Below are 55,101 nucleotides of genomic sequence, written 5' to 3' on the forward strand. Positions count from 1 at the left end.
CCGGCTTTACCGCCGATGGCGAGTTCCGCAACGATGTGCTCTACCATGCCGGGATGGTGCTGCTGCGCGCCTGATGTCCGGCAAGTCTTTCCGGTGCGTTAGTGATCACTTCCCGTCGCTTTTGCCCCGCGTGACACATTTTTGCCACGGAGTCCCATAACGTCGTGCACGGGCTTCACGAGGGCAGGTACGCATGACGGCTATGACATCGCGCGCGCTGACGAAGCGCAACAGGGACGGATTCGGTTTCATCCATCCCGCGCAGACTGTCATCCGGTTCTCCTTCGTCAGCCATTGGCGCGTCAGCTGTGCGTTGGTGTTGCTGGCGGTGGGGGCGAGCGCCCTTCTCGGGGAATGCATGGCCTTCTCGATTGCCAAGGCCCCCGTGCCGAAGCAGTCCGTGGTTCTGAGAACAGCTCGCCGCAAGCCGCAAAGCACGCCGAAGCAGGCGCGCGTCTGGATGCCGACCGTGGCTGCCGCAGCTCCGAAGCTCGATCTCATCGAGCGCATGAGCGATGGTTCCATGGCAAAATCCGCTTATTTCGATGTGTCGCTCGATCTTTCCTCCGACGAACAGGAAAGCAAGCCGGCTGGATCATCCACGCTCGCGGCCTATCAGGAGGATGAAGCGCCCTCCAGCGATCCCTTCAATCTGGTGCTGAGGCCCGGCGGCAGCCCGGATGCACCGGCGCCGCACGTGGCCAAGAGCGCCCGGCCTCTGCCGGTGCGCGGCGAGCCGATCAATGTCAGCGTTGCGCCGGCGCGACCCTCGGGTCACATTCGTCGCGTCGTCTCGCTGCCCGCCCGCGAGGAGCTGCTGCGCAACATCGAAGGCGCGGTGGATGTCTCCGAGTCGGATTTCGTCAACCTCGCCCGCGAATTGGGCGCCGACAGTGTAAAGCCCGGCGAGGAACTGGATATCCTGCTGGAGGAGCGGCCCGAGCGTCCGAACGCGCCGCAGATCGTGTTTGCCCGCCATGTGTCGCACCGCAAGGGGGAACGCTTTCTCGCGAGACTCGACAACGGCACCTTCCAGACGGTCACCGACCGCCATCTCTATGATCGCATGCTGGCCGAGGCGATTGCCGCCGAGGGAGCCTCCGGCGCCCGCGGCCGACTTACCCCGCAGGAAAGCCGCGATCTCAACCGTGCTGCGGGAGATTATCCGAAGCTGATCGCCCATCTCAAGCAGTCGAAGGTGCCGCCGCGCGTCTGTCTGCAGGTGGTGCAGCTGATGAAGACGAACGGCCTCGAATGGTCCTCGTCCGATGACCTGCCGCAGCTCGACGTGGTCTATCGCAAGACGGAAGACAATGCCGACGAACTGGTTTCCGTCACCGTCAATGACGGCGAGACCGAACGCCGCTTCTATCGCTACAGCACATCCGAGGATGGCCATGCCGAGTTCTACGACAATGGTGGCCATTCCGTTTCCAAGACACTGATGGAAAAGCCGGTGGCGGCCGGCAGGCTGGGCGACGGATTCGGCTGGCGCGTCCACCCGATCCTGAAGGTGCGCAAGTTCCACAATGGCGTGGATTTCGCTGCGCCGAAGGGCTCGCCCATCGTCGCCGCCGGTGATGGCGTGGTCGAAAAGATCTCCTGGGAAGGCGGCTACGGCAAGTTCATCCGCATTCGCCACGATGGCGGTTACGAAACCACCTATGCGCATATCGATGGCACGCCGAAGGATCTGAAGGTCGGCCAGCGTGTATCTCAGGGGCAGGTGATCGCCTATGTCGGCTCCACCGGCCTCTCCACCGGACCGCATCTCTATTACGAGCTGCGTGTCGGCGATCATTATGCCGATCCGACCAAGGCGCACATGTCGGCCGGCACCGTGCTGCGCGGCAAGGCGCTGGAGGAATTCAACCGCGAGAAGGAGCGTGTCGCGGCGATCTCCGATGCGATCCGCACCTCCGCCAGCAATGCCGCGCGTGCCGTTGCCCATGTGCTGAAGGCCGACGACGAGCCGGCCAGTCACGTTGAATAGCGCTGCCGTCAGTCGATGAGCCGGAACTGGTCGACATCGACCATGCCGCGGTCGGAAATCTTCAGGTGCGGAATGACAGGAAGCGGCAGAAAGGCGACCTGCAGGAAGGGTTCTGCCAGCGTCGTGCCCAGGGCATAGGCGGCCTTGCGCAGTTCCACCAGCGTGTCGCGCACGCGCTCATAGGGCTCGAGGCTCATCAGGCCGGCCACCGGCAGGGCAATCTCGCCGGTCACCCGTCCGTCTTCCACAACCACGAAACCGCCCTGGATCTCGGAAAGCCGGTTGACCGCGGCCGCCATGTCGTCTTCGCTGACGCCGACCACGCAGATATTGTGGCTGTCATGGCCGACGGTGGAGGCGATCGCGCCCTTCTTCAGGCCGAAGCCCTGCACGAAGCCGTTGGCATGGTTGCCGTTCTTGCCGTGCCGTTCGATGACGGCGACCTTGATGATGTCGTTTGCGAGATCGACGGTCGTCTGGTTGCCAGAGGAGGGCAGGCGGTAGCGCCGGTGCTCGGTGATGATTTTTCCCGGCAGCACGCCGATGACCGGCTGGTCCTCCGCCTTGACCGGCACCGCGAAATCCGCGGCCTTGACCAGGCGCGACCGGACGCTGTCGAGGCCGACCGGGGCGACCGGGCGGCGGGTCGCAAACAGTTCTGCCGTAACCTTCCGACCGGCGGCAAACACCATCTCGGCCTTGCAGTTTTCCAGGCTGTCGATGACGACGAGATCAGCCCGCCAGCCGGGTGCCACGAGGCCACGGTCGCGCAAGCCGAAGGCGCGGGCCGCCGAGATGGAGGCGGCGCGATAGATGGCGAGCGGTTCGACACAATGGGCAATCGCCGTGCGGATCATGAAATCCAGATGGCCTTCCTCGGCAATGTCGAGAGGATTGCGGTCATCCGTGCAAAGCGCCAGATGCGGCGACAGGCGCTCGGTGATGATCGGCATCAGTGCATGCAGGTCCTTGGAGACGGAGCCCTCGCGCACAAGAATGTGCATGCCCTTGCGGATCTTCTCCAAGGCCTCCGCTGCATTCGTCGCCTCGTGCTCGGTGCGGATGCCGGCGGAGAGATAGCCGTTGAGGCCGAGGCCGGAGAGAAGCGGTGCATGCCCGTCAATATGGCCACCCTGGAAGGCCTCGAGTTTCGCCATGCAGACGGGGTCCTTGTGGATGACGCCCGGAAAATTCATGAACTCGGCAAGCCCGATCACCTTCGGGTGGTGGCGGAAGGGCAGGAGACGCTCGATGGGCAGATCGGCGCCTGCCGTTTCCAGATGCGTGGCCGGTACGCAGGAGGAAAGCTGGACGCGGATATCCATGATGGTTTCCAGCGCCGAATCCAGAAAGAACTGGATACCCTCGGTGCCGATGACATTGGCGATCTCGTGCGGATCGCAGATCACGGTCGTCACGCCGTAGGGAAGCACGCAGCGATCGAATTCGTGCGGGGTGACCAGCGAGCTTTCGATGTGCAGATGGGTGTCGATGAAACCCGGCACGACGATGCGGCCGGAAATGTCGATCACCTGCTTGCCCTCATAGGCCTCGCCGGTACCGACAATGGTGTCGCCGCAGATGGCGATGTCGGAGGCGACAAGCTCGCCGGTCACGAGATCGAAGAAGCGCCCGCCCTTCAACACGATGTCGGCGGGTTCGCGGCCCGTTCCCTGGTCTATGCGGCTCTCAAGATCGCTCATCGTCTGCCTCGGTCTGATTCAATGGAAAGAGATTACCGGCACCGGTCGGGGGCGGGAAGGGGCAGGGCGGTATTTGGTTTTCGCATCGCAGCACGGCGAGGGCGGCCTCGCCTCGTTCCGGCGTGCTCTTGCAAGGGCCGCCATTGCAGCGAAGCGGTTACATCCCCATGTCAGGGTTATGCCCGACACGCCTGCCCGCAATACCATCGCCACGCCGGTCATCGTCTTCGACGGAGACTGCGTGCTGTGCTCGGCCAGCGCCCGCTTCGTGCTGCGCCATGATTACGGCAAACGCTTCCGGCTGGCGGCGATGCAAAGCCCGGCGGGCGCGGCGCTCTGCCGCCCGCATGGCATTGATCCCGATAATCCGCAGACGATCCTGCTCGTTCAGGGAGATGATGTCTTGCGCGACAGTCGCGCGATCCTGGCCATTGCCGCAGGGCTCGGCTTTCCCTGGAGCCTGCTTTGCTGTCTGCACCTTGTGCCGCGCGGCTTGCGCGACCGGGTCTATCGGCTTGTAGCGCGCAATCGCTACCGTTTGTTTGGACGGCGTGAGAACTGCTTCGTTGCGTCGCCGGAGGATCGTGAGCGCATTTTTTAGCCGGCTTCAGTTCGGCGGCGCCGTGATCTCGAAGGAAAAGCCGTCGCGGCTGCAGCGGCGCACCTCTTCCGGCCCGAGGCGTCGCGTGCCTTCGCCGACCCGATCCCAGGACATGCGGGTGGCGGTGCCGCAGTCAAAGCCGCTGTCCGGAAGTTTTGGGGGTGGGGTGATCGGTTCTGCCGATCTCTTGGGCATCTCGGCCTTTGGCAGTTCACCCTTGCCGGCCTTGCCCCAGTCGATCACTGCGGTGTCGCCCGCTGCGGCTGGCGTCGCACAGGCAAGGCTCAGGGCCAGAACGGTGAGCAGGGCTTTCACGGCAAGCGGGCTCCTCTCCCGCAGATGCACGATGTGGGGCGGCCGCATGACGCCGCCGCCCCCGTCGATCGTCAGATATTCGCGTTCAAAATCTCGCGCAGCTTGCCGAAAATCTCATCGATATGGTGCTTTTCGACGATCAGCGGCGGCGACATGGCGATGATGTCGCCGGTGGTACGGATCAACAGGCCGTTCTCATAGGCCTTCAGGAAGGCGGAGAAGGCGCGCTTGGTCGGTTCGCCGGCGATCGGATCGAGTTCGATCGCGCCGATCAGGCCGAGATTGCGGATGTCGATGACATTCTTGCAATCCTTCAGCGAATGCAGGCCGTCTTCCCAGTAGGAGGAGATGGCGGCGGCGCGCTCGAACAGGCCCTCTTCCTTGTAGGTGTCGAGCGTGGCAAGGGCTGCGGCAGAAGCGATCGGGTTGCCGGAATAGGTGTAGCCGTGGAAGAACTCGATCAGATGTTCCGGGCCGTTCATGAAGGCGTCGTGGATTTCGGCGGTCACGAAGACGGCGCCCATCGGGATCACGCCATTGGTCAGGCCCTTGGCGGTGACCATGATGTCCGGCTTGACGTCGAAATACTGCGAGGCGAAGGGGGTGCCGAGGCGGCCGTAACCGGTGATGACTTCATCGAAGATCAGCAGGATGCCATGCTTGGTGCAGATCTCGCGCAGCTTCTGCAAATACCCCTTCGGCGGGATGAGCACGCCGGTGGATCCGGCGACCGGTTCGACGATGACGGCGGCCACGGTGGAGGCGTCATGCAGCGTGACGATGCGCTCCAGTTCGGTCGCCAGATCGCCGCCCACTTCGGGCTCGCCGCGGGTGAACGCGTTCTTGCCGGGAAGATGCGTGTGCGGCATGTGGTCGACGCCGGTCAGCAGCGTGCCGAACATCTTGCGGTTGGCGACGATGCCACCAACGGAAATGCCGCCGAAATTGACGCCGTGATAGCCGCGCTCGCGGCCGATCAGGCGAAACTTTGCGCCATTGCCCTTGGCGCGATGATAGGCGATCGCGACCTTCAGGGCGGTATCGACCGATTCGGAGCCGGAATTGGTGTAGAGCACGTGCTCCAGACCCTCGGGCGCGATGTCGACCAGACGATTCGCAAGTTCGAACGCCTTGGGATGGCCCAGCTGGAAGGCGGGTGCATAATCCAGTTCGCCGGCCTGTTCGCGGATCGCCTCGGTGATCTTCGGGCGGCAATGGCCGGCATTCACGCACCACAGGCCCGCCGTCGCATCCAGAACCTGGCGGCCGTCATGCGTCGTATAGTGCATGTCCTTGGCAGACACGAACAGGCGCGGTTCTTTCTTGAACTGGCGATTGGCGGTGAAAGGCATCCAGAACGCCCGCAAGTCGTTCGGGGCGGTATTCAGGCGGTTCGACATCATGATCTCCATGGCCTTCTTTTCCATAACGGGGGCCATATCCCGGTCGTCGCCCGTTCCCCGGGGCGAGACATGCGAGGCAGGTTAGCAAGCGCGCGCGAGCCGTCAAGCGCTGTTCAGCGCCCTTGCATGGCTTTGCTGCGCCATGTCGCAGCCATCAAAAAGGCGCAGCCCGAGACGGGCGGCGCCTATCAATCATCGATCCCTCACATGCCTGAGGCTGCCCAACTCCCAGGGCATGTGCAGTCTTGAATTATCTCAACGCCATGTCAGCGCTGTCATCACGCTGCAGACTTGGCCTGCTCAGGCTCGCAATACAGCGTCTCCAGCGTTTCGAGAACCTTCATCACGGCCTCGGCGGAGCTGGAGTAGTAGATGGTCTGCGCATCGCGGCGCGTGTTAACAAGCTTCTGCGCACGCAGTTTGGAAAGGTGCTGAGAGAGAGCCGACTGGCTCAGCCCAACCTTCGTTGCCAGCGCACCAACGGCCACTTCGCCCTTGACCAGGCAACACAGAATCATCAGCCGCTTTGGATTGGCCATGGCAGACAGCAGATTGGCGGCTGCAGCTGAATGCTCAGTGAGTTGGGTCATCTCTAAATCCCTCGGTCATCCCCTAGCAATTGCTGACCGACCGCACGGTCGGTAACAATCTATCATAAATCTAGCAAGTTTCGGAAAGGATTGTATATCCCTAAATTTTACGTAGAGGTTATGTAGCGACCGATATTGTACGCACATAATCTTCAGCCGCCTGCGGCGTCGTGGCTGGCGAGCGAAACTCCCACCGAAACCCGCGATTGTCGCAGACGATGTCAAAACCTGCCGGATCCACGCCGCTGATACGGCAATTCGAATCATCGGGTGCGCCCGCGGCTTTCGCAAGGCGAGACGCATTCCGATACTTGATCATAATCGATTCTTCCGCCCTCTGCCAGCTGGCGGCGTCCTCTGTTCCGTCAAGCACAAGATCTTTGCCGTTCATCGTATAGGCTTTGCCAAAACCGCCATTCATGGCGGCCCGAATTGGCACAAGCCGGAGGAAACGGAAGTCGGGAAAATCCACGTAGAGGGCGGCCTTGGGGTGGCGGTTCAGAAAGCGTCGACGCAGTCGCTGGTGCAGCTCGCCTTCCCGCGTCACGGCTTGCGCCTCACAGAACACCGTGATGCGCGCATGGGCAAGCGGGTCTCCCTTGCCGGGTTCTCCGGCGAGGAAGGAGCAGCGAGCATCCGCGGCAAGCGCACGGGCATGTCCTGCCAGACCCGAGACAAGGATCACCGGCGTGCAGTCGAAATCGAAGCCGAGCAGAACGCGGCTGACGGCCGGAAACCCGGTCTCCGGCTCCAGCACGCTGAGAGGGACGTGACGTGCCGAGCGGATGAGCTTTCGGGCGTCGATCAGCGCCTCCTCGTCCGTTTCCCTGAGAAGGGAGCTCGGCTCTGTCGTCATGGGCTGTGAGCGTCCCTTCGCCTGTGCCGGGTCAGGCCGGCAATCACATCGTCAGCGCCAATGGTGCCGATGATGAGGCCGTTGTCAACAATGCCGATCTGGCCCGGCTGGCGGGCCATGGCGTCGAGAATGTCGGTCAGCGGCGTGTCGGCACGCGCCGTGGCCGTGACCGGCGTCGGCAGGGTCGAGGCGCCCGGACGCATGATGTCGCCGGCCGTCAGCATGTTGATCGGGTTCAGGTTCTGCACGAACTCGGCGACATACTGGTCTGCCGGCGCCTGGACGATCTGCTGCGGCGTACCGCACTGGACGATGCGGCCGCCTTCCATGATGGCGATGCGGTTGCCGATGCGGAAGGCCTCGTCCAGATCGTGGCTGACGAAGAGGATTGTCTTCTTCAGCCGGCTCTGGAACTCCAGAAGTTCGTCCTGCAGACGCGTGCGGATCAGAGGATCGAGCGCAGAGAAGGGCTCGTCCATCAGAAGGATCGGCGCGCCGGTGGCGAAGGCGCGGGCAAGGCCGACACGCTGCTGCATGCCGCCCGAGAGTTCGCCCACCTTGCGGTCCGCCCAGTTGGAGAGGTTCACCAGCGCGAGCTGTTCGGCCACCCGGTCCTTGCGGTCCTTTTCGCTGACGCCTGCGAGCTCGAGGCCGAAGCCGACATTTTCCGCCACGCTGCGCCAGGGCAGGAGGCCGAACTGCTGGAACACCATGGACACCGTGTGCATGCGCAGATCGCGCAGCATCTTCGGCGAGCACTTGTAGGGATCGACCGCGCCGGTCTTGGTCATGACGGTCACCGACCCGCGGACAACCGGAGCAAGCCCGTTGACGGCACGCAGCAGGGTGGATTTGCCGGAGCCGGACAGGCCCATCAGCACCAGGATCTCGCCTTCCTGAATGGAGAGCGAGGCCTTGGAAACGCCGAGCACCAGCCCGGTCTCCTTGCTGATCTCCTCGCGTGAACGTCCCTGGTCCATGAAGGGGAGCGCACGCTCCGGCCGGTCACCGAAGACGATGTCGACATTGCCGAAAATGATCGCGTCCGTCATGCGCCTTCTCCTTCATCGGTGCGGAACATGCGGTCGAGGATGATCGCGAGGATCACGATGCAGAGACCTGCCTCGAAGCCGCGCGCGATGTTGACGGTGTTGAGCGCGCGCACCACCGGCACGCCGAGGCCGCTGGCGCCAACCAGTGCCGCGATGACCACCATCGACAGCGACAGCATGATCGTCTGCGTGAGACCCGCCATGATCTGCGGCATGGCAAACGGCAGTTCCACCTTGCGCAACACCTGCGATGGTGTCGCGCCGAAGGCAATTGCCGCTTCCGTCAACGAATCCGGTGTCGAGATGATGCCGAGCCGTGTCAGCCGGATCGGAGCCGGAATGGCGAAGATCACGGTGGCGATCAGGCCGGGCACCATGCCGAGGCCGAATAGGATCAGCGCCGGGATCAGGTAGACGAAGGTCGGGATGGTCTGCATCAGGTCCAGCACCGGCCGCAGCCCCTCGTAGAGCCAGGGTCGGCGCGCCGCCGCAATGCCGACGGGAATGCCCACGGCCATGCTGACGGCGGTCGAGGCGATCACCAGCGCCAGCGTCTCCGTGGTTTCCTTCCAGTAGCCCTGGTTGATGATCAGCAGCAGCCCGAGACAGGTGAAGAGGGAAATGCCGATCGAGCGGCGCAGAAGCCAAGAGAGTACGGTAAAGGCTGCGACCACCGCCAGCGGATGGGGCCATTGCAGCACGAAGAGCAGCGCGTTGATGACGGCGGAGAGGACGGCGGAGAGCCAGTCGAAGAAGGCGGCGCCATTCAGCGTCAGCCAATCGACGAAGGTCTTGGCCCAGATGCCGATGGGAATGCGTTGTTCGGTGAGGAGTTCCAAGGACTTCTTCCCGTTCTGGTCAGGTTTCGGCAGGAGCGAAGGGCGCGCGAAATCGCGGGCGCGCGCCGGTCTCTCGGCGACATCGGCCTGGCCGGGGTCAGGCCCGCCGCGGCTGATGGACACAATCGGAAACGCCGCCCGCCGGTTCGTATGCCGTGGGCTTTCGCGAAGAAACCGGGGCAGGGGTGCCCCGGCCGGCTTGCGGGCGGCAGCAGAAGCCTCAGAGGCCAAGCTTCGCCTTGACGGCGGCAAGGCCGTCCTTGCCGTCGACGGTCGTCACGCCGGCAAGCCAGGGCGTAATGGCGGCGGGGTTGGCCTTCAGCCAGGCGCTCGCGGCCTTCTGCGGCTCCTCGCCATCGTTCAGGATCTTGCCCATGATCACGTTTTCCATGGGCAGCGTGAACTTGAGGTTGGTGATGAACTTGCCGACGTTCGGGCATTCGGTGGTGAAACCGGCGCGAATGTTGGTGAAGACTTCCGCGCCGCCGAAGTTCGGCCCGAAGACGTCGTCGCCGCCGGTCAGATAGGTCAGCTTGAAGTTGGTGTTCATCGGATGGGGTTCCCAGCCGAGGAAGACGACCGGCTTGCCGGAACGGTCGGCACGGGCAACTTGGGCCAGCATGCCCTGTTCGGAGGATTCCACCACCTCGAAGCCCTTGAGGCCGAAGGTGTCCTTGGAGACCATGTCGAGGATCAGGCGGTTGCCGTCATTGCCGGGCTCGATGCCGTAGATCTTGCCGTCGAGTTCGGCCTTGTGGGCAGCGATATCCTTGAAATCCTTGATGCCGAGTTCGGCGCCCTTGGCATTGGTGGCCAGCGTGTACTTGGCGCCGACAAGGTTGGGGCCGAAGGATTCAACCGACTTGTCGGTCAGGAAGGGCCGCACATCGGCTTCCTGCGTCGGCATCCAGTTGCCGAGATAGACGTCGATGTCCTTGTTCTTCAGCGACTGGTAGGTGACCGGCACCGACAGAACCTGGATGCTCGGCTTGTAGCCCAGGGCGTCCAGCAGCACGGCGGCGGTTGCGGTGGTTGCGGTAATGTCCGTCCAGCCCACATCCGAGAAACGGACCTTGGTACAGCTTGCAGGTTCGGCGGCCAGCGCCTGTGTCGTGACAAGCGCGGCGAGGCTGGCCGCGAGTGCGAATTTCAACGAGGTCGTTCCCGGCATGAGGTTGCTCCTTCTTTGTTCCCCGGTCATTATCAATATCTCCGACAGGCAAGCAAGCACGCCTATTCGCGCCGAAATGCAGGGGGTGTTTGCGACAATGTGTCCAGAATGCGGTTTGACCTCGGTCAAGACGGGGCAGCGATTCCTTGCGTAAAGCAGCGATCGAACCATGCATGCGGCCGTATCCACGGCCATCTGGAAGGAGCCTCTGACATGACACTGAAATCCGTTCTTGCCGCCAGCTTCCTCGCGCTCGGGCCGGCCCTTGCCGCACCGGCCGCCTTTGCCGCCGATATCGAGGTGAAGATGCTGAACAAGGGTGCCGATGGCGAGGCCATGGTGTTCGAGCCGGCGGCCATCCGTGCCGCTGTCGGCGATACCATCCACTTCGTGCCCGTCGACAAGGGCCATGATGCCGCGGCCGTCAAGGAACTGCTGCCGGAAGGCGTCGAGGAGTTCAAGGGCAAGATGAACCAGGAACTGGTCGTCACCGTGGCCAAGGAAGGCGCCTATGTCGTGAAGTGCTCGCCGCACTGGGGCATGGGCATGGTGGCACTTGTCGTGGTGGGCGAGGGCAAGCCGGCCAATCTCGATGCGGTGAAAGCCGCCAAGATGCCGAAGAAGACGCGCGATCGCCTGGATGCGGCGATTGCCCAGCTCGGCCTCTGATCCTGCCAGCATGCCGGAACGGGCACAGGCGCGCGCAGCGGGCCGGTGCCTCGCCGGCCATTCGGCAGATGTCTTGATCGGGTCGTGGAAAACGGACTGTCTCGTCAATTGAGGTCTGGTCTTCGGCCCTGGCATGCTACAGTGCCAGCCTGCCGGCAACGCGGCGCGGCGTGCAGGCGACGGAAGTCTGGAATGGAAGGGCGCGGGCATGGCAACAGGCGGCGAAAGGCAGCAGACGGCGGATCCGGGCGTGGCGATGGCCGAGGTCGGTCGGCAGCTGGAAAGCCTGCTGGCGCATCTGCAGTCTCAGAGATCACGCATCGCGGCAGGCCACCGTGCGGACCCGACCGAAGCCTCTGCCCAGGCGGCAGACCTTGTCGAGGTGGCGATCGATGCGCCGGATGCTGCGGAACAGGATCTGGCTGATCTTGGCGTGCGTTTCCGCGCCGCCGACAGTGCCCTTGCCCATCGCATTGCCGAGCTTGCCGCCGACATCCATCACCTCGGCACACCCTATCTGCAGCCCGCCGACGCAAGCCGCCGATCGGCCTTCCGACTGTTTCGGCTGTTTGGGGCGCGCTCGCGCGGCCACCGACAGAACGTCCCTGATCCGCTGTTCGGGGGACAGGCCGCAATCCTTCTGCGCCGCACGGAGACATTGACCGCCAGCCTTGAAGAGCAGCGTGCCGTTCTTGCCCGCCTTCTGTCAGCCTGCGAGGACTGGCTGGATGCGGGGCCGCGCCGGGAGCCGTCCGGGTCGGGTTCTGTTCAGCAAGCCGCTGAGGATGTGGCCGCTTCTGTGCAATCGCGCTGGCGCAGCCTGGGCTTTGATTTCGCCGATCTGCTGATCGACATGTCGAAAAGCGTGCATGTGCTGGCCAATCTGCTCTGCGTTGAAGCGGAAGCGCTGGTTCTTCTGGTCGGCGGCGTCGATCCCGTGCTGCTGAGTGTCCTTCAGCCGCAGCTGCCATGGCTTTCCCGACAGGCGCAGCGACGTGAACTCGGCCTCATCTCCGTGCGCGGCATCCGCACAAGGCGGGCGCATCTGCGCGATCTTTTCCATCAGCGCTATGCGGCTTCGCGGCAGGCGACATCTCGACAAGCGGCAGGCGCCTTCCTACCTCATGCCTCGCAACAGGAGGGTGCTTGATGGTTTCGGAGTTTTTCAGCCGGGTGCTTGCGGCGGCAGGGCGGGCCGTGCGTCTCGCTTTCGTTGCGATTGCCTGGCCCTTCATGGCCGCGCATGGCTGGTATCGCCAGCGGCATCTGATGGTGAAGCTGCCGATCCTCGCGGTGCTGGTGGTGCTTGGCGCCTTCTATGGCTATTTCATCTGGCAGACGCAGGTCTGGACCGGTTTTGATCCCAATTTCGTCGACCGTTACAAGCTTGCCGAGCGTCAGGCTGCCGGGCAGGAGCGGCCCGTTCCTGCGGCGGGTTCTGTGCCACAGGCGACCGGCACTGCCGCCGGTGCGAGCCCGGCAACCACGGCGGCTGCGGTTGTCCCGCGGCAGTGTCAGCCCTCGGCGATCGTGGAGGTGGCGGCCGATCTCACCGACCAGAACGTCAACCAGAACGCATGGATTTCCTCCATGCTGCTTTACCGCCTTGGCTTCTTCGGCATTGACTGGGATCACACCCTGTTCCTCGACAACAAGGCAAGCTTCCAGCGGGGCGTCAACCAGGCGGTCCGGCGGACTTCCGCGGAACTGGTCGATACGCTTGGCCGCGTGCGGGGCACGTCCGGCATCAACGGCGATCTGCAGGATGCGCGTGGCAATCTGCAATTCGATGAATTCTCGTGGTATTTCGGCCTCGATCCGTTCGGATTCAAGACGCCGACACCGGCCTATTATCGCGCTGCCATCAAGAGCCTGCACAAGTTCAACACCGATCTTGCCGCCTGCGCGGCCACCTTCGACGGTCGTGCCGACAATCTGGTGCAGTTCGTCGATCGCATTGCCAGTGACCTCGGCTCGACGGCGGCGATCCTGCGTGAACGCTCGGAGAACTATAATGGCGGCTGGTTCGACACGCGGGCCGATGACCGCTTCTGGTTCGCCTATGGTCAGCTTTACGGCTACTATGCCGTGCTCTCCGCCGCCCAGGCGGATTTCAGCCAGGTGGTCCGCGAGCGCAATCTGACCTCGCTCGTCAACGATACCCTTGCCCAGTTCCGCGCAGCGCTGCGCATCCAGCCGGCAATCATCTCCAATGGCCGCGAAGACGGCTGGATCATGCCGACGCATCTGGCGACGATGGGCTTTTACATCCTGCGGGTTCGATCCAATCTTGTCGAGATTCGCGCCGTGCTGGACCGCTGATGCTGATGGAGCCCAGCGGCCTCGCCGTCGGGGCGTTTTTTCAGAGCATGCAGGCGTCGGTTGGCCTGGTCATGGAAAATGCTGCAGATCGGTGGCCTGCTTCGGCATGTCGAAGACGACGCCGACGATTTCGCCGCCGGTGTCCGATTTCGCACGCCAGGTGCCAAGACAACAGATGAACTTGTAGGTGTTCCCGTGCTGGAGAACCCGGTGGATCTTCTGGAAGCTGCAGTGATCGACGGCTGCCAGTTCGTGGCTTTCCATCACCACGCCGAGATCCTCCGGGTGGATGCGGGCGCTGAATTCCATGAGGCCGATCGGGCCGTCCCGATAGTCGAAACCGTAGATCTCGGCGGTTCGCTCATCACAGAAGGAATGCCCGCTGTCGATGTCGATCCGCCAGAAACCGAGAGCGTTGAACGTGGAGAACAGCCGCACGAAATCCGGCAGCAGCATGCCGAATGTCTGTTCTCCGAATGCAATGTCGTCGCGTGTATTCTGTGTCTGAAGCAAAGCTTCACACTCCCCGGCGTTAAAAAACGCCCGAACCCAATCCGTTAGCTGATCAATCGCAAGCGTATGGCTTTCGCTACCAGCTGGGTTCGATTCACGCAATCGAGTTTCTTGATTGCCTTATTGAGATAAGCATTAACTGTGTGGTCTGAGAGCGACAGGATGCTGGCAATTTCGGAGGATGTCTTTCCCTGGGACGTCCAGCGTACAACTTCCAGTTCGCGCACGGTCAGCAGCTTCTGCTGCACCGGCTCCTGTCGGCGCAGCCGGTCGAACATGGTGAAGGCGTGCAGGAACAGCATGCCCACCTCGTTCAGTTCGGGCAGCGTCAGCATCGGTCGATCGCCGTCGAGCCGCATCATGAACACGGAGCCGTCCGCCGAATAGAGCGGCATGGCGACGCCTGTCGAGATCTCGTGGCGGCCGAGGAAGGCCAGGAGACGCGGCGAGAAGTTCAGGATTCGCCCTTCCTTGACGCTTTCATGGCAGCTCCAGCAAAGCGGCAGCACCATGTTCTTCATCATCGGTGCCAGCGGGCATTCCTTGAGAAGCTTCAGTTCGTCGAATTCCGTGACGAAATTGGCGGGAAAGGTTGTCTCGACGGCCAGGGGCGCGATCAGCGTATCGGTCGCAGCCGGCGAGTTCATCAGCGTGAAGTATTTGAAGCCGAATTGTGCCGGCAATCGTGCCATCGCACGCGCAAGCGCTTCGCGACTATCCGCGGTTGAGATCGACTGGCTGAGGAGCGAATGGCGTTCGAGCGTGATCATAATTTCGGGAGGTAAAAGTGTGACAAATACCGCTGCTGCAAGAAGTATATCAAACTGTGTCAGGAACCAACATAATTTTCGAAAGTCTGCACTTAAAGAATGGCGGTTCCCGGTAACGTTTCGTGAGACGCATGGCTGGTGCCCTCAAGATCCGTCATCGGCATGAAATGCAGATGATAGCGCTAACATCGAGCTGGATTCCGTATTCGCGTCTCATTCAATTGCACCTTGTGTGGCGTGACCTTTGCGCATGCGCAGTATCCCGTCCAGTGCTGCTGCACAGGTTCTGCCCCTGAATCTTCGGGGTTTTATACAAAATCATGACAATGTGTCGACTTGGTCACAAGTGTGATGTCGAATGATGCTCCTCGCCAAACATGATTAAATTTATCATGTTTAATCTTGACATAATAAATCATGTTTTTTAAGTGGCGGAAACCGGGCGAGGCTCTGGCCCGGTCATCGTCCATCTTGCCATCTCACGTCGGGCGCACGCGCTTCGGCGCGATCGCTCATGCCTTTCGAAAGGGGTTCGAATGCTTCGCCGTCTTCAACTTTCGCTTCTCGCCTGCTCGGCGCTGTCCGTTGCCGCACTGGCGGTGCAGGCGTCTGCCCAGGAGGCTGCCTCAGGGGAGACGGCCACCGTTTTGCCGCGTGTCGCCATCAAGGGCGAGCGGGTCACGGCTCCCAAGGGCAGCGCAACCGATACGCCATTGGCGACCGAAACCACCGCCCGTGAACTGGCCGACAAGCAGATCACCAATCTCGAGGACCTCGGCCGCGTGGCGGAGCCGGGGGTAAACGTCAACAAGACGACCGGTTCGGTGAATATCCGCGGTCTCGAAGGCAACCGTGTGCTGTCCACCATCGATGGCATTCCGGTTCCCTATTTCAACGATCCGACCCGCAGCGCGACGGGCGGCGTCGATACCTTCAGCTTCTCCTCGCTCTCCGCCGTCGACGTGATGCGCGGCGCCGATTCAAGCCGCGCTGGTGCCGGTGCGCTCGGCGGCGTTATCGCCTACCGCACGCTGGAGCCGGAGGATCTGATCGGCGAGGGACGTGACTGGGGGGCACTGGCGAAAACGACCTATGACAGCAGTGATCGCAGCTGGGAGGGGTCTGCCGCGATTGCCAAGCGGATCGAAAACACCTCGATCCTGTTCCAGGGCAGCTATCGCAAGGGCCATGAGCGCAAGACGGCCGGCGATGTCGGTGGCTATTCCACGACCCGTACCGAGGCGAACCCGTCCGATTACGATCAGCACAACCTGCTTTTCAAGCTGCGCCAGCAGCTGGAAGGCGGCCATACCATCGGCCTCACGGCGGAGCGCTATCGCAAGGATCGCGACACCGACATGAAGACCTCTCAGTCGACCACCGGCAACTATCGCCCGGGCGACTATATCGGCCACAAGGACAATGAGCGCGACCGCGTATCGCTCGACTACAAATTCGAAAGCGAGAGCGACGACAGCCTCTTCGACAATGCCTGGGCCTCGCTCTACTTTATGCGCACCCGCACCGCCGATGGCTACACCGGTTATCGCACCACATCGGTGATCGGCCCGATCGGCCGCGTCAACGACAACGAGGAACGCACCTTCGGCCTGATCGGTGCTGCGCAGCGCGAGGCGGAGATCGGCGGGTTCAACAACCGCTTCACCTTCGGCTTCGATCTCGCCACCAGCACCATCGAACAGTACTCGTCGGGCTATGACAACTGCGGTCCGAAGCCTTCCAGCGGCAGCTATACCGGTGCGCTCGCCGCCTGCAACAACCTGCACACCAACCAGGCCGATACACCAAAAGTCGACAGCCAGCGGATCGGACTTTACGTGGACGACGAGATTGCGCTTGGCGGAAGCGGCGTGCGCCTGACGCCCGGTGTTCGCTTCGACTGGGTAAAGCATGACCCGAAGATGACCGATGCCTTCGCCAGCAATGCCAGCAATCCGAGCCTGCCGGACGGCTTTGAGGATGCCGGTCTCTCGCCGAAACTGCGCCTGGCCTATGACGTCGCGCCGCAGGCGGAGCTGTTCGCCCAATGGTCCATGGCCTTCCGCGCCCCGACCGCCGGCGAACTCTACAGCTCCTTCGGCGCGCCGGGCACCTACCTGCGTCTCGGCAATGCGGATCTCGAATCGGAAACCAGCAATGGTGTCGAGGTGGGAGCAAATCTGGGCGACGAGGCCTTTGGCGGGCGCGTCAACCTCTTCTACAACCGCTATCGCAACTTCATTGACGTGCGCAGCCTGAGTGCCGCCGAGGCGACCGCGATGGGTTACAGTCTGGCCTCCTATCCGCAGGGCGGTATCACCCAGTACCGCAACATCGCGCGCGCCGAAATCTACGGCGTCGAACTCTCCGCTCACCGCACCTTCGACAACGGCATCCGCTTCGGCGGCGGCCTCGTTGCCTCGCTCGGCAAAAACCTCGACAATGACAAGTATCTGAAGTCGGTGGCGCCGGTAAAGGCCGTGGCGAGCATCGGTTACGATACCGAACACTGGGGCGTCGGGCTGGATTTCACCGCTGTTGCCGCCTCGCGCAATCAGAACGACGTCGACATCAGCACGGTGGCCGGACAGACCAGCTACTTCAGGACGCCCGGCTATGGGCTGACGGATCTCGTTGCCTGGTGGGAGCCGGAACAGGTGAAGGGCCTGCGCATCAATGCGGGCATCTACAACCTCTTCGACAAGAAGTATTATGACTACACGACGGTGCGCGACAATGCCGCAAGCCAGGCGCGTGCCTTCTATTCGGAGCCGGGCCGCAGCTTCAAGATTTCCCTGACGCAGCGCTTCTGATCTCCGGTTGCTGCGTGCGGAAAAGGCGGTGGGGGTTTCCTCGCCGCCTTTTCTGTTTGTCCCGGGCTTTGGCTGCGGGGCTCCATTTCCACACAGCCTTGCCATGGTCTATGAAAGGCAAAACAACTGCTGCGAGGAACATCATGGGAGCCGTGCCGTCCGATATCGAAATTGCCCGCGCCGCCAGGAAGCAACCGATCTTCGAGATCGGCGCGAAGCTCGGCATTCCCGCCGAAAGCCTCGTCCCCTACGGCCATGACAAGGCGAAGATCAGCCCGGATTTCATCGCGGCCCAGAAGGGGAGGCCGGACGGCAAGCTGATCCTCGTCACGGCGATCAACCCGACACCGGCCGGCGAGGGCAAGACCACCACGACGGTCGGCCTCGGCGATGGCCTGAACCGCATCGGCAAGCGGGCGATCATCTGCGTGCGCGAACCCTCGCTCGGCCCCTGTTTCGGCGTGAAGGGCGGGGCTGCCGGCGGTGGTTATGCGCAGGTGGTGCCGATGGAAGACATCAACCTGCACTTCACCGGCGATTTCCATGCCATCACCGCCGCGCACAATCTGCTCTCGGCGATGGTGGACAACCACATCTACTGGGGCAATGCGCTGGATCTCGATCTGCGCCGCATCACCTGGAAGCGGGTGATGGACATGAACGACCGGGCGCTGCGCCAGATCGTCGGCCCGCTCGGTGGTGTCTCCAACGGTTTTGCCCGCGAGACCGGCTTCGACATCACGGTCGCCTCCGAAATCATGGCGATCCTGTGCCTTGCCACCGACCTCAAGGATCTGGAAGCCCGGCTCGGCGCCATCATCGTCGGCTATCGCCGCGACCGCACGCCGGTCTTTGCCCGCGACCTGAAGGCCGATGGCGCCATGGCCGTGCTGCTGAAGGATGCCATGCAGCCGAACCTCGTGCAGACCCTGGAAAACAATCCGGCCTTCGTGCATGGCGGCCCCTTCGCCAACATCGCCCATGGCTGCAATTCGGTGGTGGCGACCCGGACGGCGCTGAAGCTTGCCGATTACGTGGTGACCGAAGCCGGCTTCGGTGCCGATCTCGGCGCCGAAAAATTCTTCGACATCAAGTGCCGCAAGGCCGGGCTTTCGCCCTCTGCCGCCGTCATCGTCGCGACTGTGCGCGCGCTGAAGATGAACGGCGGTGTCGCCAAGCCGGACCTGTCGCAGGAAAACGTCGAGGCGCTGCGCGCAGGCTGCGTCAACCTTGGCCGCCATATCGAGAACCTCCAGAAGTTCGGCGTGCCGGTCGTCGTCGCGATCAATCACTTCTCGTCCGATACCGAGGCCGAGGTGGCGGCGGTGAAGGCCTATGCGGCGGCGCTCGGCGTGGAGGCCATCCTCTGCCGCCACTGGGCGGACGGCTCGGCCGGCATCGAGGATCTGGCGCGGCGGGTGGCGCAGATTGCCGAGGACGGCACCGCGCGCTTCAAGCCGCTCTATGCTGACGATCTCTCCCTGTTTTCCAAGATCGAGAAGGTTGCCCGCGAGATCTACCGGGCCGGCGAGGTGACGGCCGAGCGCGCCGTGCTGGCGCAGCTGCGCAGCTTCGAGGAGCAGGGCTATGGCCACCTGCCGGTCTGCATTGCCAAGACGCAATACTCCTTCTCCACCAATCCGGACCTGCTCGGCGCACCGAGCGGCCATGTGGTGCCGGTGCGCGAGGTGCGGCTTTCTGCCGGCGCCGGCTTCGTGGTGGCGATAACAGGCGAAATCCGCACCATGCCCGGCCTGCCGCGTTCACCATCGGCCGAACGCATCCGGCTGAATGCCGAGGGTCATGTGGAAGGATTGTTCTGACGGACACTCCCGGTTCTGGTTGACACGCGTCTACCACCCGTTAACCGCTGCGGCAAAATCGGTGGCAGGCAAGGACACAAGGCGTGTGCGCTAAGGGGATTTCAAGGCTCGAATGGCAGGCTTCTGTCATTCGGAGACCCTGAATGACACACAGAATAGCCGGCGGCATTGATCCGCCACGATGGCCGGTCCTCAGATGGATCGGCAGCCTGGGCAGCGACGTCAGCGAGGAGATGCGCCATCGTCTTGGCGCGACCATCGCCAATTCGACGCATGCCATCGTCTGCGGCAGCGTCAACTCCATCTGCGTGACGCTGGTCGCCTATGCGCGTCTCGACCATCCGGTTCTCTTGGTTATCGCCGCTCTGGATCTTCTCTCGCTTTTGGCGCGGCTCGGTGTGATGCATGGCAGGTTCGCCCGGTTTGCCCCGGACGTCGTATTTGCCTGCGGTCTGCTGTGGGCCAGCCTGATTGCAGCGACGACGACGGTGGTGGGGTTCAGCGATGACATGCCGATGTTCATCATCGTGGTGGCGTCTGCGCTCGGCTCCTGTGCCGGCATCGTCTCGCGCAATTTTGCGGCCATGCGCTATGCGCTGATCCAGGTCGCAATCATCGATCTGTCCTACAAGGTGCCGTTTGCCCTGCGAAACCCGGATTTCGCCCCGCTGCTGGCCCTGCAGGGCCTGCTGTTCGTCATCGTCTGCATCGGCATCATGCGCCAGCAGCGTGCCACCACCGTGCGGGCCATTGCCGCCGAGATCGAAAGCCGCAAGCAGTCCTTCGCCGATCCGTTGACAGGACTTCTCAACCGCCGAGGTCTCGATGCGCAGGCACGTGAAATGCTGGCTGGCGGCATGGCCAATGCCCTGCTCTGTCTGGATCTCGATGGCTTCAAGTCCGTCAATGACCGGCTTGGCCATGTGGCGGGCGATGATCTGCTGTGTCAGGTCGCGGACCGGCTGCGGGAACAGGCGCCGTCCGGCTCCGCCATCTGTCGTCTGGGCGGGGACGAATTTCTGCTGCTGACGACCTGCGTCGGCGAGGAGGATGCCAAGGCGCTGGCCAGCCGCCTCATCCGGCGGCTCATGACGCCCTATCCAGTGGCTGGCAGTCTGTCGACAATCGGCGTCAGCATCGGCATCGGCCTGATCCCCGCCGATGCGACCGACCTCCGGCAGGCAACGCTCGATGCCGATCGGGCGCTCTACAGGGCCAAGGCCGCGGGCAAAGGCTGCTTCCGGATCGCTGCGCAGCCGGGACCGCTGTTCGGCGAAATGGCCGGCTGACCGCGGCTGGCGCTGAATGCGGTGTTTTGCCGGCCTGTGCCGCCGTTGCCCCATCGCTACCGGCAATAACGATAGCCGCCCTTTCGCTCCAGCACGTCGAGATGCAGGTGATCCTGATGGGTCGCGTCGCTGCCGGGCGGCAGCACGGTTGAAAAATGCAGGCAGGCCCCGGCGGTCGCAGTGCGCTGGAAGGCTCCCGTCAGCGTTGAATCCTCTTGTCGCGGGGTCATGGCAATCGTCTGCCTGTCGTCCAGCACGAAGCCGGTGATGTCGATGGCATTGCCGCGGGCATGCTCGGAAATCTTGCCCCGCTCGGCGCTGTTGCGGTTGCGACAGGAATAGGCGGCGGCATTCTTCACGGACGTGATCCGCCGGTCCGGAAAGGCGATGTGCAGGGCAGGATTGACCGTCTCCGCCATCCAGCGGGCCAGCGACAGCGCCGTCTCGCATCGCATCGGTGTTTCCTCTGAGAGGGGGACGTCCGGCAGGATCTCGCGCACGACGATCGGGCTGTCAATTCCGCAGCCGGGCTCCTCGCCGGTGATGGCGGGGCGTGTTTCGTAGCGCGTGCCGAGCCTGTCGAGATCCGCAAGGCAGGCCTTCAGCGCCACCGGATCCTCCTTTTCGACGGCGGGCGGAGGGGGCTCCGTTTCGGCGCCGCTCGCGCCCTTTTCCGTCTCTTCCCCATCTTTCGTCGGGGCAGCATTGGGGGCGGTGTTCGCAGCCGGTGCCGGTTCGGACGAAGCCTTGTCGGCGTCCTGTGGCGGTTCTGGCCTTGCCTCGGGAACGGGCGCGGTCGCCGGTGCCGTCCCGGCGGGCGCAGAGGCAGGCTCTGCGGCTTGCGGCCTTTCGGCGGGACGTGGCCCGGTCTCGGGCAGATCCATGCCGGTCGAGAGCAGCATGGCGGCTGCGGCAGCAAGAAAACGGGCGAACATGGCGCTTCCTTCCCTGTTGGTTCGGGAAGGAAACGCGCCAGACGCCATTTGGTGGCGTCCTCGCATGGCTTCTTGTGGTCGACCGGTGCCTCAGGCGGCGCGCGGTGCCATGGCCTGACCCGGCCGGTTGTCGTCACGGATGAACTGGCCGACGAGGCTGACCATCTCGCCCACCTCTTCGGTCAGCGAATGGGAGGCGGCATTCATTTCCTCCACCATCGCGGCGTTCTGCTGGGTGATCTGGTCCATCTGGTTGACGGAGGTATTGATCGCCTGCAGCACGTCGGACTGTTCGGAGGTGCTTTGGGAAATCGTCTCGATATCCGTGGCGATCGAGACGATGTCGCCCTCGATTTCCTGCAGCGACTGCCCCGTGCGGCTGACAAGATCGACGCCTCCGGCCACCTCGCGGTTGGAATGGGCAATCAGCGTGCTGATTTCCTGGGCGGCAGCAGCCGAGCGCTGGGCCAGCGCACGGACTTCCTGGGCCACAACGGCAAAGCCCTTGCCGGCCTCGCCGGCGCGGGCGGCCTCGACGCCGGCATTGAGAGCCAGAAGATTGGTCTGGAAGGCGATCTCGTCGATCACGCCGGTGATCGAGCCGATCTGCCGCGACGCCTCCTCGATGCGGCTCATGGCGGCAATCGCCTCGCGGACCACGCCGGCCGAGCGACCGACATTGTCGCGGGCATGGCTGCTCTTGACGCGGGTGGTGCGGGTCAGTTCGTTGGAGGAGGCAACCTTGGAGGTGATCTGGTCGAGGGCCGCCGCCGTTTCCTCGAGTGCGGCCGCCTGCTGTTCGGTGCGGCGGGCGAGATTGTCGGCGGAGCCGTCGAGGCTTTCGGCATTGGCGCGGATCTCGTCCGCCTTGCCCAGCACACGCCGCATCGTCTGCTGGAAGACGGCCAGCGAGCGGTTGAAATTCTGCCGCAGAACCTCGAACTCAGCCTGGAAGGGCTGGTCCAGTGTATCGTGGATGTTGAAGCGCGACAGCCGGTCGAGGCCCGCACCCAGTTCGCCGATCACCTTGTTCAGCGTCTCCGCCCGCTCGATCTCGGCGCTCAGCCGGTTGTTGCGTTCGGCGGCGGCCTGTTCGGCCTGGCGGCGCGCCTCTTCTTCAAGCGCCTGCTTTTCGAGAGCGGCTTTGCGGAAATGGGCGACGGCCTTGGCCATCTCGCCGACCTCGTCGCGTCGCTTAAGATGCGGCACCGCAGTCTGGTAGTCTCCACCGGCCAGCGCGGTCATGTAGCGGTCCATGTCGCGCATGGGGGTGATGGCCATGCGCCGGAACAGGAAGAGACCGCCGATCAACGCCAGAAACGCCAGCAGGCTTGCCGCATAGGCCGACAGGCGATAGGTGATGTCTGCCTTGCGTGCCCGCGCTTCCACGCTCTTCTGATAGGCCTCAGAGAGGGCGACCAGTTCGACCACGGCTGCGCGCTGCACCTGGAACTGGCGCCGCAGCGGGGCGAGATTGGTATCGCGTCCGTCATTCTTGGCAAGATTGAACTGCGGCACGATGCGACGGAACAGCAGGTCCCAGAAGGCTTCTGCCGCCGGCTTCACCTTGGTGTCCAGATGCGTGCGGATCTCGGGGGGCAGGTCCTTGCCGGCCCAGACGGCCATCCGCGTGTCATAATCCTGCCGGAGCTTCTTCAGGATCTCGATATTGGCATCGGTCTCATCCGGATGACGCGCCGTTTCCGTCGCCGTCAGATAAGCTTCCACCAGAAACATCGGTGGCGGCAGGATATCGGCAATGAGATCCTTGGCATCGACGACGCGTTCGTATTCCGGGCCGTCCACCTTCAGTTGCTGCAGAGAATAGAGCAGCACGCCGATGGCAAGCCCAAGGCTCAGCAGCAGCGTGAGGCCGAAGAGCCCCAGAAACCGCGAGATTGTGATGTTCATGCGAATGGCCCCCGGACCAGGCGTTGCCGGGCGAATGCCCGATCTTTCGCATTAACTAATACACACAAAAATTATTTAATCGCTAATTGTATTGCCTTGTCTATGTTCGCGTAAAAATGACACTCATTTCAGGACTTGCAGGCACCGGCCGGTCGCGCTATCACATCAGCATGAAAACGTCGATGATCATGGTTATCTGGTGGTGGGCTCGCTGACAGCGGCCTTGACCAGTCATGTCCTGAGACGAGACAAAGCCGCCCGAAACTCCCGAGGCGGCTTTTTTCGTGCAAAGCCTCCTCCAGAACCGGGTCCGAAGGGAAAGTGGAAGAGGTGACAGCATGGTAACCATCATCGAAGACGACGGTTCGGAAGTCTATGAGACCCGCGGCGGGATTACTGTTAGCCGCAAGCGTCGGCCAACCCCCTATGCCGATGCGGTGTCCAGCTATGTGGACAAGCTGGACGAACGCCGTGGCGCTGTCTTTTCCTCCAACTACGAATATCCGGGCCGCTATACCCGCTGGGATACGGCCATCGTCGACCCGCCGCTCGGTGTCTCGTCCTTTGGCCGCGCTGTCTGGATCGAGGCCTATAACGGCCGTGGCGAGGTGCTGCTCGATTTCATCGCAGAGCGCCTGTCGCGCGAGCCGGACCTGACGCTGGGCGCGCGCACCGCTCGCAGGCTGGATCTTTCCGTCAATGCCCCCACCCGCGCCTTTACCGAGGAAGAGCGCTCCAAGATGCCGACGGTGTTTACCGTGCTGCGCGCCATCGTCGATCTCTTCCATTCGGAAGCCGATAGTGCCATCGGCCTGTTCGGCGCCTTCGGTTACGATCTCGCCTTCCAGTTCGATTCCATCGACCTTTCGCTCACCCGTCCCGATGACCAGCGCGACATGGTGCTGTTCCTGCCGGATGAAATCCTCGTCGTGGACCATCATGCCGCCAAGGCCTGGATCGACCGCTACGACTTTTCCCGCGAGGACAGGACCACTGTCGGCAAGGCGGAGGAGATTGCGCCGGAACCCTTCCGCACCACGGACATGATCCCGCCGAAGGGCGATCACCGCCCCGGCGAATATGCCGAACTCGTCGTCAAGGCGAAGGAAAGCTTCCGTCGCGGGGACCTGTTCGAGGTGGTCCCCGGCCAGAAGTTCATGGAGCGCTGCGATTCGAAGCCTTCGCAGATCTCCAACCGGCTGAAGGCGATCAACCCGTCGCCCTATTCCTTCTTCATCAATCTCGGTCATCAGGAATATCTGGTCGGCGCCTCGCCGGAAATGTTCGTGCGCGTCTCCGGCCGCCGCATCGAGACCTGCCCGATTTCCGGTACGATCCGTCGCGGCGAGGATGCGATCTCCGACAGCGAGCAGATCCTGAAGCTGCTGAATTCCAAGAAGGACGAGTCTGAACTGACGATGTGCTCGGACGTCGACCGCAACGACAAGAGCCGCGTCTGCGAACCCGGTTCCGTCAAGGTGATCGGCCGCCGGCAGATCGAGATGTATTCGCGTCTCATCCACACGGTCGACCATATCGAGGGACGCCTGCGCCCGGATATGGATGCCTTCGATGGCTTCCTCTCCCACGCCTGGGCCGTCACCGTTACCGGTGCGCCAAAACTGTGGGCCATGCGCTTCATCGAGAAACACGAAAAGAGCCCGCGCGCCTGGTATGGCGGTGCGATCGGCATGGTCGGCTTCAACGGTGACATGAATACGGGTCTCACGTTGCGCACCATCCGCATCAAGGACGGCATTGCCGAGGTGCGCGCCGGCGCAACCCTGCTGAACGACAGCGATCCGCAGGAAGAAGAAGCCGAAACCGAACTGAAGGCCTCCGCCATGATTGCCGCCATCCGGGATGCCCGCACGGGCAATACCGCCAAGATCAGCCGCGATGTGCAGACGGTCGGGCAGGGGGTGAAGATCCTGCTCGTCGATCACGAGGACAGTTTCGTTCACACACTGGCCAACTATTTCCGCCAGACGGGGGCCGAGGTTTCCACGGTGCGTACGCCGGTGCCGGAAGAGATCTATGACCGGATCAAGCCGGACCTCGTGGTGCTCTCGCCCGGACCGGGCAATCCAAAGGACTTTGACTGCAAGACGACGATCCGGACGGCCCGCGCCAAGGGTCTGCCGATCTTCGGCGTGTGCCTTGGTCTCCAGGCGCTGGCGGAAGCCTATGGCGGCGAACTCCGCCATCTCGCGGTTCCCATGCACGGCAAGCCGTCGCGCATCCGCGTGCTGGAACCCGGCATCGTGTTTGCAGGCCTCGGCCGCGAGGTGACGGTGGGGCGCTATCACTCCATCTTTGCCGATCCGAAGACGCTGCACCCCGATTTCATCATCACCGCCGAAAGCGAGGATGGCACGATCATGGGCATCGAGCATGCCAGGGAGCCGGTGGCCGCCGTTCAGTTTCATCCGGAATCGATCATGACGCTCGGCGGCGATGCCGGCATGCGGATGATCGAGAACGTGGTGGCCAAGCTGTCGCGCCGCGCCAAGGAACAGGCGGCGTAAGATGGAGCCGATCGGCATCGAACCGATCCGGGAAGCGCATGTCGAGGGCTTTCATGCGGCCCTCGATACCGTCGCGCGCGAGCGTCGATATCTTTCCTTTCTGGAGGCGCCGCCGCTGGAAGGCACACGCGATTTCGTGCAGGACAATATCCGCAACGGCCATCCGCAATTCGTTGCGCTCGCTGAGGGGCGGGTTGTCGGCTGGTGTGATATTCGTCGCCATCCACGCGAGGTCCATGCCCATCGCGGTACGCTCGGCATGGGGATCATCCCCGGCTATCGCGAGCGCGGGCTCGGCCGCCGGCTGATCACCGCCACCATCGATGCGGCCCGGGCGCAGGGGCTGCACCGCATTGATCTCGATGTCCATGCAGACAACCTGCGCGCCCGGGCACTCTACGAAAAGGTCGGCTTCGTTGAGGAAGGCATCGCGCGCGATGGTGTGCGTATCGACGGCCGGTTCATCGATGTGGTCCAGATGGGGTTGCTGCTGAGCTGAGGCAGGGTTGACGTGCCGTAAGGCTCCGGACCGGTCAGCTTGGCAATCCCACCAGTTTCTCGAACTGCTCCCAGGTATCGTCCATGGCATAGACACCGGTGAAGGGAATGTTGAGATGCCCGAACAGCGGTGTCAGCTGCCATTCGGCTGTCTTTTCATCAACACCAGCGATCTGCTGCAGATACATGACGGAGGCAAGCCCCGTGCGGTCGGCGCCGCTCTTGCAGTGAACGAGGATCGGCCCCTCCGCGTTGCGCATCAGTGCCACCAGCGCAAAGCTCTGCGCGGGCGTCAGCTCCCGCTCGGCCGACATGGTAAAGTCCACGTGGTTCACCCCATGCGCTCTTGCCACGGCCAGTTCGTCCTCATACCAGCCTGCGCCGGGCTGGGCCCCCCGCAGGTTGATGACCGTGCGGATATGGTATGTCTCGATGTCCTGGCTGAGCGCCGTGCCGGAAAGCTGTGCGGAGCGGTAGAAGCGTCCGGGGATCACCTCATGGAAATTGCCCGTCCATTGCAGAGCGCACAGATAGGTGCCGAACGAGAGCGACAGCGCCAGAACCGTCTGGCCCGCACGCATGGCAATCCGTCTGTAGATCATCCGTCTGTTCCGCCCGAACCCGCTGCCCGAACCCGCTGAGGGTCCTCGGCCTGTGGCGCCAGCAAGGGTCGGAGTCGTGGCCTATTTATGGCATTCCGGCCCCGGTTGAGAAGCGCTTTGACTTTTTGCGCAATCCGAGCGATAGACGCCACGAAATCGAAACCGCCGGGCGCTACAAGAGCGCTTCGGCGGTTTCGCTGTTTCAGGCCTCTTGCAAATCATTCGCATGCGCACGGAAAGACGATGACCGACGACGAGAAACAACTGGTGCAGCGGCTGGCCCTGTGGGGGATTCCCCTGTCGGTCGGCGTCATGGCGCTGAAACTCCTGGCCTGGTGGGTCACCGGTTCGGTGGCGCTGCTTTCCGACGGCCTGGAATCCTCCGTCAATGTCACGGCTGCCGTGGTGGCCTATGGCGTGATCCGCTACGCGCAGCGTCCGGCCGACGAGGACCACCAGTTCGGCCACCACAAGGCGGAATATCTCTCGGCGGTGCTGGAGGGCGTTCTGATCGTGGTGGCCGCGCTTCTGATCGTCAAGGAAGCCTGGGGCGGGCTGATGGAGCCGCACCTGCCGGAGGCGCCGGTGCTCGGCCTTGCCATCAATGCGCTGGCCGGCGTCATCAATGCCGTCTGGGCAACGGTGCTGATCCGCATCGGCACCAGCCATCGCTCGCCCGCGTTGAAGGCCGATGGCCAGCACATTCTCTCCGATGTGGTCACCTCCATCGGTGTGCTGATCGGCCTCGTGCTGGCGCTGCTGACCGGCTATGCCATTCTCGACCCGGTCATGGCGATCATCGTTGCCCTCAACATTCTCTATCAGGGCTACAAGGTGATCACCTATTCGCTGGGCGCCCTCATGGACAAGGCGGTGGAGCCGGAAGAGGAAGAGGCGATCCGCGAGGCGATCCGGACCAATTCATCCGGCGTGCTTGGCGTGCATGATCTGCGCACCCGTCGCGCGGGAGCGGCCGCCTTCATCGATTTCCACCTCGTTGTTCCCGCCAACATGGCTGTCGGCGAGGCGCATGAAATCTGCGATCGCTTGGAAGATGCGATCAAGGAGGCTATTCCCGGCGCTTCTCTCGCCATTCATGTGGAGCCGGAGGGCGAACGCGCTCATGGGCTCAAGGTCAAGGTAGAAGGTCAGTAAGATGAGCATGACGGATGTCAGCGGGCTCTCGCAGCTCGGAAAGCAGGTGGATGCCCCCACCAGCCCGGAAACGGCGGTGCTGGAGCGTGTGCCGAACAGCAATGCCGGAACCGATTACGTGGTGCGCTTCACCGCCCCGGAATTTACTTCGCTCTGCCCGATGACGGGCCAGCCGGATTTCGCCCATATCGTCATCGATTACATCCCGGGCGAGTTTCTGGTGGAATCGAAGTCGCTGAAGCTGTTTTTGTTTTCCTTCCGCAACCACGGTGCCTTCCACGAGGATTGCTCCGTCTACATCGCCAAGCGTCTTGTCGATCTCCTGGCGCCGAAGTGGCTGCGGATCGGGGCCTACTGGTATCCGCGCGGCGGCATTCCGATCGACGTCTTCTGGCAGACGGGTGCGGCACCCGAGGGCGTGTGGCTTCCGGACCAGGGCGTGCCGACCTATCGCGGCCGCGGCTGATCCGGTCCACCTGATCAAATCCTGAATACGAAAAGGCCCGGTCTGCGCGAAGGAGGCCGGGCCTTTCGTGTGTGCGTTTGCTCAGGCGGCGTCTCGATCAGACGAAATCGCTGTCGTCGCTGCCATCGTCGGTATCGTCGGCGTTCCAGTCGGTATTGTCATCATAGCCTGCCTGCTGCAGGTTGTCGCCCACATCGGCCACCGTGGTCTGGCCCGCATCGCCGTAATAGTTGTTGATCACGGTTTCCTCGATCGGGCCGTGGCCAAAACCTTCCCCCAGAGGATTGCCGAGGCCCAGCCCCGACATGTGGTTGCCGAAAATGCCGCTGAGTGAATTGGCAAGCAGCATGCCGCCGGCAACACCGGCTGCCGTGCCGAGCGCACCTGTGAGAAAGCTGCTGCCGGCAGACGGCGCGCGGATGCCCTGCTGCGCCCAAGGGCCGGCAACCGGCTGTTGCTGCGGCGGCGCATAAGCCTGGGGTGCACCATAGGCCGGCTGCGTGCTTCCCCACGGGCCAGCGGAAGGGGCCGTCGAGGGAATGGGATTATAGGCGGGACGCTGCGCGGGGCGCGGCGGCTGGCCGGAGCCGAAGATGGAGCTCAGGAAGCCGCCACGCTGCTCCTCGGCAGGTGTGGCTGCCTGCGCTTCCAGGTCGCGCACGCGCGCTTCCAGTTCGTTGATGCGGCGAGAGGCGGCTTCCAGCCCCTTTTCCTGGACGATTACGGCCTGCGCCAGATAATAGGGCGCAGAAGGTTCGTTGCGCACCGCATCGGCAATCAGGCGCTCGGCCTCGCCATCCCGCGGTGTCGCGGTGGCGCTCCTGATGCGTTGGAACAGATCATTCAGCAGCTGGCGTTCTTCCGGTGACATGGCGATCTCCTGACGGGCGGATAGGTCCCCGTGCATGAGAATAAAATAGGGCCGGATTCCGGCTTTTTCAGCCGCCGCAATCTTAAATCTCGGTAAGCTTGAGAGGGCGTAAACGGGGCCGGCGAACCGGCCCCGAAAAAGCGGTCAGCCGCCGAAGACGAGCGACAGGCCGGCAAGTGCCGTCAGCGCCCCGACGATGCGGGCAACGACGGGCGTCACGCGCTGGGCAACGATGCCAAGGCCGATGCCGACGACATGCAGGAAGGCGGTGGAGAGGACGAAGCCGAGGCCGAATTCCAGCGCGCCGGCCTCGCCAATTTCCGTGCCGTGCGCATGGCCATGGAAGAGGGCAAAGACGGCAACGACTGCGGCGGAGGCGGCCACCGGCAGGCGAACCGCAACGGCGACCAGCAGGCCAAGGCCGATGACGGAAGCGAGGATTGCCGGCTCCACGAAGGGCAGGTGAACGCCGAGCACGGCGAGCAGGAAGCCGAAGGCCATGGTGGAGACAAAGGCGGCCGGCACGGCCCAGAGAGCGGCCCGCCGCTCCGGATCCCCGGCGATCTGCGCTGCCCAGAGGCCGACGGAAATCATCACCAGCACGTGGTCGGCGCCGAAGATCGGGTGCGAAAGGCCGGCGGCAAACGAGCCGTGTTCCAGCGGATCGAGATGGGCAAAGGCCGGTGCGGCGGCGGCGGCCAGCATGGCGGCGGTGAGCGAAAGGCGTTTCAACATGGTGGTTCCCCTGAAATGGCGGCGAGCGGATGCCGGGAGGCGGGCACCCATCGTCAGCCGCAAGATTAGGCAGTGCCCAAAAATCTGTCCATCCGCAAAATGACGAAGGCGGCATTCACCTTACTCGTGTTTCGCTCATTGTTTTACGTCGCCGAACGCATTATGTCCGAAGCTACGGAACTGAGATTGGAGAGCGCTCGATGCTTGATGAAAACGACGACGACAAGAGCAAGGAATTGCCGCTCGGCAAGGAAACGGAGGCGAACCTTTTCAAGTCGCGCTCGATCTTCATCTATGGCGGGATCACGCAGGAACTGGCGCAGAAGGTCTGCACCCAGCTGGTGGCTCTGGCCGCCGCCTCCGACGAAGACATTCGCATCTACGTGAACTCGCCCGGCGGCCACGTGGAATCGGGCGATTCGATTCATGACATGATCAAGTTCATCAAGCCGAAGGTCTGGATCATCGGCACGGGCTGGGTCGCATCGGCTGGCGCGCTGATCTACGTGTCGGTGCCGAAGGAACGCCGTATCTGCCTGCCGAACACCCGCTTCCTGCTGCATCAACCGTCCGGCGGCACCCGCGGCATGGCCTCCGACATCGAGATCCAGGCGCGCGAAATCATCAAGATGAACCAGCGTCTGATCAAGATCTTCTCCAAGGCCACCGGCCAGACGGAAGAGAAGATCGCCAAGGACATCGACCGCGACTACTGGCTGTCGGCCGAAGACGCCGTGGCCTATGGCCTGGTCTCGAAGATCGTCGAAAGCCAGTCCGAAATCGGCTGAGCCTTTCGCGGCAACCTGTTCGACATGCACCCCGCCGGAGCGATTCGGCGGGGTTTTCCGTATCGATGCACCCGACAGAGGCGGCGCCTTCCGCCCGTCCGGGACCCGTTCTGCAAGGCAAGATCCAGCGATGAGCATTCCGACCGTTCACCCCTATCCCTTCGATCCGACCTATGGCTACAGCCTGGAGGCGCTGCTGGCGCTGATGCCGCCCGAGGCGCCGGAGGGGTTCGATGCCTTCTGGGCGCGGCGTTACGAGCGGGCGCTGAAGGTGAAGCCGCAGCCGGAGCTTCTGCCCGGCGCCAGCGACCATGACGACTGGCATGTGCGCGAGATCCGCTTCACCTCCACCGACCGGGTGCGCATCGGCGGCTGGCTCTTGACGCCGAAGGGGCGCGAGGCACGGCGTGGCATCGTCGTCGGCCATGGCTATGGCGGACGCGATGCACCGGATTACGATTATCCCGTCAAGGATGCCGCACTTCTCTTTCCCTGCTTTCGCGGCATGTCGAAAAGCCCGCATCCGCCGATTTCCGGCAATGCCGTCTGGCATGTGCTGCACCACATCGACAAGCCGGAGCGCTATGTGATCGGCGGTTGCGTGGAGGATCTGTGGATCGCGGTCTCGGCGCTTTCCACCCTGTTTCCGAAGCTTGCCGGGCGCATCGGCTATAGCGGCATCAGTTTTGGCGGCGGCATCGGCGCGCTCGCCATGCCGTACGACCGGCGCATCGATCGCGGCTTTCTGGAAGTGCCGACCTTCGGCAACCGTCCGCTGTGGCTGACGCTGCCGAGCACCGGCAGTGCGGCCTCCGTGCAGGCCTACCGACGCACGCATCCGGAGGTGGACGAGATGCTGCGGCTCTTCGATTCGGCGACCGCTGCCACCCGCATCACCCAGCCGATGCTGGTGGCGGCGGCGCGCTTCGATCCGGCGGTGGCACCCCCCTGCCAGTTTTCGGTGGCCAATGCGCTTGCGAAATCAAAATTTAATGAAACCTTCATTCTCGACGCGGGGCACTTCGACTATCCTGACGCTGCGGTGCAGCATAACCTTCTCTCCGAGAAGGTCAGGCAGTTCTTCGGGGTGACATGATCCGGGAATATCTACGCTGGTACAGTCCACGGCTCCATCGCGACATGGAGCTTCTTGTTTTCGGTCATGCCGGCGCCAAGGTTCTGATGTTCCCAACCCGGGAGGGCCGCTTCTTCGAATATGAACAGCTCGGCGTGGTGGCGAGCCTTTCGGAAAAGGTGAGGGCGGGGCAGTTGCAGCTCTTCTGCATCGAGGGGCTGGCGGGGGAAACCTTCTACAGCCACTGGCGCCACCCCGCCGATCGCATCCGCCGCCACGCGCTCTTCGAGGACTATGTGCTGGAAGAAGTGCTGCCGCTGATGAATGCCCGCAACCCCCATGACTGCACCATCGTCCAGGGCTGCAGCCTCGGCGCCTTCCAGGCCGCCAGCCTCGCCTTCCGCCACCCGCATCTGTTCCGCAAGCTCGTTGCCTTTTCCGGCCGCTACGACCTCACCCTCAAGGTGGAACATTTCGACGATCTGCTGGGCGGCTATTATGACACCGACGTCTATTTCCGCACCCCGACCCACTTTCTCGCCAATCTTCCCGCCGGCCCGCAGCTCGACCACCTGCGCCGGATGGAAATCGTGCTGACGATCGGCGCCGAAGACCCGTTTCTCGACAACAACCGCCACCTCAGCCACCTGCTGCAGGAACACGGCGTGCAGCACCAGATGCACATCTGGCACGGCCGCGCCCACCGCGCCAGCGCCTGGCGAAGGATGGCCCCGCTTTATATTTGAGTGGGGCGGGTTGGGGGTCGCTCCAGGTGTTTCCCTAGAGGATCTGAAGTATGGCCTGCCAGGCTTTCCTGCCAAGCCTTGCGTCTGCTTCGTCATTGCCTCCATGGGCGTGTAACGCTGATCTCGGAGTGTCTTCGCCCGGCAGAAGAATGCGGTGCCCCGCCTCTGCATCCGTCAAAAGGAGCGTCAATCTGCTGTCATTGCGTCGTTGTGCGGATAGTTCCGTCGCAAAAACCTCCGATGGCCAGAGAGCATCATCGCAGCCGGCGATCAGGATCATGTCGGCGGGAGACTTTTCGATCAGGATACGAGCGGAGGCCACAGCGTGGCTGTTCTGCACCAGGCATTGTTGGAAAAACGAGCGATAGGAGATCAACTGCTCGCGGTATTCCGGTTGCCAATCAAGTATGGCGGGGACGAACGATAAGGGCTGACCACGGAACGACCACGAGGACCGTTCGGGCCATGCGATGCCATCGATGCCTGGTCCTATATTGCCCCACACGACAGAGCTTGGACTGATCGCGATCACAACGCGAATGCGGTGATCAAGTGTTGACGCCAACAGGGCCGCTTCTGCGCCCTTCGACGTTCCAATGAAAATTACTCGCTGACAGCCCTTTGAGATCAGGAAGTCGGTCGCATCCGTGAAGACTTCAAGCGGGATTTCACATATCCCCGCTGCCTGGTTGCGTCCGCCGAACCATTGCAGGGCGAGTGCGTGAACTCCCGTCCGTGCGAAAAGGTGCGCTCTGGGAACGTCAACCCTGCCACTGGAACCGCCGAGGACGACGATTCCAGTCCCGTTCGGCTTGAGGGCAGCGACGAAGGTGCCTCTGATCGGGCCGTCCAACTTCTCTTCAACGAACAATGACATCGCAGGAATCCGCTTTCGGCTTTCAAGCCTTTCAAAGGCTCTCTGAACGAACACGGTGTCAACTGCCGGTTTGGCGGGATGGGGTGCAAACAAAAACCCCGCCGAATTCCTCCAGCGGGGTCCCATCTCTTATCACATCTCTAACTTGGCTCAGAACGCCACGGCCCGATCACCATCCTCGTCCTGAATGCGCGTCGGCAGGCCGATCTTGTTGAGCAGGTTGATAAACGGCTTCGGCGGCAGTTCCTCGACGTTGGCCATCTTCTTCACGTCCCATTCGCCGGTTGCCACCAGCATGGCGGCGGCGACCGGGGGAACACCGGCGGTGTAGGAAATGCCCTGGCTGCCCACTTCGTTATAGGCTTCCTTGTGATCGGCGACGTTATACAGGAAGACGGTCTTTTCCTTGCCGTCCTTGAAACCCTTTACATAGTCGCCGATGCAGGTCTTGCCTTCGTAGTTGGGGGCAAGCGAGGCCGGGTCGGGCAGGCAGGCCTTCACCACCTTGAGCGGCACGACTTCGGACCCGTCGGCGAGCTTCACCGGCTGCTCGGAGAGAAGGCCGATCGATTTCAGCACGGTGAAGACGTTGATGTAGTGATCGCCAAAACCCATCCAGAAGCGCACATCGGCGCCGTCCATGTTCTTCGCCAATGAGTGCACTTCGTCATGGCCGCAGAGATAGGCGCGGCGGGTGCCGACGACTGGCAGGTCATAATCCTTGCCGATCTCGAACATCTTGTTCACCTGCCACTGGCCCTTCTGCCAGGAATAGACAACGCCGGTAAACTCGCGGAAATTGATTTCCGGGTCGAAATTGGTGGCGAAATATTTGCCGTGGCTGCCGGCATTGATGTCGACGATATCGACATCGGTCACCTTGTCGAGATACTCGTCCTTGGCGAGCCGCGCATAGGCGTTGACGACGCCCGGATCGAAGCCGGCGCCGAGAATGGCGGTGATGCCCTTTTCAGCGCATTCTTCCGCACGCTTCCACTCATAGTTTCCGTACCACGGCGGGGTCTCGCAAATCTTGTTCGGCTCTTCGTGGATGGCGGTGTCGATATAGGCGACGCCGGTGTCCATGCAGGCGCGCAGCACCGACATGTTGAGGAAGGCGGTGCCGACATTGATGACGATCTCAGTGCCCAGCCTGGTGATCAGGGCCTTGGTAGCTTCGATGTCGAGCGCGTCGAGCGCATGGGCTTCGAGAACGCCCGGCTGCTTCATCGCCTTCTTTTCGTGAACCGAGGCAATGATGGCGTCGCACTTGGCCTTGGTGCGCGAGGCAATGTGGATATCGCCCAGCACGTCGTTGTTCTGCGCACATTTGTGCGCCACGACCTGTGCCACGCCGCCCGCGCCGATGATGAGCACGTTCTTTTTCATGATGGGGACCAACTCCTTGTCCAATCGTCAGAAACCTTTGCCATGAGGAATTTCAGGAAAGGCTTTGTTCGTAGTCCGTGTATGAAAACTCGCGGACCGTCCTGAGGCTGCCATCCAGTTCGCGGATGGCGATTGCCGGCATTTTCACGCCGTTAAACCAGTTTTTCTTGACCATCGTGTAACCTGCGGCGTCCTGGATGGAGATCCGGTCGCCCACGTTCAGCTCGCTCGGAAAATCGAACTCGCCAAAAATGTCGCCGGCCAGGCAGGACTTGCCGCAGACCATGTAACGATGCGGTCCCTGGTTGGGGGAGACCTTCGCATTCTCACGATAGATCAGAAGATCCAGCATGTGCGCTTCGATGGATGAATCCACCACGACAAGGTCCTTGCCGTTGTAGAGCTTGTCGAGCACGGTGACTTCCAGCGTGGTCGATCGGGTGATCGAGGCTTCGCCCGGCTCGAGATAGACCTGCACGCCGTAGTCGCCGGCAAACCGCTTCAGCCGCTCGGCAAAGCGTTCGAGCGGATAGGCGTCGCCGGTGAAATGGATGCCGCCGCCGAGGCTCACCCATTCAGCCTTCTTCAGAAGGGGCGAAAATTTCTCCTCGATCTGGCCGAGCATGGTATCGAACAGGTCGAAATCGCCGTTTTCGCAATTGTTGTGGATCATGAAGCCGGAGATCAGATCCATCACCGGTTCGACCTGTTTGACATCCCATTCGCCAAGCCGCGAGAAGGGGCGGGCGGGGTCTGCCAGGTCGAAGGTAGAGGACGATACGCCGGGGTTCAGCCGCAGGCCGCGGATGATGCCGGCCGACTGTTTTTCGAAGCGCTGCAACTGGCCGATCGAGTTGAAGATGATCTTGTCGGCGTGCGAAACGACCTCGTCGATCTCGTAATCGGCATAGGCGACCGAATAGGCGTGCGTCTCCTTGCCGAAACGCTCGTGGCCAAGGCGCACTTCGTTGAGCGAGGACGAGGTGGTGCCGTCCATGTAGTCGCGCATGAAGTCGAACACGCCCCAGGTGGCAAAGCATTTCAGCGCCAGAAGCGCTTTGGCGCCGGAACGTTCGCGCAGCAACGCGATCTTCTCCATATTCCGGAGCAGCTTCGACTTGTCGATGAGATAATAGGGAGTCTGGATCAAGGCTTCATCCTTCGTGAACCCAGCCGTTTCCGGCGGAAGTGAACGGGACGCCCCGAATGCGTCGGAGGGGGTCCTATGCAAAAGGGGGGAGGAAGGCAAGAGCCTCCGCGGATGCGGCGTGGCTATACGGTTATTTTCCTGCTTCTCCGGCCTTTGCGCCGCGGTCTGCGTGTTCCGCTGCTACGCGTCGATGCGGGTCGCGACCATCTCGGGGCGCATCATCCGGCAAGGTTCCGGCGGCCGCGCAGGCGCGGCAAAATCTCTCTGTGCTGTCCCGCAAGCCGTCTGTCCTTGATCGAGAGGCGGGAAAATGAAGCGGTCATTTAGCCATATGTCACTTTTGTCGCTTATGGGGATGAAACGTGGTTGTTTCCGGAAGTTGTCATGCATCTTGATTTTGCGACCGTTCTTGTCCTGCATCCTCTGTCTCTGATCGTCGGTGCGATCTGTCTGCTTTACCTGCGCTGGCACGCCCCTCAGCATCGCGGACTGGGCAATATGGCGGCCGCCTTTCTCATCGTTGCGGCCGGGGCGCTTCTTGCGGGCATCAGCGAGCGGCATCAGTGGGGGAGTGGCATCTGGACGCTGTTCAGTTTCGCGAGCGTGCCATTCGCCTACACCCTGTTCTGGATCAGCCTGCGCAATCTCGTGCATGAGCGGCCGGCAGGCCGCTGGTTGCTGCTTCTTCTGTTGCCGGCAGTGTTGGTTCTTCTGGCTGCCTTGACCGGATTCTATCTGGTGGGCATCTATCGTGCCATCGCCTACATCTCCGTCATGTCCGGCTTTGCGCTGGCCGGTGCCTGGGTGGTGATGTCTGATCCGCTGGAGGAGAGTCTCTCCAGCCGCCATGCACTGGCGGTGGTGCTCTGCATCAAGCCGCTGATCGGGCTTGTCATGGCGATCGGTCTCATCAATCCGGATCTGGCGTTGATGACGATGGCCCAGACCTTTTCCGTTCTCATCCTCTGCCAGTTTGCCACCTCGATGTTCGTGGTGATCCTTGTCCAGGAACGCGTCGAACGTCGATTGATACGGTTGTCGGAGACCGATGCGCTGACGCGGGTCCACAATCGTCGCTGGCTGCATGACCGCCTGCCGCAGCGCGCCGTGCCGGGCGATGCCTTCGTGGTGATCGACATCGATCACTTCAAGGCGGTCAACGATCGCCATGGGCACGCCGCCGGCGATCATGTGCTGACGATGGTCGCGCAGACCATGGCCGGCCTTCTGTCCCGCGATGCGCTGTTTGCGCGCATGGGGGGCGAGGAGTTCGGGCTGTTCCTGCCGCGCCATGTGGATGTGAAGCCCGGCGTGATTGCGGAGACGCTGCGCCAGGCCGTGGCTGTGCTGCCCGTTGTCTTCCACGAAGAGCGCATTCCCGTGACGATCAGCCTCGGGCTCGGCATGGCCAGCCGGGATACCTCGCTGACCGCGCTGATGGCCAAGGCCGACGAAGCGCTTTATGCCGCCAAGCGGGGCGGGCGCAACCGCGTCGTCTGCTTCCGCAACGCCGTTTCCGGCGACGGCGCACCGCAGATGCCGGACGGCCAGGCGCCGGACCGGATGAGTGCCTGATAGACGCGCACCTCACCATGTCCCGCGAAAAATCTCCAGCTTGCCTGTGGTGAGGAACCGCAGTCGACGCCCTTTCGCCTTGCCAGCCGGCGGGGAATTTGCTTCGGCTCTCCGACCCATATTCAAATCAGCCGGACTGTGCCGATGCTCAGAGATTTTTCCATCCAAGCCATGGTCATGGGCCTGCTTGCGGCCTTTGTCGGCTTCGTCAGTTCCTTTGCCGTCATCATGCAGGGGCTGAGCGCCATGGGGGCCGGGCCGGACCAGGTGGCCTCCGCGCTGCTGGTGCTGTCGGTGCTGATGGGTGTGCTCGGCATCCTCCTGCCGCTCTGGCTTCGCATGCCGATCAGCGTGGCGTGGTCGACGCCGGGGGCGGCGCTTTTGAGCAGCGTCGGCATGATCGAGGGCGGATTTCCGGCGGCGGCTGGCGCCTTTGTTCTCTGCGGCGGGCTGATCGTGCTGTCGGGCCTGTTTTCGCCGCTCGGCCGCGCGATCCGGATGATCCCCGCGCCGCTGGCCAATGCCATGCTGTCAGGCATTCTCGTCAATCTGTGCCTCGCGCCGGTCAAGGCGGTTGCCTTCAATCCCTGGCTCGGCCTGCCGATCGTCGCGACCTGGATGCTGGTGGTGATCTGGAAGCGTCTCTGGGCCGTGCCGGCGGCACTGCTCGCCTTTGCGCTGGTGCTGGTGTTTGGCGTGGATCTGCCGCCGGATGTGCTGTCAAGGCTTGGCCAGTCCATTCATCCGCAGCTTCTTCTGGTGGTCCCCGTCTTTACCCTGCATGGCTTCATCTCGGTGGCCGTGCCGCTTTTCATCGTCACCATGGCTTCGCAGAACATTCCGGGCATCGCCATTCTCAAGGTGAACGGCTACGAGCCGCCGCCGAACCCGCTTTTCGTCGCCTCCGGCCTGTTTTCCGCCATTGGCGCGGCCTTCGGTGCCGTGCCGGTGAACCTTGCGGCGATCACGGCGGCAATGTGCGCCAGCGAAGAGGCGCATCACGATCCCAAGCGGCGCTACTGGTCGGCGATCGTTGCGGGCATCGCCTATATCTTCTTTGGCCTGCTCGCTTCCGGCATCATCGCTTTCGTCGCCCTGTCGCCGCCGATCCTGTTGCAGGCGGTGGCGGGGCTCGCCCTGATCGGCGCCTTTTCCAGCGCCGCACAGGCCGCCTTCCGCGACGCCGATACCCGCGAAGCCGCCGCCATCACCTTCCTTGTCACCGCCTCCGGCACCGCTTTTGCCGGCGTCTCCGGCGCCTTCTGGGGGCTGATTGCGGGGGCGGTCATGCTGGGGCTGAAGCGGATGGCGACGAAGGGTTGAACTTCTCGATTTCACCGCATGGTTGTGATTTGATGATGAGATGCAGTTCGAATTCGATCCAGCCAAAAGCGAGATGAACAGGGCGAAACACGGAATCGATTTCGTGGAGGCTCAGGCTTTGTGGTATGATCGATCGAAGAAGACGCTTCCGCTCTCCTTCGAGGGAGAGCCCCGGTTCATTTGCATCGGCAAAATCGGGCCTGCTCTGTGGGCCGGTATTTTTACCTGGCGCGGTCAGAGGATCCGAATCATCTCCGTGAGGCGGGTGCGTAAATCGGAAAGGTTGATCTATGAGCAAGATCTCGGCGGATGAATTCGACAGAAAATTCGATGATGGTGACGACATCGATGATTATCTCGATGGGGCCACGGCCAAGACAGGTGACATTGGGCGCGACCTGTTCCTCGTCAAATTGTCTGAAACGGCTGCCGTCGAAATGGCGGCGGAAGCGGGGCGGCTGGGGCTGGGTATCGACCGATTGATTGAACGGTGGGTCGAAGAGAGGCTGGCGCAACATCGCAAGGACGCCGCCGAATAACACCCTTGCGCTGCCATTCTTCTCGCGTTATGTCTCGGCCCATGAAGATTTCGGGCGAAACCATTTCTGCTTCATACGCCGCGGGCCGCATGGCTGACCGCGCGTCGTCGTTTGCCCTAAACTCGCTTCTTCTCCTCGGCCTTATCCGCGGTTGCCGGGTCCTTTGAGGAGCGCCCGGCGGCCGATAGAGCCTGCCGGCAAAAGCTCCTCGCACAAAATCCCCGTTTGAAGACCAAAAGCCTCGCATGAGGCCTTGATCCACCGTCATGGCGCTGTAACAGCCTTGGGCCACAAGCGCCGACGCTGGACGCGAAGGAGAAGAGACCATGGATGCCAAGATTTCCGCTGCCGAAGACACCGCTTCCGGCAAGAAGGGCATGCCCGATGCCGCCCGCAAGTACCGGGCCTATCCCACCATCAACATTCCGGATCGCACCTGGCCGTCCAAGGTGATCGACAAGGCGCCGATCTGGTGCTCGGTCGATCTGCGCGACGGCAACCAGTCGCTGGTCAACCCGATGGGGCATGACCGCAAGGCGCGCATGTTCAAGCTGCTGCTCGACATGGGCTTCAAGGAAATCGAGATCGGCTTTCCATCCGCCTCGCAGACCGATTTCGATTTTGCCCGCTGGTGCGTGGAAGAGGGGGGCGTGCCGGAGGATGTTTCCCTGCAGGTGCTGGTGCAGTGCCGGCCGGAGCTGATCACCCGCACGTTTGAATCGCTGGAAGGCGCGCACAAGCCGATCATCCATTTCTACAACTCCACGTCAGAACTGCAGCGCCGCGTGGTGTTTGCCAAGGATGTGCCGGGCATCAAGCAGATCGCCGTCGATGCGGCCAAGATGATCATGGACATGTCGCAAAAGGCTGGTGGCGGCTATCGCTTCGAATATTCGCCGGAAAGCTTTACCGGCACGGAACTCGAGGTGGCGCTGGAGATCTGCAATGCCGTGATTGCCGAAGTGAAGCCGACGGCCGAGAACAAGCTGATCCTCAACCTGCCGTCGACCGTGGAAATGGCGACGCCGAACATCTATGCCGACCAGATCGAATGGATGTGCCGCAACATCGACAACCGCGAGAACGTCATCATCTCGCTGCATCCGCACAATGACCGCGGCACCGGCATCGCCGCCACCGAACTCGGCCTGATGGCTGGTGCGGATCGCGTGGAAGGCACGCTGTTCGGCAATGGCGAGCGCACCGGCAATGTCGATGTGGTGACGCTGGCGCTCAACATGTTCACGCAAGGCGTCGATCCCGAACTGGACTGCACGGACATCGAGCGCATCAAGGCCGTCTACGAATATTCCAACGAGATGACCATTCCGGAGCGCCATCCGTATGTCGGCGAACTGGTCTACACGGCCTTTTCCGGCTCGCACCAGGATGCCATCAACAAGGGCATGAAGGCGATCAAGTCGGCGAACTCGCCGCTGTGGGAAGTGCCGTATCTGCCGATCGATCCGCAGGACGTGGGGCGCACCTACGAGGCGATCATCCGCATCAACTCGCAGTCCGGCAAGGGCGGCATCGCCTATATTCTGCAGCAGGATTACGGCATCAACCTGCCGCGGAACCTGCAGGTGGAATTCCGCGAGGACATCCAGCGCATTACCGATGAGGAAGGCAAGGAACTGCCCTCGAAGCGCATCTACGAGCGCTTCATCGAGCGCTACGTCGAGCAGCCGGAAGGCCGCATCAAGTTCGTCGATCACCACACCTATCCGGCCGGCATCGACCAGAAGGGCATCCGTATCGTCGCCGCCGAAATCACCGATAACGGCGAGACGAAGCGCATCGAAGGCAAGGGCACCGGACCGATCGACGGCTTCATCAATGCGCTGTCGATCTATCTCGGCGTCGATCTCTCCGTTGCCGACTATTCGGAGCATTCGCTGCAGCACGGTTCCAATGCCGCGGCCATTGCCTATGTCGAGGTCGAGCATGCCGGTGGAAAGCTGTTCGGCGCCGGCATCAACAAGAACATCGTGACGGCCTCGCTGGAGGCGATCGTCTCCGCCGCGAACCGGGTGCTGGCCGGCAAGTGAGACGGATGACGGGGCGGCCTTCGGGTCGCCCTTTTCGTTTGGGCAAACGAGGTGTGTTTCGCGTCAGATGATGCCGGCGACCGTGCGCGCAAGCGTATCGAGCGTGGCCTCGGAGGAGGGCCCGGTCAGGACGTAATTGGCCTGAAGACCCTGCCAGGTGATCAGGCCGATGTCGTCGCGGATGATCTGGCGCATCTGCGCGTCCGGTGCCTGTGGCGCAATGAGCTTGGTGAACGCGATCGCGATCACCTCGCCCTCGGTGTTGCGATAGAGAAGCTGGCCCACCGGCCGGCCGCCGGCAGAAAACAGCCGCGCGCCCATGAACTCCAGATTCTGTGCGGAAAGATCCGGAATCCGGAAGGAAACCCCGGTCGTTGCCATCAGCCATTCGACGATATGGGCCGATTCGTTGGCGGGGATTTCCACCAGATGGCGTGACTGGCGGGAATAGAGCCGGTAGTAGGAGGCAACATCGTCCAGCCAGGCCTTCGTCGGGTCGCCCGCCATGTCCGCGTAGGTCGTCATGTTCGGTCGCTCGGCGGCCATGTAGCCTGCGCCTGCGCCGAGGCCGAACATCAGCAGCGAGGTGACCATGGCGACACCGAAACTCGGCTGCGGCCGCCAGGAGGCGCGCGCCGGTTCGGGAAGGCTGATCGCGCGCCGTGGCGGGGCGGCAGTCTTGATCGAGCGCACGAGATCCAGCGAAACCGGCGCCTTCAGCATGGCATCGAAGGCATCGCGGCCGAGGCGGTCGGCACTCTCAAGGGTATCGCGCAGTGTACGGGCGTTGACATCTGCGATGAGAAGCGCCTCCACCTCCTGCCGCTCGGCTTCATTGAGTTCCTCGTCGATGAAGGCCGAAAGGCGCATGTCGAGGGGCGCGTTGCGCAGGCTGTCCATCGGCTTACGCTCTCCGTTCGCTGGTCTGGCTGTCCTCGGCGCCCAGTTCGCGCCGGGCCAGCAGCATGCGCACGGCAACGGCGTCGGGCGTGATGCCCATGATGCTTGCGGCTTGCGCATAGCTCAGACCTTCGACGCTGCACAGCAGGAACACCGGTGCGCTGCTGCGCGAGAGCGCATCGAGCACCGGCTTTCCGAGCGACATCCGCCCCGGTTCGGCGCGGCGGCCATTGTCGTCGCGCTCCGCCTGGTTCTTGCGCCGGCGTGTCTCTTCCGTCCACAGCACACGCATCAGGGTAAAGGCCCAGGGCAGCAGTTCCTGGCCGGGTTTCGGCTGGGCTGCCTTTTCGACAGCTGCCTCGCAGGTTCGCACCACCAGAGGATCGACACTGTTGGCATCGCGCACCAGCACGGCCGCAAAGCGGCGAAGCTGGGGCAGAAGCCCCACGAGGTCGCGTCGGATATCGGTCTGCGCAGGCATTTCGTTCATGAGAACAGTGCAACGTCCCTGGTGGTGATTCTGGGTGCGAATCAATCAGATCCGCAATGAGATCAGGTGGGGCTTTCGTCAGGCTGGCTCAGAATTGTGCCGCAATTGAGGGACGTTGCGCAAGTCCCGCTTCGGTGCCGTAAAATAGTTGCCGCTGTTCGAGCGCAATGGCATCGGCATCGGGGGTGAGGCCGTAGCGCTCGCACATCAGGTTCCAGGCGCCGGGTTCTCCCGATAGGGAAAAGAGGTTGTAGGCGGCGGGCGGCTTGTGGCCGCCCGGGCCCTGCGAGGCAGAGGCGATGCCTACCACCGGCACGTCGCCATGATGCGTCTTCAACGGATAGACCGTGTTGAGATGCGTGTGGCCGTGCAGCACGAGTTCGGCGCCGCCGAGCGAGAGGGCTGCGGCAAAGCGGCGGATGCCGATCATGCGCTTGTGCGAGGGGGCGGCGCCCCGGATCGGCGGATGGTGGATCATCACCACGCGAAACAGGCCTTCTTCTCCGGCGCGGCGCAGCAGGTTTGCCGTTTCGCGCGCCTGGCGGGCGCTGAAATAGCCGCCGGCCGAAAAGGGCGGCGTGGCATTGGAGGTGGAGCAGCCGATGATGGCAACCGGCCCGCGACGCCGATAGGTCGGGAAGACGTGTTCCTCGTCCGGCCAGTCGTCCGGGCTCTCGTCGCCGGCAATGAAGGGATACCACTGACGTACCGAGCGATCATGCGCGCCCGGCACATAGGCATCATGGTTGCCGGGCACCAGCGTCGTCTCGCGGGGATCGCCGACGCTTTCCAGCCACTCGCCGGCCAGCCGGATTTCAATGGACGTCGCAAGATTGACGAGATCGCCGGTGATCATCAGGTGGTCGGGCTGGCGCTGGCGCATGTCGCTCAGCAGAAGATCCAGCGTGTTGACCAGAAGATGCTTGCGGCGGTTGCGATGCCAGTTCACAAAGCCGGTAATGCGCTTCGAAGCCAGTTCGCGCAGCGTGAGGCGGGGAAGCGGCCCCAGATGGATGTCGGAAATATGCGCAAACGTGAACATGTCTGGAGACATAGAGCCAACACGGCCCGTGGGCAAGGCGCATTGCCGGAGTGGGACCGATGAGCGGCGAAAACCGGCCCGCAAGCCCTGCCGGTCGTGAGAGGGGCATTCCGGAAATTGCCGGTTTTCCCACCCGCGCCGTCGTCTTCCTCATGCACAAGGTGTTTGCCGTCACCCGCGGCATGACGCTTGGCGTGCGGGCGGCCTGCTTTGACGAAGAGGGCCGCATCTTCCTCGTTCGCCATTCCTATGTGCCCGGCTGGTACATGCCGGGCGGCGGCGTGGAGCGCGGCGAGACCGTGCAGGCGGCGCTTGCCAAGGAACTGCGGGAGGAGGGCAATCTGGAAATCATCGGCGAGCCGGAACTTTTTCACGTCTACCGCAACCTCAATGCCAGCCCCCGCGATCATGTGGTTTTCTACCGCGCCACCGTGCGCCAGACGGCGCCCCGCCTGCCGGATCGGGAGATTGTCGAGAGCGGCTTCTTTGCGCTCGATGCCCTTCCGGAGGCGGTGACGACCGCAACACTGAGGCGACTGGCGGAACTGTCCGGCGAAGCGGAGAAGCCCGCCAACTGGTGAGCGTGACGATCACGTGGTCGTGCCGAGCCGCTCGCGGCCATGCGGTGTGGTGAAATCGAGTTCGGGACCCAGCGGCACGACGCCGGTCGGATTGATGGTCTTGTGGCTGCGGTAGTAATGCTCCTTGATGTGACGCAGGTTCACAGTCTCCGCCACGCCCGCCACCTGATAAAGCTCGCGCAGATAAGCCGAGAGGTTCGGAAAGTCGGCGATGCGGCGGATGTTGCACTTGAAGTGGCCGACATAGACCGCATCGAAGCGCACCAGCGTGGTGAACAACCGCCAGTCCGCCTCCGTCAGCCGGTCGCCGACGAGATAACGCTGCCGGCCGAGGCGCGCTTCCAGCTCGTCCAGGGTCGCAAACAGCCGTGTGACGCTGTCGGAATAGGCTGCCTGCGTGGTGGCAAAGCCTGCCTTGTAGACGCCATTGTTGACGGTATCGTAGACATGCGCGTTGATCCGGTCGATCTCATCGATCAGCGCCGGCGGACAGAAATCATCCGTCGAGCCGGTCAGGCCGTTAAACGCGGTATTGAACATGCGGATGATGTCGGCCGATTCATTGGAGACGATGGTGTTCTCCCGCCTGTCCCACAGCACCGGCACGGTGACCCGGCCGCTGTAGTGCGGATCGGCCTTTACATAGATCTGCCAGAGCGTCGACGCGTCGAACAGATGGTCCGGCGTCGCATCGCGGTCGTCGTCAGGACGGAATTCCCAGCCGTTTTCCACCATCAGCGGATGAACGATCGACACACTGATCAGGTCCTCCAGCTTCTTCAGCGTGCGGAAGATCAGCGTACGATGCGCCCAGGGACAGGCAAGCGACACATAGAGATGATAGCGCCCGGCCTCCGCCTTGAAGCCGGCGCGCCCGCTCGGACCCGCCGCGCCATCGGCCGTCACCCAGTTGCGGAACTGCGATTCGGATCGCTTGAAATGCCCGCCCGTCGATGTCGTGTCGTACCAGACGTCCTGCCAGACGCCATCCACCAGCCTGCCCATGGCCTATCCTTCCCTGTCTTTTCTCTTGTCGACAATCTGGCATTCCGGATGCGGAATTTCGACCCCTCCTGCGGTAGACAGTGTGTTTTCGATGGACGGAATGGGGTTTTGTTGCTACTCGCTTGCGCCAATTGGGAAACAGCAAGACATGATCGAAACCCGGACGCTTCGACGACGCTGATCGAGCCTGACACGGTGCCTTGCCATGGGCGCCGCGCCGAACCGTTGTTCTGTCCGCCTTTCCGGTGTCTTCTCCTCATGCCCAGCCATGACCTCGTCTACCTGACCGAAGATGCGTCTCACGACGCGATCATCGACATCATCAATGCCGAAGCCTTCGGCCCCGGTCGGTTTGTCAAATCCTCCGCCCGTATCCGTGAGCAGGGGCCGCATGACCGGTCGCTGTCGTTCATCTGCGCCGACAGCGGCGAAACCATCGCTTCCGTGCGCATGACCCCCGTGCGGGCCGGCGATGTGGACGGTCATCTGCTCGGACCGCTTGCCGTTCGCCCCAGCCACAAGAACCGCGGTATCGGCCGTGAACTGGTGCGGATCGCCATCGAGGCGGCGCGCCGCAAGGGCTCCGAGGCCGTCATCCTGGTCGGCGACCCGCCCTATTACATGCCGCTCGGCTTCGAGAAGGTGGCCTATGGCGCTCTGACCTTCCCCGGCCCGGTCGATCCCGGTCGCGTGCTGGTGGTGCCGCTTACAGACGGCGTGCATGCGCGGCTGAAGGGCTCAATTGCCTGGCAGGACTGGCAGCCGCAGGCTCTGGCGGCGGCCGCCGAATAAGACGCGGGTTTCAAGCCTTCGTCCACTCCATCACATGCGCATAAGGCACGCGGTTATAGGCAGCCCGCGCTTCTGTCGGGCCGCCGATGGCCGGTGGTTCGTCGAAGCGCGTCAGTCTGAGGCCGGCCGCGAGAAGCAGCGTCATGTAGCGGCTCAGCGGCCGGTGGTGGTTGAGAATGCGGATGCCCCGCCAGGCCTGCCAGTCGGAATGCTCCTGCAGATAGCGATCGACCTTGACGAAGCGCTTGGCACCGGAATCGTCCTTCACCCAGGCGGTGCCGCCCGAGGCCGTGATGAACGGGTTGAGATTGGCGATCAGCAGCGTGCCTCCGGGTGCCGTCACGCGGGCCATTTCCGCAATGGCGCGTTCGATGTCGGGAATGTCGATCAGCGTCAGGTAGCTGACGGTGAGATCGAAGCGGTGATCCTCGAAGGGCAGGTTTTCTGCTGATGCCAGCCGATAATCGCCTGCGGGGTCCTTGGCGCGGGCAGTGGCAAGCAACGGTTCGGTGGGGTCGATGCCGGTCACGGCGACAATGCCGTGGCGTGCCTTCAGCCGTCTGCAGAAGCGGCCTTCGCCGCAGCCGACATCGAGCGCCGAGGCGAAGGAGCGGCCGGCAAGCCAGGCGTCGATGACGGGGTCCAGCACGAATTGCCGCGTGAAGTCGCCGTTCTCGCCCTGTGCGATGACCCAGGCCGATGCGGACATGTCCCAGCCGTTCTCATCGGTCATCGCCGTCTCCTTCCTTCGCAAAGCGTTTGCTGAGCCAGGTGATCGACATGCCGCCCGCCAGCGGCCCGTGTTCGCCGATCACCGTATAGCCGCATGCGAGATAGCTCCGCCGCGCCTTCGGGTTCATGGTGTCGAGATAGGCGCCGATGCAGCCGCGGCGGCGCGCTTCCTCTTCCGCAAGCGTCAGCAGGCGTGGGCCGAGCCCCTCGCCACGCGCGTTTTCGGGAATGAACAGCAGCCGCACATAGAGCCAGCCGCGCGCCGTATAGCCGATCAGTCCACCCTCGACCTTGCCGTCCGCATCGCGCAGCAGAATGGAGAGATCGCGCTTGCCGCTCTGGCCGAAGGTTTCGAGGTTGTAGGCGACAAGCGGCGCCTCGACAGCCTTCTCCTCCTCCGGCGAAATGCTGTCGGTGACGGTCAGTTCGTAACCCATGCCTGTCTCCTCTGTCTTGCCCCGGGGCTCTATCAGATGGGGCAGGCCGTGGCGAGGAGGAGGGGGTCAGCGCCCCTCGCGCCACCACATGGCGGAAATGGCGGCGAGCAGGGCGGCAAGACCCGCAAAGCCGGCAAACAGCGGCGTCGTGTCGATGCCCTTCAACACCGTCTCGTCGGTCATGCGGATGACCATGCGGCTCTGGTCGCTGATGCGCACCTCGCCGCGCACCGGCAGAAGGTCCGGCAGGCGGATGCCGCTGCCGCTTTCGACGCGGGCGACGAGGCCGCGCGTCCTGGCCGCATAGGGAGCAAGGGTGGCGGTGGTCGAAATCATCGCCTTGAATTCCGGCGCATCCACCGCGCCGATATGCACCAGCGTCGAGAACTGCCCGTTGCGCACCTCGAACAGGCCGGTTTCGTCCATCCGCTGCTCGATGCGGTAGAGACCGGGGCCGGCAGCGGTAAACGGCACCTGGGCGGTGCGGCCGGAGGGATAGCGGATGGTGGCCGGGCCCGGATCGTTGCCGATCGTCTGGCGGGTCGCCTCCAGCGTGCGGCCGACGGCGCGCGCCGTCAGTGCCTCTTCCTCCAGTTCCGGCTCCTTCATCAGCCAGTGGGCGATGCGGCGATAGAGCGCCACATGCGGGCCGCCACCTTCGAAGCCGCGGGCCCAGAGCCAGCCCTGGTCGGACAGGAACATGGCGACGCGGCCCTGGCCCTGCCGGTTGAGGATCAGCAACGGGCGTCCGCCATCGCCCTGCATCACGGTTTCGCCGCGCGCGGGGCCGACATCGATGGTGCGGAACCAGCGGCCCCAGGCCGGCGGCTCGCTTCCCGAACCGTCGAGGCCACGGGTCACGGGGTGTTTCTTGCCAAGCTCGGACAGGCGCGGGAAGAAGCCCGCCTGATGAATGTCGCCGGTCGGCGCTGCCGGCAGTACGGTCGCCAGCGGCGTCGAGGCAATGGAATCGGGGCCTGCATGTTCCGGGCCGGCGGCAATCAGCAAGGCACCGCCATTTTCCACATATTGCGCGATATAGTCGTAATAGAGGATCGGCAGCACGCCGCGATGCTGGTAGCGGTCGAAGATGATCAGGTCGAAATCGTTGATCTTCTCGACGAAGAGTTCGCGGGTGGGAAACGCGATCAGCGACAATTCATTGATCGGCGTGCCGTCCTGCTTTTCCGGCGGGCGCAGAATGGTGAAGTGGACGAGATCCACGGAGGCATCGGATTTCAACAGGTTGCGCCAGGCGCGCTCGCCGGCATGCGGCTCGCCGGACACCAGCAGAACCCGCAGGTTCTGGCGGATGCCGTCGATCACATGGACGGCGCGGTTGTTGGCGGTCGTCACCTCGCCCGGCAGCTCCGCTACCGAGAATTCCATGATGTTGTTGCCACCGCGCGGCACGGTGAAGCGGAAGGGTGTCGGGGCGCCAGGTGTCGCCTGCAGATTGGCAATCACCTCGCCGTTCATGCGCACCGTCACGGTTGCCGTGCCGCCCTGGGCGCGGCCGTCGTCGAAGACGCGCAGCGTCATGTCCTGCTCTTCGCCGACGATGCCGAAACGCGGCGCGCGCACCACTTCGACACGGCGGTCGAACTCGCCGGCATGGCCGGTTATCAGGCCGTGGATCGGCGCGTTGAAGCCCAGTTCCTGATTGATGCCGGGCAGATCGTGGATCTGACCGTCGGTGATGAAGATGGCCGCACCGATCCGGCTCGGCGGGACGTCGGAAATCGCCGAGGTCAGCGCTGAAAACAGGCGGGTGGAGGGCGTGTCGGAGCTGGCATCGTCGCGCACCTCGACAATGCGCGGTTCAAGTCGCGGGAAACGGGCCAGCCGGTCGCGCAGTTGCGCGAGTGCCGCATCGGTCTGGGCGCGCCGCTCGGCCGTGTCCTGGCTCTGCGAGCGGTCCACGACCACCGGCACGATGGTGGAGAGCGGCGCACGCTCTTCCTGCAGCAGCGTCGGGTTGGCGAGCGCCAGCAAAAGCGCGGCAAGGGCAAGCGCTCTGAGCAGCGCGCCGCGCAGCCCGCGCCACAGCGAGAAGACCACGAGACAGGCAGCAAGCAGGCCAAGCAGGGCCAGCACTTGCCAGGGCAGGAAGGGGGCGAACTGAATCTCCATCGGTCCTGCCTCCTACTGTCCGAGCCGTTCGAGAAGGGCCGGCACATGCACCTGGTCGGCCTTGTAGTTGCCGGTCAGCATGTACATCATGATGTTGACCCCGGCCCGGTAGGCATATTCGCGCTGCATCTCGTCCGGCGGAACGGTGGGCAGAACCGGTGCGCCATTGGCATCGATTGCCCAGGCGCCGGCGAAATCGTTGCCCGTGATCAGGATCGGCGTCACGCCGTCACCCGTAGACGAAAGATTGCTGCCGGAATTGCGCGAATCCTGCCGCGCCTCCACCCACAAAGGGCTTCCGGTGTAACGGCCGGGGAAGCTGGAGAGCAGGTAGAAGGTGCGGGTCAGCACATGGTTTTCCGGCGTCGGCTCGAGCGGCGGAATGTCGATATTGGCAAGAATTTCCTGCAGGCGCCGGCTGTTGGCGCTGGTGCCGCCGCCGGCGTCGAGCGCGGTAAACTGGTCGCGCGTATCGAACAGCACCGTGCCGCCATTGCGCATGTAGGCGTCGATGCGGGAAATCGCCGCCTGGGTCGGCATCGGCGCGCTGGCCGAAATCGGCCAGTAGATGATCGGGTAGAAGGAAAGCTCGTCCTTCGAAATGTCGAGGCCCACAGGGGCGCCGGGTTCCAGCGTCGTGCGATAGGTCAGAAACTGGCTGAGCCCTTCCAGCCCCTGTTCCGACAGCCTGTCCACATCCGCCTCGCCCGTCACGACATAGGCGAGATGGGTGGTGTCCAGCCGCTCCAGCGCCTGTTCGTCGCCGGGGCGGGCGTCCTGGCCCGGCGCCTGGGCGCGGCTTTCGCCGGGCGCAAGCGCAAAGGGCAAAAGCGCGATCATCAGCAGCGCCGCCGTCGCGCGGCCCGCACGCGGCAGACGCGAAAACGCGCCGTTCATGGCGAGCACGATCAGGCTGTCGAGCAGCAGCAGCAGGAAGGCGATCGTGAAGAGGGCAGGGCGCAGCGACCAGGCCTCGCGGCCGATCAGGCCTGCGCGCGTCACAGTGAGGTTTCCGGCAGCAGAAAGATCCACCGGGTTCAGCTCCGTGCCCGCCGGCAAGAGGTTCAGCGCCGTAAAGCCGTCCTCGCTGCCATAGAGGCCGGGCGGATGGTCGGGGCTGGCGCCCGGGGTCCGGCCGGCGGCAAGCGTCAGGGGTTTTGCCGTGCCGGTCTCGGTGGTCAGCGCGCCATCAGCCGTCAGAAGGCGGAAGGGCGGCAGAACCGTCTCAGCCGGGGCCGCACCGGCGACGGCGGCAGCGCCACCGGTTGCCGTCACCGCGCCGCCTGCCCGTGCCATCTGCACGAGACGGCGCAGCATCTCGACGAAGGTGCCTGATATCGGCAGGTTCGACCAGGTTGCTTCCGCGCTGACGTGGAAGAGGACGATGCGGCCGTTGTTGACCTGCCGTGTGGTGACGAGCGGCGTGCCATCGCCAAGGCTTGCCCAGGTCCGTTCCGCGAGATCGGGTGTCGGCTCGGCGAGCACCTGACGGTTCACGCGCACATCCTCGGCGCGCGGCATGCCGGCGAAGGGGCCGAAATTCGGGAAGTCGGCAAGTGGTTGCGGCTCGGCCCAGGAGAGCGCGCCGCCGAGCGTGCGTTCGCCGCGGCGCAGGATGACCGGCACCAGCGGATCATCGGCCGGGGCCGCCGCAAGGCGCGGGCCGGCAAAGCGGATCAGCGTGCCGCCGCGTGCGATCCATTGCTGCAACGGCTCATAGGTTTCCGCCGGAAGGCGGCCGATATCGGCCATGATGATGGCCGAGGGGTTCTGCTGCAGGATGTCCGGCAGGGAGGTGGAGAGGTCGGCACCACGCGGCTCGATCAGGTCGGCATAGGGCTGCAGCGCGCGGCTGATGTAATAGAGCGGCAGCAGCAGCGGCTGCATGTCATTGCCGCCGTCGCCCGCCAGCAATGCCACGCGCCGGCGCTTGAAGCCGTCATCCAGAAGATGCGCTGCCCCGGCCGTCGCCTTGCCGTCGATGGCGAGGCGGGCAAAATCGTTGCGCAGTTCGAAAGGCGCGGAAATATCGGCTCGCGCGGTCGCAGCCCCGGCGGCGAAGGTGAGATCGGCAGAGGCGAGCGAACGGCCCTGCTGGTCCAGCGCATTGACCTTCAGCGTTTCCGGATGCTCGCGGCTGAGGCGCGCGGCCGTCACCGTCATCGACGCGGCGGTGTTTACCGCGTCCGTCAGCGCCACCGCGCCATCGCCGTCGCCCTGGATCAGGTTGAGCTGCTGCGGCAAAAGGCCGGCAAGTCTGGTCATCATGGCTCCGTCGTCCGGCGTCGAGACACCGTCCGACAGAAATGCGACCGTACCGGGGCGCGTGCCGTTCAGCGCCGCGGCTACGGCGTCCACGGCGAGGGCCCGCTGGGGAACGAGCGGCTTCGGCCGCGCCGCGCGCAGTTTTTCGCGCGCACTGGAAGCGCTGCCGGGCACGGCATCGTGGGTGGCATCCGCCGTGAAGACGATCGAGACCGGCAGATCGGCCTGTTCGGCATCGCCGATCAGCTGGTCGGCCGTCTCCACCCTCCGTCCCCAGTCGGGCGCGGCCGACCAGCTGTTGTCGACGATCAGCACCAGCGGCCCGCCACCGGAAATCGCCGCGCTGCGCGGGTTCATCACAGGGCCGGCGATGGCGAGAATGACGGCCGCCGCTAAGGCCATGCGCAGCAGCGTCAGCCACCACGGGCTTTTCGAAGGCGTTTCCTGCCGCTTCAGAACCGTGGCCAGAATGGCGAGCGGCGGAAACACCTCTGCCTTCGGGCGCGGCGGGGTGAGCCGCAGCAGCCACCAGATGGCCGGAAGCGCGATCAGTCCGAACAGGATGGCGGGATTTGCGAAGGCAAGCAGACCCATCAGCGCGCCCCCGACAGCTGCGGCGGATTGCCGGAGAGATGGCCGTGCAGCGCGGCAAGTGCCTCCGAAGCAAGATGATCGGTGCGATGGAAGACGAAGCTCCAGCCCATGCGCCGGAGCGACTGGCCAAGGTGATCGCGCCGCGCCAGATAGGCGCGCTGGTAATCCTCGCGCAGCGTCTCGGCACGGCCGGAGACCAGCTTTTCGCCGGTTTCGGGATCGGTGAATTCGGTACGGCCGCTATAGGGGAACGTCTCTTCGGCCGGATCGGCGATCTCCACCACATGGCCGCGCAGGTTGCGGCGGGCAAGCGGCGCGATGCGCGCCATGATCCGGTCGGCATCGTCGAGAAAATCGCCGATCAGCACGATGTCGCTGGCGCCGCGGATCATCTGCGTATCCGGCAGGCCTTCCGGCGGTGGCGAGAGCATGATGGCGCTGGCCAGCCGTTCGGCGGCATTGCGGGCCGCGACCGGTTCCATGATGCCGGGGCAGCCGATGCGCTCGCCCGAGCGCGCCAGGATTTCCGCCAGCGCCAGCATCAGCACCAGCGCGCGGCTTTCCTTCGACACGGTGCCGAGGGTGGATTTGTACATCATGGAGGGCGACATGTCGGCCCACAGCCAGACGGTATGCGCCGCCTCCCATTCGCGGTCGCGCACATAGGTATGGTCGTCGCGGGCCGAGCGGCGCCAGTCGATGCGTGACAGGCTCTCGCCCTCGCTATAGGGGCGGAACTGCCAGAAGTTTTCGCCGATACCGCGCTTGCGGCGCCCGTGCCAGCCGGCAATCACCGTGTTGGCGATGCGGCGTGCCTCCACCATGCAATCGGGCACGAGAATGGCACGCTGCCTTGCGCGTGCCAGAACTTCGCTGCCGGGGGTCTGCGGAACGATCTGGCCGATGGATGCCACGCGATCACTCTTGCTCCTGTTGCCTTACGTCAGGACGCGCCGGTCAGCCGCGTGCCTGCTTCACCAGACCGGCGATCACGTCGCGGACGGTCATGCCTTCCGCGCGGGCCGAGAAGGTCAGCGCCATGCGGTGCTGCAGCACCGGCTCGGCCAGCGAATGCACGTCGTCGAGCGAAGGCGCGAGCCGTCCCTCGTAGAGCGCGCGCGCTCGGGCGCACAGCATCAGCGCCTGTCCGGCGCGCGGGCCGGGGCCCCAGGCCACATGCCGGTCGGTCATCGTGTTGCCCTGGCCGGGGCGGGCGGAGCGCACCAGCGCGAGGATCGCATCCACCACCGTGTCGCTGACCGGCATCTGGCGGATCAGCGCCTGGATGTCCTGCAGACGCGCCGCATCGATGACGCCGCTTGCCTTCGCCTCGGAGAGGCCGGTGGTTTCGAGCAGGATGCGCCGCTCGGCCTCGAGTTCGGGATAGAGCACGTCGACCTGCAACAGGAAGCGGTCCAGCTGCGCTTCCGGCAGCGGATAGGTGCCTTCCTGCTCCAGCGGGTTCTGGGTCGCCAGCACATGGAAGGGGGCCGGCAGGTCATAGCGTTGGCCGGCCACCGTGATGTGATATTCCTGCATGGATTGCAGCAGCGCCGACTGGGTGCGCGGCGAGGCACGGTTGATTTCGTCGGCCATCAGAAGCTGGGCGAAGACAGGCCCCTTGACGAAACGGAACGACCGGCGGCCGGTCTCGTCCTGGTCCATCACCTCGGTGCCGAGAATGTCCGACGGCATCAGGTCCGGCGTGAACTGGATGCGGCTCGCATCAAGGCCGAGCACGGTGCCGAGCGTCGAGACGAGCTTGGTCTTTGCCAGACCCGGCACGCCGACCAGAAGCGCATGACCGCCGGACAGCACGGCGATCAGCGTGTTTTCCACCACATGTTCCTGGCCGAAAATCACCTTGGAGACTTCGGCGCGGATGCCGGCGATATCGGCGAGCGCCCGTTCGGCGGCGGCGACAATCGCCTTTTCGTCAAGCGCTGCGTCGGTGGAAGTCATCAGGCCCATGCTGGTCTCCATCAGGCTCTCATGCCCGAAAGCGCCGGGCCGGGGAATCATCGTGGTTGCACGATCTGTCCATACTAACCAACTTATTCGCGCGGTGGCGGCTGACAAGCACGTTATGAATGACTATCTCGTGAGACAGGACGCATAAACCGGAAGCGTGACTTAAATTATGGCAGGCGAGACTTTTCATGCGGCCGGCGATGCCGCGGGCCTTGCGGCAATG

52 protein-coding genes (2 of these 52 cut by a window edge) are annotated in these 55,101 nt (G+C 63.4%); 24 read left to right on the plus strand and 28 right to left on the minus strand.

The genetic code is table 11. The annotated features are described in order from the left end of the window. A protein-coding gene (locus FNA46_RS07320) for an Atu4866 domain-containing protein (RefSeq protein ID WP_143124465.1) crosses the window boundary here: on the plus strand, positions 1-74 show its 3' portion. Its footprint begins 172 nt before the window's first position; the window shows 74 of its 246 coding nt (coding positions 173-246); its start codon lies off the left edge, out of view; it ends in the stop codon at positions 72-74. A gap of 119 nt (positions 75-193) precedes the next feature. Further along, the gene (locus FNA46_RS07325) at positions 194-1,993 is read left to right on the plus strand and encodes a M23 family metallopeptidase (RefSeq protein WP_143124466.1); all 1,800 of its coding nucleotides are present in this window, start codon (positions 194-196) and stop codon (positions 1,991-1,993) included. An 8-nt stretch (positions 1,994-2,001) separates the two neighbouring features. Here the strand turns inward: FNA46_RS07325 and ade are convergent, their stop codons facing one another. Next, positions 2,002-3,696 carry an adenine deaminase gene (gene ade / locus FNA46_RS07330; protein WP_143124467.1) on the minus strand — a complete coding sequence of 565 codons (1,695 nt, stop codon included), beginning with the start codon at positions 3,694-3,696 and terminating at the stop codon, positions 2,002-2,004. Between ade and FNA46_RS07335 the strand changes: the two genes are divergently transcribed. After that, a complete protein-coding gene (locus tag FNA46_RS07335; protein ID WP_342782385.1) occupies positions 3,674-4,297 on the plus strand; it encodes a thiol-disulfide oxidoreductase DCC family protein in 624 nt (207 codons plus the stop codon). The two genes, ade and FNA46_RS07335, sit on opposite strands and share 23 nt — an antisense overlap. 6 nt (positions 4,298-4,303) lie before the next feature. On the opposite strand, the gene FNA46_RS07340 is transcribed toward FNA46_RS07335, so the two are convergent. The 7 genes from FNA46_RS07340 to FNA46_RS07370 form a co-directional block, all read right to left on the minus strand. Continuing rightward, the gene (locus FNA46_RS07340) at positions 4,304-4,660 is read right to left on the minus strand and encodes a hypothetical protein (protein ID WP_143124468.1); all 357 of its coding nucleotides are present in this window, start codon (positions 4,658-4,660) and stop codon (positions 4,304-4,306) included. A 23-nt stretch (positions 4,661-4,683) separates the two neighbouring features. Continuing rightward, positions 4,684-6,012 (minus strand): omega-aminotransferase AptA, encoded by a 1,329-nt coding sequence (aptA, locus tag FNA46_RS07345; protein ID WP_143124579.1) that lies wholly within the window; start codon positions 6,010-6,012, stop codon positions 4,684-4,686. Positions 6,013-6,293: 281 nt separating this feature from the next. Next, entirely contained in the window at positions 6,294-6,605 is a 312-nt protein-coding gene (locus tag FNA46_RS07350; protein ID WP_143124469.1) for an ArsR/SmtB family transcription factor, read from the minus strand. A gap of 118 nt (positions 6,606-6,723) precedes the next feature. Beyond that, entirely contained in the window at positions 6,724-7,461 is a 738-nt protein-coding gene (locus FNA46_RS07355) for a HugZ family pyridoxamine 5'-phosphate oxidase (RefSeq protein WP_143124470.1), read from the minus strand. Continuing rightward, positions 7,458-8,513: a choline ABC transporter ATP-binding protein gene (gene choV / locus FNA46_RS07360; RefSeq protein ID WP_143124471.1), complete on the minus strand. Its 1,056-nt coding sequence runs from the start codon at positions 8,511-8,513 to the stop codon at positions 7,458-7,460. The genes FNA46_RS07355 and choV overlap by 4 nt, the downstream gene beginning before the upstream one ends. Then, positions 8,510-9,352: a choline ABC transporter permease subunit gene (choW, locus tag FNA46_RS07365; RefSeq protein WP_143124472.1), complete on the minus strand. Its 843-nt coding sequence runs from the start codon at positions 9,350-9,352 to the stop codon at positions 8,510-8,512. The genes choV and choW overlap by 4 nt, the downstream gene beginning before the upstream one ends. A gap of 220 nt (positions 9,353-9,572) precedes the next feature. Next, a complete protein-coding gene (locus FNA46_RS07370; protein WP_143124473.1) occupies positions 9,573-10,523 on the minus strand; it encodes a choline ABC transporter substrate-binding protein in 951 nt (316 codons plus the stop codon). 213 nt (positions 10,524-10,736) lie between these two features. Here FNA46_RS07370 and FNA46_RS07375 point away from each other — a divergent pair, with 213 nt between their 5' ends. The 3 genes from FNA46_RS07375 to FNA46_RS07385 all read left to right on the plus strand — a co-directional run bounded on the left by FNA46_RS07375 (position 10,737) and on the right by FNA46_RS07385 (position 13,514). Beyond that, a complete protein-coding gene (locus FNA46_RS07375; RefSeq protein WP_143124474.1) occupies positions 10,737-11,192 on the plus strand; it encodes a pseudoazurin in 456 nt (151 codons plus the stop codon). A gap of 208 nt (positions 11,193-11,400) precedes the next feature. Then, entirely contained in the window at positions 11,401-12,342 is a 942-nt protein-coding gene (locus FNA46_RS07380) for a hypothetical protein (protein WP_143124475.1), read from the plus strand. Continuing rightward, positions 12,342-13,514, plus strand: a complete 1,173-nt coding sequence (locus FNA46_RS07385) for a DUF2333 family protein (protein WP_143124476.1) — start codon at positions 12,342-12,344, stop codon at positions 13,512-13,514. The genes FNA46_RS07380 and FNA46_RS07385 overlap by 1 nt, the downstream gene beginning before the upstream one ends. 69 nt (positions 13,515-13,583) lie before the next feature. On the opposite strand, the gene FNA46_RS07390 is transcribed toward FNA46_RS07385, so the two are convergent. Together FNA46_RS07390 and FNA46_RS07395 are read right to left on the minus strand one after the other, a co-directional pair. Then, the gene (locus FNA46_RS07390) at positions 13,584-14,027 is read right to left on the minus strand and encodes a PAS domain-containing protein (RefSeq protein ID WP_143124477.1); all 444 of its coding nucleotides are present in this window, start codon (positions 14,025-14,027) and stop codon (positions 13,584-13,586) included. 44 nt (positions 14,028-14,071) lie between these two features. Further along, on the minus strand, positions 14,072-14,797 hold the full coding sequence (locus FNA46_RS07395) for a helix-turn-helix transcriptional regulator (RefSeq protein ID WP_143124478.1): 726 nt from the start codon (positions 14,795-14,797) through the stop codon (positions 14,072-14,074). A gap of 536 nt (positions 14,798-15,333) precedes the next feature. Here FNA46_RS07395 and FNA46_RS07400 point away from each other — a divergent pair. From FNA46_RS07400 to FNA46_RS26520, 3 genes are all read left to right on the plus strand, one after another. After that, entirely contained in the window at positions 15,334-17,610 is a 2,277-nt protein-coding gene (locus tag FNA46_RS07400; RefSeq protein WP_143124479.1) for a TonB-dependent hemoglobin/transferrin/lactoferrin family receptor, read from the plus strand. Positions 17,611-17,753: 143 nt separating this feature from the next. Then, positions 17,754-19,433, plus strand: a complete 1,680-nt coding sequence (locus tag FNA46_RS07405; protein WP_143124480.1) for a formate--tetrahydrofolate ligase — start codon at positions 17,754-17,756, stop codon at positions 19,431-19,433. A gap of 143 nt (positions 19,434-19,576) precedes the next feature. Beyond that, positions 19,577-20,722: a GGDEF domain-containing protein gene (locus tag FNA46_RS26520; protein ID WP_143124481.1), complete on the plus strand. Its 1,146-nt coding sequence runs from the start codon at positions 19,577-19,579 to the stop codon at positions 20,720-20,722. A 56-nt stretch (positions 20,723-20,778) separates the two neighbouring features. On the opposite strand, the gene FNA46_RS07415 is transcribed toward FNA46_RS26520, so the two are convergent. Further along, positions 20,779-21,657 (minus strand): extensin-like domain-containing protein, encoded by an 879-nt coding sequence (locus tag FNA46_RS07415; RefSeq protein WP_143124482.1) that lies wholly within the window; start codon positions 21,655-21,657, stop codon positions 20,779-20,781. A gap of 90 nt (positions 21,658-21,747) precedes the next feature. Beyond that, positions 21,748-23,568, minus strand: a complete 1,821-nt coding sequence (locus FNA46_RS07420) for a methyl-accepting chemotaxis protein (RefSeq protein WP_143124484.1) — start codon at positions 23,566-23,568, stop codon at positions 21,748-21,750. A 338-nt stretch (positions 23,569-23,906) separates the two neighbouring features. Between FNA46_RS07420 and FNA46_RS07425 the strand changes: the two genes are divergently transcribed. Both FNA46_RS07425 and FNA46_RS07430 read left to right on the plus strand, forming a co-directional pair. Continuing rightward, the gene (locus FNA46_RS07425; protein WP_143124486.1) at positions 23,907-26,096 is read left to right on the plus strand and encodes an anthranilate synthase; all 2,190 of its coding nucleotides are present in this window, start codon (positions 23,907-23,909) and stop codon (positions 26,094-26,096) included. 1 nt (position 26,097) lies between these two features. After that, positions 26,098-26,595 carry a GNAT family N-acetyltransferase gene (locus FNA46_RS07430; RefSeq protein WP_143124487.1) on the plus strand — a complete coding sequence of 166 codons (498 nt, stop codon included), beginning with the start codon at positions 26,098-26,100 and terminating at the stop codon, positions 26,593-26,595. Between the two features lie 34 nt (positions 26,596-26,629). On the opposite strand, the gene FNA46_RS07435 is transcribed toward FNA46_RS07430, so the two are convergent. Further along, positions 26,630-27,196, minus strand: coding sequence for a tyrosine-protein phosphatase (locus tag FNA46_RS07435; RefSeq protein WP_244617913.1), 567 nt, complete (start codon positions 27,194-27,196; stop codon positions 26,630-26,632). A gap of 243 nt (positions 27,197-27,439) precedes the next feature. Between FNA46_RS07435 and FNA46_RS07440 the strand changes: the two genes are divergently transcribed. Further along, positions 27,440-28,351: a cation diffusion facilitator family transporter gene (locus tag FNA46_RS07440; protein ID WP_143124489.1), complete on the plus strand. Its 912-nt coding sequence runs from the start codon at positions 27,440-27,442 to the stop codon at positions 28,349-28,351. A gap of 1 nt (position 28,352) precedes the next feature. Then, positions 28,353-28,817 carry a preQ(1) synthase gene (queF, locus tag FNA46_RS07445; RefSeq protein WP_143124490.1) on the plus strand — a complete coding sequence of 155 codons (465 nt, stop codon included), beginning with the start codon at positions 28,353-28,355 and terminating at the stop codon, positions 28,815-28,817. Between the two features lie 97 nt (positions 28,818-28,914). Here the strand turns inward: queF and FNA46_RS07450 are convergent, their stop codons facing one another. Together FNA46_RS07450 and FNA46_RS07455 are read right to left on the minus strand one after the other, a co-directional pair. Further along, positions 28,915-29,688, minus strand: a complete 774-nt coding sequence (locus FNA46_RS07450; RefSeq protein ID WP_143124492.1) for a DUF2076 domain-containing protein — start codon at positions 29,686-29,688, stop codon at positions 28,915-28,917. A gap of 144 nt (positions 29,689-29,832) precedes the next feature. Then, positions 29,833-30,423 carry a HupE/UreJ family protein gene (locus FNA46_RS07455; protein WP_143124493.1) on the minus strand — a complete coding sequence of 197 codons (591 nt, stop codon included), beginning with the start codon at positions 30,421-30,423 and terminating at the stop codon, positions 29,833-29,835. Positions 30,424-30,623: 200 nt separating this feature from the next. On the opposite strand from FNA46_RS07455, the gene FNA46_RS07460 reads away from it, so the two are divergent. The 3 genes from FNA46_RS07460 (at position 30,624) to FNA46_RS07470 (ending at position 33,032) form a co-directional block, all read left to right on the plus strand. Next, positions 30,624-31,211: an ATP-dependent Clp protease proteolytic subunit gene (locus tag FNA46_RS07460; protein WP_143124495.1), complete on the plus strand. Its 588-nt coding sequence runs from the start codon at positions 30,624-30,626 to the stop codon at positions 31,209-31,211. 130 nt (positions 31,212-31,341) lie between these two features. Next, positions 31,342-32,307, plus strand: a complete 966-nt coding sequence (locus FNA46_RS07465; RefSeq protein WP_143124496.1) for an acetylxylan esterase — start codon at positions 31,342-31,344, stop codon at positions 32,305-32,307. Next, entirely contained in the window at positions 32,304-33,032 is a 729-nt protein-coding gene (locus FNA46_RS07470) for an esterase family protein (protein WP_143124498.1), read from the plus strand. The genes FNA46_RS07465 and FNA46_RS07470 overlap by 4 nt, the downstream gene beginning before the upstream one ends. Positions 33,033-33,066: 34 nt before the next feature. Here FNA46_RS07470 and FNA46_RS07475 read toward each other — a convergent pair whose 3' ends face one another. The 3 genes from FNA46_RS07475 to FNA46_RS07485 form a co-directional block, all read right to left on the minus strand. Continuing rightward, positions 33,067-33,909, minus strand: a complete 843-nt coding sequence (locus tag FNA46_RS07475; RefSeq protein ID WP_143124499.1) for an acyl-CoA thioester hydrolase/BAAT C-terminal domain-containing protein — start codon at positions 33,907-33,909, stop codon at positions 33,067-33,069. A 150-nt stretch (positions 33,910-34,059) separates the two neighbouring features. After that, positions 34,060-35,298, minus strand: coding sequence for a saccharopine dehydrogenase family protein (locus FNA46_RS07480; protein ID WP_143124501.1), 1,239 nt, complete (start codon positions 35,296-35,298; stop codon positions 34,060-34,062). Positions 35,299-35,350: 52 nt separating this feature from the next. Further along, entirely contained in the window at positions 35,351-36,448 is a 1,098-nt protein-coding gene (locus tag FNA46_RS07485; protein WP_143124503.1) for a carboxynorspermidine decarboxylase, read from the minus strand. Between the two features lie 384 nt (positions 36,449-36,832). Here FNA46_RS07485 and FNA46_RS07490 point away from each other — a divergent pair, with 384 nt between their 5' ends. The 5 genes from FNA46_RS07490 (at position 36,833) to leuA (ending at position 41,936) form a co-directional block, all read left to right on the plus strand. Then, the gene (locus FNA46_RS07490; RefSeq protein WP_143124505.1) at positions 36,833-38,023 is read left to right on the plus strand and encodes a GGDEF domain-containing protein; all 1,191 of its coding nucleotides are present in this window, start codon (positions 36,833-36,835) and stop codon (positions 38,021-38,023) included. A gap of 144 nt (positions 38,024-38,167) precedes the next feature. Then, positions 38,168-39,346, plus strand: coding sequence for a benzoate/H(+) symporter BenE family transporter (locus tag FNA46_RS07495; protein WP_143124506.1), 1,179 nt, complete (start codon positions 38,168-38,170; stop codon positions 39,344-39,346). Positions 39,347-39,386: 40 nt separating this feature from the next. Further along, a complete protein-coding gene (locus tag FNA46_RS07500) occupies positions 39,387-39,659 on the plus strand; it encodes a BrnT family toxin (RefSeq protein ID WP_143124507.1) in 273 nt (90 codons plus the stop codon). Continuing rightward, complete coding sequence (locus FNA46_RS07505) at positions 39,637-39,885, plus strand: CopG family transcriptional regulator (protein ID WP_143124508.1); 249 nt, start codon at positions 39,637-39,639, stop codon at positions 39,883-39,885. Before FNA46_RS07500 ends, FNA46_RS07505 begins: the two co-directional genes overlap by 23 nt. Positions 39,886-40,211: 326 nt before the next feature. Then, positions 40,212-41,936, plus strand: coding sequence for a 2-isopropylmalate synthase (gene leuA / locus FNA46_RS07510; RefSeq protein ID WP_143124510.1), 1,725 nt, complete (start codon positions 40,212-40,214; stop codon positions 41,934-41,936). A 63-nt stretch (positions 41,937-41,999) separates the two neighbouring features. Here leuA and FNA46_RS07515 read toward each other — a convergent pair whose 3' ends face one another. The 3 genes from FNA46_RS07515 to FNA46_RS07525 form a co-directional block, all read right to left on the minus strand. Beyond that, positions 42,000-42,836 carry an anti-sigma factor gene (locus FNA46_RS07515; protein WP_143124512.1) on the minus strand — a complete coding sequence of 279 codons (837 nt, stop codon included), beginning with the start codon at positions 42,834-42,836 and terminating at the stop codon, positions 42,000-42,002. A 4-nt stretch (positions 42,837-42,840) separates the two neighbouring features. Further along, positions 42,841-43,326, minus strand: a complete 486-nt coding sequence (locus FNA46_RS07520) for a sigma factor-like helix-turn-helix DNA-binding protein (RefSeq protein ID WP_143124513.1) — start codon at positions 43,324-43,326, stop codon at positions 42,841-42,843. 88 nt (positions 43,327-43,414) lie between these two features. Then, positions 43,415-44,368, minus strand: coding sequence for a metallophosphoesterase family protein (locus tag FNA46_RS07525; protein WP_143124515.1), 954 nt, complete (start codon positions 44,366-44,368; stop codon positions 43,415-43,417). 152 nt (positions 44,369-44,520) lie between these two features. On the opposite strand from FNA46_RS07525, the gene FNA46_RS07530 reads away from it, so the two are divergent. Then, on the plus strand, positions 44,521-44,949 hold the full coding sequence (locus FNA46_RS07530) for an NUDIX domain-containing protein (protein WP_244617942.1): 429 nt from the start codon (positions 44,521-44,523) through the stop codon (positions 44,947-44,949). Positions 44,950-44,958: 9 nt separating this feature from the next. Here FNA46_RS07530 and FNA46_RS07535 read toward each other — a convergent pair whose 3' ends face one another. Continuing rightward, positions 44,959-45,954 carry a glutathione S-transferase family protein gene (locus FNA46_RS07535; protein ID WP_143124518.1) on the minus strand — a complete coding sequence of 332 codons (996 nt, stop codon included), beginning with the start codon at positions 45,952-45,954 and terminating at the stop codon, positions 44,959-44,961. A 258-nt stretch (positions 45,955-46,212) separates the two neighbouring features. On the opposite strand from FNA46_RS07535, the gene FNA46_RS07540 reads away from it, so the two are divergent. After that, a complete protein-coding gene (locus FNA46_RS07540) occupies positions 46,213-46,746 on the plus strand; it encodes a GNAT family N-acetyltransferase (RefSeq protein WP_143124520.1) in 534 nt (177 codons plus the stop codon). Between the two features lie 10 nt (positions 46,747-46,756). Here the strand turns inward: FNA46_RS07540 and FNA46_RS07545 are convergent, their stop codons facing one another. From FNA46_RS07545 to FNA46_RS07570, 6 genes are all read right to left on the minus strand, one after another. After that, positions 46,757-47,479, minus strand: coding sequence for a class I SAM-dependent methyltransferase (locus tag FNA46_RS07545; protein WP_143124521.1), 723 nt, complete (start codon positions 47,477-47,479; stop codon positions 46,757-46,759). Then, the gene (locus FNA46_RS07550; protein WP_143124523.1) at positions 47,469-47,915 is read right to left on the minus strand and encodes a GNAT family N-acetyltransferase; all 447 of its coding nucleotides are present in this window, start codon (positions 47,913-47,915) and stop codon (positions 47,469-47,471) included. Before FNA46_RS07550 ends, FNA46_RS07545 begins: the two co-directional genes overlap by 11 nt. Positions 47,916-47,981: 66 nt before the next feature. Further along, on the minus strand, positions 47,982-50,048 hold the full coding sequence (locus FNA46_RS07555) for a hypothetical protein (protein ID WP_143124524.1): 2,067 nt from the start codon (positions 50,046-50,048) through the stop codon (positions 47,982-47,984). A 12-nt stretch (positions 50,049-50,060) separates the two neighbouring features. Continuing rightward, positions 50,061-52,907 carry a DUF4159 domain-containing protein gene (locus tag FNA46_RS07560; RefSeq protein WP_143124525.1) on the minus strand — a complete coding sequence of 949 codons (2,847 nt, stop codon included), beginning with the start codon at positions 52,905-52,907 and terminating at the stop codon, positions 50,061-50,063. After that, on the minus strand, positions 52,907-53,821 hold the full coding sequence (locus tag FNA46_RS07565; protein ID WP_143124527.1) for a DUF58 domain-containing protein: 915 nt from the start codon (positions 53,819-53,821) through the stop codon (positions 52,907-52,909). The genes FNA46_RS07560 and FNA46_RS07565 overlap by 1 nt, the downstream gene beginning before the upstream one ends. Before the next feature lie 43 nt (positions 53,822-53,864). Further along, complete coding sequence (locus FNA46_RS07570; RefSeq protein WP_143124529.1) at positions 53,865-54,878, minus strand: AAA family ATPase; 1,014 nt, start codon at positions 54,876-54,878, stop codon at positions 53,865-53,867. Between the two features lie 169 nt (positions 54,879-55,047). Here FNA46_RS07570 and FNA46_RS07575 point away from each other — a divergent pair, with 169 nt between their 5' ends. After that, positions 55,048-55,101, plus strand: the start of a protein-coding gene (locus tag FNA46_RS07575) for a DUF1285 domain-containing protein (protein ID WP_143124531.1). 570 nt of this gene lie beyond the right edge of the window; only the first 54 of its 624 coding nucleotides appear in the window; it begins with the start codon at positions 55,048-55,050; its stop codon lies off the right edge, out of view.

It is taken from the genome of Affinirhizobium straminoryzae, from assembly GCF_007004135.1.
Classification (GTDB): domain Bacteria; phylum Pseudomonadota; class Alphaproteobacteria; order Rhizobiales; family Rhizobiaceae; genus Neorhizobium; species Neorhizobium straminoryzae.

Excerpts from the sequence above, each read along its gene's own strand:
- FNA46_RS07325 (WP_143124466.1), top strand. The coding sequence starts at position 194 with ATGACGGCTATGACATCGCGCGCGCTGACGAAGCGCAACAGGGACGGA.
- FNA46_RS07335 (WP_342782385.1), top strand. The coding sequence starts at position 3,674 with ATGCGGCTCTCAAGATCGCTCATCGTCTGCCTCGGTCTGATTCAATGG.
- ade (WP_143124467.1), bottom strand. The coding sequence starts at position 3,696 with ATGAGCGATCTTGAGAGCCGCATAGACCAGGGAACGGGCCGCGAACCC.
- FNA46_RS07340 (WP_143124468.1), bottom strand. The coding sequence starts at position 4,660 with ATGCGGCCGCCCCACATCGTGCATCTGCGGGAGAGGAGCCCGCTTGCC.
- aptA (WP_143124579.1), bottom strand. The coding sequence starts at position 6,012 with ATGTCGAACCGCCTGAATACCGCCCCGAACGACTTGCGGGCGTTCTGG.
- FNA46_RS07350 (WP_143124469.1), bottom strand. The coding sequence starts at position 6,605 with ATGACCCAACTCACTGAGCATTCAGCTGCAGCCGCCAATCTGCTGTCT.
- FNA46_RS07355 (WP_143124470.1), bottom strand. The coding sequence starts at position 7,461 with ATGACGACAGAGCCGAGCTCCCTTCTCAGGGAAACGGACGAGGAGGCG.
- choV (WP_143124471.1), bottom strand. The coding sequence starts at position 8,513 with ATGACGGACGCGATCATTTTCGGCAATGTCGACATCGTCTTCGGTGAC.
- FNA46_RS07370 (WP_143124473.1), bottom strand. The coding sequence starts at position 10,523 with ATGCCGGGAACGACCTCGTTGAAATTCGCACTCGCGGCCAGCCTCGCC.
- FNA46_RS07375 (WP_143124474.1), top strand. The coding sequence starts at position 10,737 with ATGACACTGAAATCCGTTCTTGCCGCCAGCTTCCTCGCGCTCGGGCCG.
- FNA46_RS07380 (WP_143124475.1), top strand. The coding sequence starts at position 11,401 with ATGGCAACAGGCGGCGAAAGGCAGCAGACGGCGGATCCGGGCGTGGCG.
- FNA46_RS07385 (WP_143124476.1), top strand. The coding sequence starts at position 12,342 with ATGGTTTCGGAGTTTTTCAGCCGGGTGCTTGCGGCGGCAGGGCGGGCC.
- FNA46_RS07395 (WP_143124478.1), bottom strand. The coding sequence starts at position 14,797 with ATGATCACGCTCGAACGCCATTCGCTCCTCAGCCAGTCGATCTCAACC.
- FNA46_RS07400 (WP_143124479.1), top strand. The coding sequence starts at position 15,334 with ATGCTTCGCCGTCTTCAACTTTCGCTTCTCGCCTGCTCGGCGCTGTCC.
- FNA46_RS07405 (WP_143124480.1), top strand. The coding sequence starts at position 17,754 with ATGGGAGCCGTGCCGTCCGATATCGAAATTGCCCGCGCCGCCAGGAAG.
- FNA46_RS26520 (WP_143124481.1), top strand. The coding sequence starts at position 19,577 with ATGACACACAGAATAGCCGGCGGCATTGATCCGCCACGATGGCCGGTC.
- FNA46_RS07415 (WP_143124482.1), bottom strand. The coding sequence starts at position 21,657 with ATGTTCGCCCGTTTTCTTGCTGCCGCAGCCGCCATGCTGCTCTCGACC.
- FNA46_RS07420 (WP_143124484.1), bottom strand. The coding sequence starts at position 23,568 with ATGAACATCACAATCTCGCGGTTTCTGGGGCTCTTCGGCCTCACGCTG.
- FNA46_RS07425 (WP_143124486.1), top strand. The coding sequence starts at position 23,907 with ATGGTAACCATCATCGAAGACGACGGTTCGGAAGTCTATGAGACCCGC.
- FNA46_RS07430 (WP_143124487.1), top strand. The coding sequence starts at position 26,098 with ATGGAGCCGATCGGCATCGAACCGATCCGGGAAGCGCATGTCGAGGGC.
- FNA46_RS07435 (WP_244617913.1), bottom strand. The coding sequence starts at position 27,196 with ATGATCTACAGACGGATTGCCATGCGTGCGGGCCAGACGGTTCTGGCG.
- FNA46_RS07440 (WP_143124489.1), top strand. The coding sequence starts at position 27,440 with ATGACCGACGACGAGAAACAACTGGTGCAGCGGCTGGCCCTGTGGGGG.
- queF (WP_143124490.1), top strand. The coding sequence starts at position 28,353 with ATGAGCATGACGGATGTCAGCGGGCTCTCGCAGCTCGGAAAGCAGGTG.
- FNA46_RS07450 (WP_143124492.1), bottom strand. The coding sequence starts at position 29,688 with ATGTCACCGGAAGAACGCCAGCTGCTGAATGATCTGTTCCAACGCATC.
- FNA46_RS07455 (WP_143124493.1), bottom strand. The coding sequence starts at position 30,423 with ATGTTGAAACGCCTTTCGCTCACCGCCGCCATGCTGGCCGCCGCCGCC.
- FNA46_RS07460 (WP_143124495.1), top strand. The coding sequence starts at position 30,624 with ATGCTTGATGAAAACGACGACGACAAGAGCAAGGAATTGCCGCTCGGC.
- FNA46_RS07465 (WP_143124496.1), top strand. The coding sequence starts at position 31,342 with ATGAGCATTCCGACCGTTCACCCCTATCCCTTCGATCCGACCTATGGC.
- FNA46_RS07470 (WP_143124498.1), top strand. The coding sequence starts at position 32,304 with ATGATCCGGGAATATCTACGCTGGTACAGTCCACGGCTCCATCGCGAC.
- FNA46_RS07475 (WP_143124499.1), bottom strand. The coding sequence starts at position 33,909 with ATGTCATTGTTCGTTGAAGAGAAGTTGGACGGCCCGATCAGAGGCACC.
- FNA46_RS07480 (WP_143124501.1), bottom strand. The coding sequence starts at position 35,298 with ATGAAAAAGAACGTGCTCATCATCGGCGCGGGCGGCGTGGCACAGGTC.
- FNA46_RS07490 (WP_143124505.1), top strand. The coding sequence starts at position 36,833 with ATGCATCTTGATTTTGCGACCGTTCTTGTCCTGCATCCTCTGTCTCTG.
- FNA46_RS07495 (WP_143124506.1), top strand. The coding sequence starts at position 38,168 with ATGCTCAGAGATTTTTCCATCCAAGCCATGGTCATGGGCCTGCTTGCG.
- FNA46_RS07500 (WP_143124507.1), top strand. The coding sequence starts at position 39,387 with ATGCAGTTCGAATTCGATCCAGCCAAAAGCGAGATGAACAGGGCGAAA.
- FNA46_RS07505 (WP_143124508.1), top strand. The coding sequence starts at position 39,637 with ATGAGCAAGATCTCGGCGGATGAATTCGACAGAAAATTCGATGATGGT.
- leuA (WP_143124510.1), top strand. The coding sequence starts at position 40,212 with ATGGATGCCAAGATTTCCGCTGCCGAAGACACCGCTTCCGGCAAGAAG.
- FNA46_RS07515 (WP_143124512.1), bottom strand. The coding sequence starts at position 42,836 with ATGGACAGCCTGCGCAACGCGCCCCTCGACATGCGCCTTTCGGCCTTC.
- FNA46_RS07520 (WP_143124513.1), bottom strand. The coding sequence starts at position 43,326 with ATGAACGAAATGCCTGCGCAGACCGATATCCGACGCGACCTCGTGGGG.
- FNA46_RS07525 (WP_143124515.1), bottom strand. The coding sequence starts at position 44,368 with ATGTTCACGTTTGCGCATATTTCCGACATCCATCTGGGGCCGCTTCCC.
- FNA46_RS07530 (WP_244617942.1), top strand. The coding sequence starts at position 44,521 with ATGCACAAGGTGTTTGCCGTCACCCGCGGCATGACGCTTGGCGTGCGG.
- FNA46_RS07535 (WP_143124518.1), bottom strand. The coding sequence starts at position 45,954 with ATGGGCAGGCTGGTGGATGGCGTCTGGCAGGACGTCTGGTACGACACG.
- FNA46_RS07540 (WP_143124520.1), top strand. The coding sequence starts at position 46,213 with ATGCCCAGCCATGACCTCGTCTACCTGACCGAAGATGCGTCTCACGAC.
- FNA46_RS07545 (WP_143124521.1), bottom strand. The coding sequence starts at position 47,479 with ATGACCGATGAGAACGGCTGGGACATGTCCGCATCGGCCTGGGTCATC.
- FNA46_RS07550 (WP_143124523.1), bottom strand. The coding sequence starts at position 47,915 with ATGGGTTACGAACTGACCGTCACCGACAGCATTTCGCCGGAGGAGGAG.
- FNA46_RS07555 (WP_143124524.1), bottom strand. The coding sequence starts at position 50,048 with ATGGAGATTCAGTTCGCCCCCTTCCTGCCCTGGCAAGTGCTGGCCCTG.
- FNA46_RS07560 (WP_143124525.1), bottom strand. The coding sequence starts at position 52,907 with ATGGGTCTGCTTGCCTTCGCAAATCCCGCCATCCTGTTCGGACTGATC.
- FNA46_RS07570 (WP_143124529.1), bottom strand. The coding sequence starts at position 54,878 with ATGGGCCTGATGACTTCCACCGACGCAGCGCTTGACGAAAAGGCGATT.